Annotated in this window: 61 protein-coding genes, 1 tRNA gene and 9 pseudogenes; 22 read left to right on the forward strand and 49 right to left on the reverse strand. The window is 41.1% G+C overall.

Annotation, left to right across the window (positions count from 1 at the left end; genetic code table 11):
• A partial coding sequence (locus ACFIK4_RS06710) for a phage tail sheath subtilisin-like domain-containing protein (RefSeq protein ID WP_375675544.1) occupies window positions 1-768 on the reverse strand: 768 nt, incomplete at its 3' end.
• A gap of 164 nt (window positions 769-932) precedes the next feature.
• Here ACFIK4_RS06710 and ACFIK4_RS06715 point away from each other — a divergent pair.
• Together ACFIK4_RS06715 and ACFIK4_RS06720 are read left to right on the forward strand one after the other, a co-directional pair.
• Window positions 933-1,247 carry a type II toxin-antitoxin system HigB family toxin gene (locus ACFIK4_RS06715; protein ID WP_317993618.1) on the forward strand — a complete coding sequence of 105 codons (315 nt, stop codon included), beginning with the start codon at window positions 933-935 and terminating at the stop codon, window positions 1,245-1,247.
• Entirely contained in the window at window positions 1,244-1,600 is a 357-nt protein-coding gene (locus ACFIK4_RS06720) for a type II toxin-antitoxin system HigA family antitoxin (RefSeq protein ID WP_375624310.1), read from the forward strand. Before ACFIK4_RS06715 ends, ACFIK4_RS06720 begins: the two co-directional genes overlap by 4 nt.
• Window positions 1,601-1,697: 97 nt before the next feature.
• Here the strand turns inward: ACFIK4_RS06720 and ACFIK4_RS06725 are convergent.
• The 36 genes and pseudogenes from ACFIK4_RS06725 to ACFIK4_RS06900 all read right to left on the reverse strand — a co-directional run.
• Window positions 1,698-1,928: pseudogene (locus ACFIK4_RS06725) on the reverse strand (DNA adenine methylase); the annotation flags it as partial.
• Window positions 1,929-2,039: 111 nt separating this feature from the next.
• Window positions 2,040-3,431, reverse strand: a complete 1,392-nt coding sequence (locus tag ACFIK4_RS06730; protein WP_375675547.1) for a Bgr_08870 family protein — start codon at window positions 3,429-3,431, stop codon at window positions 2,040-2,042.
• 191 nt (window positions 3,432-3,622) lie between these two features.
• Entirely contained in the window at window positions 3,623-6,766 is a 3,144-nt protein-coding gene (locus ACFIK4_RS06735) for a DUF4815 domain-containing protein (protein WP_375675549.1), read from the reverse strand.
• A gap of 1 nt (window position 6,767) precedes the next feature.
• Window positions 6,768-7,874 carry a phage tail protein gene (locus ACFIK4_RS06740; RefSeq protein WP_375675551.1) on the reverse strand — a complete coding sequence of 369 codons (1,107 nt, stop codon included), beginning with the start codon at window positions 7,872-7,874 and terminating at the stop codon, window positions 6,768-6,770.
• On the reverse strand, window positions 7,874-8,755 hold the full coding sequence (locus ACFIK4_RS06745) for a baseplate J/gp47 family protein (RefSeq protein ID WP_375675553.1): 882 nt from the start codon (window positions 8,753-8,755) through the stop codon (window positions 7,874-7,876). The genes ACFIK4_RS06740 and ACFIK4_RS06745 overlap by 1 nt, the downstream gene beginning before the upstream one ends.
• The gene (locus tag ACFIK4_RS06750) at window positions 8,748-9,128 is read right to left on the reverse strand and encodes a GPW/gp25 family protein (protein WP_375613760.1); all 381 of its coding nucleotides are present in this window, start codon (window positions 9,126-9,128) and stop codon (window positions 8,748-8,750) included. The genes ACFIK4_RS06745 and ACFIK4_RS06750 overlap by 8 nt, the downstream gene beginning before the upstream one ends.
• Before the next feature lie 3 nt (window positions 9,129-9,131).
• Window positions 9,132-9,332, reverse strand: a complete 201-nt coding sequence (locus ACFIK4_RS06755; RefSeq protein ID WP_375650608.1) for a hypothetical protein — start codon at window positions 9,330-9,332, stop codon at window positions 9,132-9,134.
• A 12-nt stretch (window positions 9,333-9,344) separates the two neighbouring features.
• Entirely contained in the window at window positions 9,345-9,938 is a 594-nt protein-coding gene (locus ACFIK4_RS06760; RefSeq protein ID WP_375675556.1) for a baseplate assembly protein, read from the reverse strand.
• Window positions 9,935-10,456, reverse strand: a complete 522-nt coding sequence (locus ACFIK4_RS06765) for a hypothetical protein (RefSeq protein ID WP_375662569.1) — start codon at window positions 10,454-10,456, stop codon at window positions 9,935-9,937. Before ACFIK4_RS06765 ends, ACFIK4_RS06760 begins: the two co-directional genes overlap by 4 nt.
• Window positions 10,453-10,949, reverse strand: a pseudogene (locus ACFIK4_RS06770) (phage virion morphogenesis protein). The gene ACFIK4_RS06765 and the pseudogene ACFIK4_RS06770 overlap by 4 nt, the downstream one beginning before the upstream one ends.
• Before the next feature lies 1 nt (window position 10,950).
• Complete coding sequence (locus tag ACFIK4_RS06775) at window positions 10,951-11,373, reverse strand: gp436 family protein (protein ID WP_375612327.1); 423 nt, start codon at window positions 11,371-11,373, stop codon at window positions 10,951-10,953.
• A 15-nt stretch (window positions 11,374-11,388) separates the two neighbouring features.
• Window positions 11,389-12,354: a capsid protein gene (locus tag ACFIK4_RS06780; RefSeq protein ID WP_375633725.1), complete on the reverse strand. Its 966-nt coding sequence runs from the start codon at window positions 12,352-12,354 to the stop codon at window positions 11,389-11,391.
• Window positions 12,355-12,366: 12 nt separating this feature from the next.
• A complete protein-coding gene (locus ACFIK4_RS06785) occupies window positions 12,367-12,708 on the reverse strand; it encodes a hypothetical protein (protein ID WP_375629485.1) in 342 nt (113 codons plus the stop codon).
• A complete protein-coding gene (locus ACFIK4_RS06790) occupies window positions 12,705-13,733 on the reverse strand; it encodes a phage protease (protein WP_375638677.1) in 1,029 nt (342 codons plus the stop codon). The genes ACFIK4_RS06785 and ACFIK4_RS06790 overlap by 4 nt, the downstream gene beginning before the upstream one ends.
• Window positions 13,734-14,146: 413 nt before the next feature.
• Window positions 14,147-15,352, reverse strand: coding sequence for a phage minor head protein (locus tag ACFIK4_RS06795; RefSeq protein ID WP_375675559.1), 1,206 nt, complete (start codon window positions 15,350-15,352; stop codon window positions 14,147-14,149).
• On the reverse strand, window positions 15,345-16,925 hold the full coding sequence (locus tag ACFIK4_RS06800; RefSeq protein ID WP_375675561.1) for a DUF935 domain-containing protein: 1,581 nt from the start codon (window positions 16,923-16,925) through the stop codon (window positions 15,345-15,347). The genes ACFIK4_RS06795 and ACFIK4_RS06800 overlap by 8 nt, the downstream gene beginning before the upstream one ends.
• Before the next feature lie 12 nt (window positions 16,926-16,937).
• Window positions 16,938-18,560, reverse strand: a complete 1,623-nt coding sequence (locus tag ACFIK4_RS06805; protein WP_375675563.1) for a hypothetical protein — start codon at window positions 18,558-18,560, stop codon at window positions 16,938-16,940.
• Entirely contained in the window at window positions 18,553-19,134 is a 582-nt protein-coding gene (locus ACFIK4_RS06810) for a phage protein Gp27 family protein (RefSeq protein WP_375675565.1), read from the reverse strand. Before ACFIK4_RS06810 ends, ACFIK4_RS06805 begins: the two co-directional genes overlap by 8 nt.
• Window positions 19,097-19,453, reverse strand: a complete 357-nt coding sequence (locus ACFIK4_RS06815) for a hypothetical protein (protein ID WP_375612320.1) — start codon at window positions 19,451-19,453, stop codon at window positions 19,097-19,099. Before ACFIK4_RS06815 ends, ACFIK4_RS06810 begins: the two co-directional genes overlap by 38 nt.
• Entirely contained in the window at window positions 19,450-19,764 is a 315-nt protein-coding gene (locus ACFIK4_RS06820) for a DUF2730 family protein (protein ID WP_375607966.1), read from the reverse strand. Before ACFIK4_RS06820 ends, ACFIK4_RS06815 begins: the two co-directional genes overlap by 4 nt.
• The gene (locus ACFIK4_RS06825; protein WP_375629082.1) at window positions 19,761-19,976 is read right to left on the reverse strand and encodes a hypothetical protein; all 216 of its coding nucleotides are present in this window, start codon (window positions 19,974-19,976) and stop codon (window positions 19,761-19,763) included. The genes ACFIK4_RS06820 and ACFIK4_RS06825 overlap by 4 nt, the downstream gene beginning before the upstream one ends.
• Window positions 19,969-20,307: a hypothetical protein gene (locus ACFIK4_RS06830; protein ID WP_375633719.1), complete on the reverse strand. Its 339-nt coding sequence runs from the start codon at window positions 20,305-20,307 to the stop codon at window positions 19,969-19,971. Before ACFIK4_RS06830 ends, ACFIK4_RS06825 begins: the two co-directional genes overlap by 8 nt.
• Window positions 20,300-20,587, reverse strand: a complete 288-nt coding sequence (locus ACFIK4_RS06835) for a hypothetical protein (protein WP_375612317.1) — start codon at window positions 20,585-20,587, stop codon at window positions 20,300-20,302. The genes ACFIK4_RS06830 and ACFIK4_RS06835 overlap by 8 nt, the downstream gene beginning before the upstream one ends.
• Complete coding sequence (locus ACFIK4_RS06840) at window positions 20,584-21,165, reverse strand: glycoside hydrolase family 19 protein (protein ID WP_375613744.1); 582 nt, start codon at window positions 21,163-21,165, stop codon at window positions 20,584-20,586. Before ACFIK4_RS06840 ends, ACFIK4_RS06835 begins: the two co-directional genes overlap by 4 nt.
• A gap of 87 nt (window positions 21,166-21,252) precedes the next feature.
• Window positions 21,253-21,660, reverse strand: a complete 408-nt coding sequence (locus tag ACFIK4_RS06845; protein WP_375629092.1) for a helix-turn-helix domain-containing protein — start codon at window positions 21,658-21,660, stop codon at window positions 21,253-21,255.
• A gap of 6 nt (window positions 21,661-21,666) precedes the next feature.
• A complete protein-coding gene (locus ACFIK4_RS06850) occupies window positions 21,667-22,284 on the reverse strand; it encodes a regulatory protein GemA (RefSeq protein WP_012231822.1) in 618 nt (205 codons plus the stop codon).
• 10 nt (window positions 22,285-22,294) lie between these two features.
• The gene (locus ACFIK4_RS06855) at window positions 22,295-22,918 is read right to left on the reverse strand and encodes a DUF3164 family protein (protein ID WP_375613741.1); all 624 of its coding nucleotides are present in this window, start codon (window positions 22,916-22,918) and stop codon (window positions 22,295-22,297) included.
• Complete coding sequence (locus ACFIK4_RS06860; protein WP_375633741.1) at window positions 22,902-23,180, reverse strand: hypothetical protein; 279 nt, start codon at window positions 23,178-23,180, stop codon at window positions 22,902-22,904. The genes ACFIK4_RS06855 and ACFIK4_RS06860 overlap by 17 nt, the downstream gene beginning before the upstream one ends.
• Window positions 23,180-23,449 carry a hypothetical protein gene (locus ACFIK4_RS06865; protein ID WP_012231825.1) on the reverse strand — a complete coding sequence of 90 codons (270 nt, stop codon included), beginning with the start codon at window positions 23,447-23,449 and terminating at the stop codon, window positions 23,180-23,182. Before ACFIK4_RS06865 ends, ACFIK4_RS06860 begins: the two co-directional genes overlap by 1 nt.
• A pseudogene (locus ACFIK4_RS06870) lies at window positions 23,446-24,476 on the reverse strand (AAA family ATPase). The gene ACFIK4_RS06865 and the pseudogene ACFIK4_RS06870 overlap by 4 nt, the downstream one beginning before the upstream one ends.
• A gap of 336 nt (window positions 24,477-24,812) precedes the next feature.
• Window positions 24,813-26,795, reverse strand: a complete 1,983-nt coding sequence (locus tag ACFIK4_RS06875) for a transposase domain-containing protein (RefSeq protein ID WP_375675570.1) — start codon at window positions 26,793-26,795, stop codon at window positions 24,813-24,815.
• Window positions 26,792-27,250, reverse strand: coding sequence for a hypothetical protein (locus ACFIK4_RS06880; protein ID WP_012232200.1), 459 nt, complete (start codon window positions 27,248-27,250; stop codon window positions 26,792-26,794). Before ACFIK4_RS06880 ends, ACFIK4_RS06875 begins: the two co-directional genes overlap by 4 nt.
• Window positions 27,247-28,194 (reverse strand): ParB/RepB/Spo0J family partition protein, encoded by a 948-nt coding sequence (locus ACFIK4_RS06885; RefSeq protein ID WP_375675572.1) that lies wholly within the window; start codon window positions 28,192-28,194, stop codon window positions 27,247-27,249. Before ACFIK4_RS06885 ends, ACFIK4_RS06880 begins: the two co-directional genes overlap by 4 nt.
• A complete protein-coding gene (locus ACFIK4_RS06890; protein WP_375675574.1) occupies window positions 28,194-28,592 on the reverse strand; it encodes a hypothetical protein in 399 nt (132 codons plus the stop codon). The genes ACFIK4_RS06885 and ACFIK4_RS06890 overlap by 1 nt, the downstream gene beginning before the upstream one ends.
• The gene (locus ACFIK4_RS06895; RefSeq protein WP_273755279.1) at window positions 28,576-28,716 is read right to left on the reverse strand and encodes a hypothetical protein; all 141 of its coding nucleotides are present in this window, start codon (window positions 28,714-28,716) and stop codon (window positions 28,576-28,578) included. The genes ACFIK4_RS06890 and ACFIK4_RS06895 overlap by 17 nt, the downstream gene beginning before the upstream one ends.
• Before the next feature lie 73 nt (window positions 28,717-28,789).
• Window positions 28,790-29,095 (reverse strand): helix-turn-helix transcriptional regulator, encoded by a 306-nt coding sequence (locus ACFIK4_RS06900; protein ID WP_005864619.1) that lies wholly within the window; start codon window positions 29,093-29,095, stop codon window positions 28,790-28,792.
• 147 nt (window positions 29,096-29,242) lie between these two features.
• On the opposite strand from ACFIK4_RS06900, the gene ACFIK4_RS06905 reads away from it, so the two are divergent.
• From ACFIK4_RS06905 to ACFIK4_RS06915, 3 genes are all read left to right on the forward strand, one after another.
• Window positions 29,243-29,770 (forward strand): helix-turn-helix domain-containing protein, encoded by a 528-nt coding sequence (locus ACFIK4_RS06905; protein ID WP_375633712.1) that lies wholly within the window; start codon window positions 29,243-29,245, stop codon window positions 29,768-29,770.
• A gap of 79 nt (window positions 29,771-29,849) precedes the next feature.
• Window positions 29,850-30,380 (forward strand): helix-turn-helix domain-containing protein, encoded by a 531-nt coding sequence (locus ACFIK4_RS06910; protein ID WP_375675577.1) that lies wholly within the window; start codon window positions 29,850-29,852, stop codon window positions 30,378-30,380.
• A gap of 80 nt (window positions 30,381-30,460) precedes the next feature.
• Window positions 30,461-30,979 (forward strand): helix-turn-helix domain-containing protein, encoded by a 519-nt coding sequence (locus ACFIK4_RS06915; RefSeq protein ID WP_375675579.1) that lies wholly within the window; start codon window positions 30,461-30,463, stop codon window positions 30,977-30,979.
• A 117-nt stretch (window positions 30,980-31,096) separates the two neighbouring features.
• Here ACFIK4_RS06915 and ACFIK4_RS06920 read toward each other — a convergent pair whose 3' ends face one another.
• From ACFIK4_RS06920 to ilvA, 4 genes are all read right to left on the reverse strand, one after another.
• The gene (locus ACFIK4_RS06920; protein WP_375627940.1) at window positions 31,097-31,234 is read right to left on the reverse strand and encodes a hypothetical protein; all 138 of its coding nucleotides are present in this window, start codon (window positions 31,232-31,234) and stop codon (window positions 31,097-31,099) included.
• 1,536 nt (window positions 31,235-32,770) lie between these two features.
• Window positions 32,771-34,153, reverse strand: coding sequence for a DEAD/DEAH box helicase (locus ACFIK4_RS06925; RefSeq protein ID WP_375675581.1), 1,383 nt, complete (start codon window positions 34,151-34,153; stop codon window positions 32,771-32,773).
• Between the two features lie 290 nt (window positions 34,154-34,443).
• Complete coding sequence (locus ACFIK4_RS06930) at window positions 34,444-34,974, reverse strand: hypothetical protein (RefSeq protein WP_375675651.1); 531 nt, start codon at window positions 34,972-34,974, stop codon at window positions 34,444-34,446.
• Window positions 34,975-35,009: 35 nt separating this feature from the next.
• On the reverse strand, window positions 35,010-36,287 hold the full coding sequence (ilvA, locus tag ACFIK4_RS06935; RefSeq protein ID WP_375612449.1) for a threonine ammonia-lyase IlvA: 1,278 nt from the start codon (window positions 36,285-36,287) through the stop codon (window positions 35,010-35,012).
• Window positions 36,288-36,433: 146 nt separating this feature from the next.
• On the opposite strand from ilvA, the gene ACFIK4_RS06940 reads away from it, so the two are divergent.
• From ACFIK4_RS06940 to ACFIK4_RS06990, 11 genes and pseudogenes are all read left to right on the forward strand, one after another.
• Window positions 36,434-36,519: transfer RNA gene (locus ACFIK4_RS06940), tRNA-Leu, on the forward strand.
• A gap of 614 nt (window positions 36,520-37,133) precedes the next feature.
• The gene (locus tag ACFIK4_RS06945; RefSeq protein WP_375613726.1) at window positions 37,134-37,361 is read left to right on the forward strand and encodes a hypothetical protein; all 228 of its coding nucleotides are present in this window, start codon (window positions 37,134-37,136) and stop codon (window positions 37,359-37,361) included.
• A 198-nt stretch (window positions 37,362-37,559) separates the two neighbouring features.
• On the forward strand, window positions 37,560-37,805 hold the full coding sequence (locus tag ACFIK4_RS06950; protein WP_375613727.1) for a hypothetical protein: 246 nt from the start codon (window positions 37,560-37,562) through the stop codon (window positions 37,803-37,805).
• Window positions 37,806-37,900: 95 nt separating this feature from the next.
• Window positions 37,901-38,476, forward strand: coding sequence for a hypothetical protein (locus ACFIK4_RS06955; RefSeq protein ID WP_375638318.1), 576 nt, complete (start codon window positions 37,901-37,903; stop codon window positions 38,474-38,476).
• 4 nt (window positions 38,477-38,480) lie between these two features.
• Window positions 38,481-38,669: a hypothetical protein gene (locus tag ACFIK4_RS06960; RefSeq protein WP_375613729.1), complete on the forward strand. Its 189-nt coding sequence runs from the start codon at window positions 38,481-38,483 to the stop codon at window positions 38,667-38,669.
• A gap of 276 nt (window positions 38,670-38,945) precedes the next feature.
• A pseudogene (locus ACFIK4_RS06965) lies at window positions 38,946-39,292 on the forward strand (hypothetical protein).
• 233 nt (window positions 39,293-39,525) lie between these two features.
• Window positions 39,526-39,744 (forward strand): antitoxin, encoded by a 219-nt coding sequence (locus ACFIK4_RS06970; protein ID WP_375613730.1) that lies wholly within the window; start codon window positions 39,526-39,528, stop codon window positions 39,742-39,744.
• Window positions 39,744-40,074, forward strand: a pseudogene (locus tag ACFIK4_RS06975) (type II toxin-antitoxin system PemK/MazF family toxin). Before ACFIK4_RS06970 ends, ACFIK4_RS06975 begins: the two are co-directional and overlap by 1 nt.
• 167 nt (window positions 40,075-40,241) lie before the next feature.
• Window positions 40,242-40,561: pseudogene (locus ACFIK4_RS06980) on the forward strand (hypothetical protein).
• A 3-nt stretch (window positions 40,562-40,564) separates the two neighbouring features.
• Window positions 40,565-41,223 (forward strand): annotated as a pseudogene (locus ACFIK4_RS06985) (hypothetical protein).
• 603 nt (window positions 41,224-41,826) lie between these two features.
• Window positions 41,827-42,284: pseudogene (locus tag ACFIK4_RS06990) on the forward strand (antA/AntB antirepressor family protein).
• Between the two features lie 174 nt (window positions 42,285-42,458).
• Here ACFIK4_RS06990 and ACFIK4_RS06995 read toward each other — a convergent pair.
• From ACFIK4_RS06995 to ACFIK4_RS07015, 5 genes are all read right to left on the reverse strand, one after another.
• Window positions 42,459-42,671, reverse strand: a complete 213-nt coding sequence (locus ACFIK4_RS06995; protein WP_375675585.1) for a type II toxin-antitoxin system YafQ family toxin — start codon at window positions 42,669-42,671, stop codon at window positions 42,459-42,461.
• Window positions 42,658-42,921: a type II toxin-antitoxin system RelB/DinJ family antitoxin gene (locus ACFIK4_RS07000; protein WP_375628888.1), complete on the reverse strand. Its 264-nt coding sequence runs from the start codon at window positions 42,919-42,921 to the stop codon at window positions 42,658-42,660. Before ACFIK4_RS07000 ends, ACFIK4_RS06995 begins: the two co-directional genes overlap by 14 nt.
• A gap of 124 nt (window positions 42,922-43,045) precedes the next feature.
• Window positions 43,046-43,255, reverse strand: a complete 210-nt coding sequence (locus tag ACFIK4_RS07005; RefSeq protein ID WP_375628886.1) for a hypothetical protein — start codon at window positions 43,253-43,255, stop codon at window positions 43,046-43,048.
• 75 nt (window positions 43,256-43,330) lie between these two features.
• Window positions 43,331-43,627, reverse strand: coding sequence for a HigA family addiction module antitoxin (locus ACFIK4_RS07010; RefSeq protein ID WP_375628884.1), 297 nt, complete (start codon window positions 43,625-43,627; stop codon window positions 43,331-43,333).
• A gap of 16 nt (window positions 43,628-43,643) precedes the next feature.
• Window positions 43,644-43,958 carry a type II toxin-antitoxin system RelE/ParE family toxin gene (locus tag ACFIK4_RS07015; RefSeq protein ID WP_375628882.1) on the reverse strand — a complete coding sequence of 105 codons (315 nt, stop codon included), beginning with the start codon at window positions 43,956-43,958 and terminating at the stop codon, window positions 43,644-43,646.
• A gap of 60 nt (window positions 43,959-44,018) precedes the next feature.
• Here ACFIK4_RS07015 and ACFIK4_RS07020 point away from each other — a divergent pair, with 60 nt between their 5' ends.
• The 6 genes and pseudogenes from ACFIK4_RS07020 (at window position 44,019) to ACFIK4_RS07045 (ending at window position 51,448) form a co-directional block, all read left to right on the forward strand.
• On the forward strand, window positions 44,019-44,600 hold the full coding sequence (locus ACFIK4_RS07020) for a hypothetical protein (protein ID WP_375628881.1): 582 nt from the start codon (window positions 44,019-44,021) through the stop codon (window positions 44,598-44,600).
• A pseudogene (locus tag ACFIK4_RS07025) lies at window positions 44,593-45,141 on the forward strand (phage terminase large subunit family protein); the annotation flags it as partial. The gene ACFIK4_RS07020 and the pseudogene ACFIK4_RS07025, both read left to right, overlap by 8 nt.
• Before the next feature lie 516 nt (window positions 45,142-45,657).
• The gene (locus ACFIK4_RS07030) at window positions 45,658-46,266 is read left to right on the forward strand and encodes a fumarylacetoacetate hydrolase family protein (protein WP_375628879.1); all 609 of its coding nucleotides are present in this window, start codon (window positions 45,658-45,660) and stop codon (window positions 46,264-46,266) included.
• On the forward strand, window positions 46,263-46,907 hold the full coding sequence (locus tag ACFIK4_RS07035) for a LysE family translocator (protein ID WP_375675589.1): 645 nt from the start codon (window positions 46,263-46,265) through the stop codon (window positions 46,905-46,907). Before ACFIK4_RS07030 ends, ACFIK4_RS07035 begins: the two co-directional genes overlap by 4 nt.
• 734 nt (window positions 46,908-47,641) lie before the next feature.
• Entirely contained in the window at window positions 47,642-49,042 is a 1,401-nt protein-coding gene (locus ACFIK4_RS07040; protein ID WP_375612030.1) for an amino acid permease, read from the forward strand.
• A 1,014-nt stretch (window positions 49,043-50,056) separates the two neighbouring features.
• The gene (locus ACFIK4_RS07045; protein ID WP_375612029.1) at window positions 50,057-51,448 is read left to right on the forward strand and encodes an amino acid permease; all 1,392 of its coding nucleotides are present in this window, start codon (window positions 50,057-50,059) and stop codon (window positions 51,446-51,448) included.
• Between the two features lie 113 nt (window positions 51,449-51,561).
• Here the strand turns inward: ACFIK4_RS07045 and ilvC are convergent, their stop codons facing one another.
• The 3 genes from ilvC to ACFIK4_RS07060 form a co-directional block, all read right to left on the reverse strand.
• Complete coding sequence (gene ilvC, locus ACFIK4_RS07050) at window positions 51,562-52,581, reverse strand: ketol-acid reductoisomerase (RefSeq protein ID WP_375675592.1); 1,020 nt, start codon at window positions 52,579-52,581, stop codon at window positions 51,562-51,564.
• Between the two features lie 1,067 nt (window positions 52,582-53,648).
• Window positions 53,649-54,383, reverse strand: a complete 735-nt coding sequence (locus tag ACFIK4_RS07055) for a pyridoxine 5'-phosphate synthase (RefSeq protein WP_375613393.1) — start codon at window positions 54,381-54,383, stop codon at window positions 53,649-53,651.
• 86 nt (window positions 54,384-54,469) lie between these two features.
• A complete protein-coding gene (locus tag ACFIK4_RS07060; RefSeq protein ID WP_375612026.1) occupies window positions 54,470-55,591 on the reverse strand; it encodes an ATP-dependent RecD-like DNA helicase in 1,122 nt (373 codons plus the stop codon).
• Window positions 55,592-56,570 lie beyond the last annotated feature (979 nt).

A 56,570-nucleotide genomic window follows, 5' to 3' on the forward strand; every position in this document is an offset into this window, starting at 1 on the left:
AATGGGGCGTGCAATACCAACAATGCCATTGATCACTTTATTGGAAGGAGAATGCCAAAAACCGTGTGTAAAATCAGTTTTAGCAATGACACCAGCAACTGCTGCACTTGCTGGCTGTTCTACAATTTTTCCATCACGATTTACCTTTACAAACGGATCAACGATAATAGCGCGCTTTGAATCAAAATCCTTTGCTGCGCTAAGGGCTGCTTCATCTGTTGTGTTGGGTGCATCAAGCACCACAATGGCGCGTAGGCGTTCAGCAATGCCAATGAGTTCTGCTGCTACGGGGTTGGCAGTTGCACCAGTTCCATTCTCTTCAATATTCACACTGGAAGGGCGTTGATGTGTAAAGCCTGGAGCGATGAGAATGCGTGGTGTTTGTCCTACAATGGACCCCGCTCCAATGAAAGCATGAACACCTTCATAAGCGCCATTTGCGTTTACACCGCCAAGAACATTGGTGAGTGTTGCATTTTTGTTGTCACCCTCGTTCACGCGCACGACAACAACAATGGCACCCACTTGCTTGAAAATGAGATCAAGGGCATTGGGTAAGGTGCCTTGACGCTTGCCTGTTTTATCCAGTTTAGCGGCTTGTGAAAGAGAGCCTGTTACCAAAACGGGTGTATTAAGAGGAAATGCTTGTTCATCTGCATCGGGCGCCGTGCCAACAATCCCGATAACTGCCGATTGTACCGCGCGAAGGGGGCGGGTGCCGTCGTCAACCTCGACAACTTCAACACCGTGTAGAAAACCTGTTGCCATACTTTATGCTCCTTTGAAATATTGGCTAATGAAATGAATGGGAAAAATGAGAGGTAAAAAGCCGCTCTTGAGAAAGGTTTGTTTTCAACAAGCACTTTCTTTTTATAAATATCTTGACTTGGTCCCAAAATGGTACTAAGATTGATAAAAATCAGGATAAACTTATGAAAATTGTTAAAATCTCCACACTTCAAACTTTTTGGGCTCGATATCCTGATGCTGAACAACCGTTAAAAGCATGGGTAGATGAAGCTAAAAATGCGCAGTGGCGTTCTCCTCATGACATTAAAGAGAAGTATAAAAATGCAAGCATATTAAAGAATAATCGTGTTGTTTTTAATATTAGAGGCAATGATTATCGTTTAGTTGTTTCAATCTTTTATCCAGCAGGTTGGCTTTATATAAAATTTATAGGGACACACAAACAGTATGATGCAATTGATGCTAATACTGTAGAACTAAAGGAATTTAAGAAATGAATATCAAACCAATTCGTACAGAGAGAGAGTATCAAGAAGCTTTAGAAATTGTGTCTGCAATGTTTGACAATCAACCTAAAGAGAATACTCCAGAATTTGATCAAATGGAGGTTCTTGTGTTGTTGATTGAAGCGTATGAAGCAGAACACTATCCTGTTTCTCCTCCTCACCCGATTGAAGCTATTAAATTTAGAATGGAACAAATGAACTTAAGTGCTAAAGATCTCGTTCCTGCGATTGGTCATTTAAATCGTGTTTATGAAATCTTGAGTGGTAAAAGAAAATTAACACTGCGCATGATTAAAAACTTGCACCAACAGTTCAATATTCCACTAGAAAGTCTGATAGCTTAGGTTTTATACTAATTTATTTTTTTGAAAGATTTTTAAGGGGTTTCAAAAGGTCTTCAAAGATCATTTAAAGACCCTTTAATATGTATTATTTCTCGTTTTAGAAATCGCAATTTGAGATGATCAGCTCTTGAGCCGGCATTGGATTATTTGAACCACATGTATAAGATGTATTCACTTCTTTTAGTTTAAATTGGCTAAAGGTTTTTCGGATCTCTGGCACATCATTGAGAGACAGAACAAACTTTCCCTTTAATTGTGCAAGCAGTGTGGACATCGTCTGGTAATCCTCTCGCTTAAACAAATCCTTGCCATAGCAATTCTCAACGCCTGTTAAAGCCCTTTTAAAGGGCTTTGAAAGAGCAATAAAAGGACTTAAAAACATATAAGCCTGCTCATACAAAAGCTATCCATTTGACTTGCGCTATTTTTGGTTTTTTATTTAATCTTTCCATAACCTTATAAGAACAGCGCCATCAGCTCCAGCGCCGCTTGGAGAGGAATCTCCATGAGAGCCAGCACCACCACCACCAAAACCACGCCCTGCTTTTCCCGAACTATAGGAACCTTTGCCGACTCCTCCAGAGCCACCACGTGATGTATCACCTCCAGCATCGCCTCCATTACCGCTTGTTTTACTCGTAATTCCATTCGTTCCAGCATAACCATTTCCGCCTTTGGCAATTCCTAGATGTTCATCCGTTGCTAAACCAAAGTTTCCTCCCACGCCTCCAGCACCGCCATCGCCTGAATAGAAGGAAGTATTATCTTTACCAAATCCCGTGTGAGTGCTAGAAGAGTAAGTACCCCCACCACCATGTCCTCCTGTCGCCGTAATAAAATTTTTGCCAACGGTTGTTGTTCCTCCAAACCTACCTTTTACATTCCATCCAGAAACAGAATCTCCTCCTTTACCAATTGTGATATTCTCATGACCCTTTAAACTCGCTTTATAACCATACCATACCGTACAACCGCCACCGCCGCCACCGCCTCCTAAGTAATAAGAATAACCACCCCCACCACTGCCGCCGCCACCCCATGCTTGGATTTCGACTTTTGTGTTATCCGTTACCCAATCGGGCCATTGAATTTTTCCATCCTGTGTATAGAGCAATTCAGCATCAGCAAGAGCCGGCCAATTCGTGATTTTATCGGTCAAATCTTTTTTAAGACTCTTTATCTGTGCCAAGATGGCTGCATCCACTTGTGATTTGGTATAAACAAGATCATCATCAACTTTAAGCGGTCCTTTAAGCGTACTTCCACTTGTGCTTAAACGGGTAACCACTTTCCTTTTTAGAAGACCGAAGAAGTCAGATGATACATTACCCAAGATCTCCAAGTCGTCACCCATGGTGACTTTACTGGTAAATTTATTATAACTTTGCCATTCATTTGGGCTGGCTAAGCGACCATAGCTTGTGAGATCTTCATTGATCTTGGCTCTAAAATCATCAAGCCCCACGATATCTTCGGTTTTATGTTGATGTGCGCCTAACAGTGAGACAGCACTCCCAAAGGTGAAGTTATTGTTGCTTGATTTATAGAGAACATAATTGTTGGCAGCATCGTGTGCACCCTCGATATCGCTTAAATCAGCAAATGAGAAAGTTTTATCCGCTGCCATTTTACCATTGAGAGCGCTTTCTAGATTTGTGATTTCGCTTATGGTATGCGTGTGTTTTGAAGGCGCTTTTTCGTCTACCTTGTCCTCAACATCGGCTATTGCCTGATCAATTTTGGTCAAGTTTTCCCGCAAGATTGGGAATTCAGAACTGATAAAGCGTCCTTCTTTCGGCAATTCCATGTCGAGTTTTTTGGTTTTGGTCATGTCTGTTTTCCCTCATAATATGCCAGCGCCAAAATCACTCACCATGGACCGCGCAGCAGGTCCACCGGTAAGCGTGAGTTTCAAGCGCGCTTGTTTGGCNCCGCAAGATTGGGAATTCAGAACTGATAAAACGCCCCTCTTTAGGCAATTCCATGTCGAGTTTTTTGGTTTTGGTCATCTCTGTTTTCCCATTATAATATGCCAGCGCCAAAATCACTCACCATGGACCGCGCAGCAGGTCCACCGGTAAGCGTGAGTTTCAAGCGCGCTTGTTTGGCTGTTTTGTCACTGCTCACAAATTTTCGTTCTGTCCAAAGCGGTTCAGCGAGTTGTTCTGTTTCGTCAAGTTTCAAAGGGGTGTAAGCACCATCATCCAGTTGCATCTCGAGTGTAAAGGTTGCACCACCTGGTAAAAAGGTTTTGATATAGCTGGTCAATCTTGCTTTTTCACCAAAGGCAAAAGCACGCGTGACATAGGTAGCTTCCTTATGGATCTTTCCCGCAATCAATTGAACAGGCGCAAACAAGACGGGTGAGAGTTTCTCTGTTCCTTTGAGAATAGCGCGAAGCTTTATCTTTTCACTGATATATTCAGTAAGACTGAGCAATTGAAAGGGCAGGAGTTGATAAACCGTGCCATTGTTTCTTTCAATTTCAAAGATGACAGAACAATCGCTTGAAGGCAATTCAATGGCTGCGCGTATTTGTAAATCAGAGCAGTCCACAAGATCAAAAGTGCCAAGATCAATGGTTTTTTCTGTTTGTGTGTAGCGTGCCGCCAGCACTCGAAAGGCTAAGGCTTCATCTTGATGGGCTGTCCAACTTTGTGCGTTAACAGAAGAAAAGCGTGGACCGGTCACGTAAGGGTGACTCGAGACGTATCTCTGGTGTTCTGCATCAAAATCCCCAAGCTTTGCTAGTGAGACAGAATGATCAGCATCATCGGTTTTAATGACAAAAGCCGTTAAGCGGTCATCCATCACAAGGAGTGGTACATCATAGCGTGCTTCTGCCCAACCTAGCTTTGCGCCCTTCATAGAATAAAAGCTTTGCGCTTGAATATCGGCGGTAGGATAGCCGTTTTCTGTGGTCACCAAATCAATCACCAAATCATGGTTCTCATTACCGATTTTGCAAAGATGAAAGTCAATACCGGTGATTTGCCGTGTTTCATCGGGGGTAAAAACTTGCGCTTGTGGGTCAAATTGCGTCCATATCTTCACCGTGGTGGTGCGCCGCATCACTTTCACATCAATCAGACCTTGACCGGTAAAAAGCCCTGTTGCAATTGTTCCACCTTTTCCCCGTGCCACAACATTTTTTGTGCCAGCCGTAATATTTTGTGGAATCGTGAAAGCGCCCTCAAGGGTGCCCTTGCTATCGGCAACAAGGAGACTCTTTGGTAAAACATTCACACCATCAAAGGTGAGACTTTCCAAGATTTCGCTACTGCCAAAACCTTCAATTTTAAAGTGAAGGGTAATTTGTCTTAAAAAGTCGATTTGTTCTTGGTGTGTGTTGATGAAATTATCGCTTACTTCTGTTCTACGTATGGTACTGCCGCGATGTTTTCCCATAATGATTTGATTGGTGATACCCGAGAGCCAATCGGTGCGTTGTTCATGCCAAAAGTCTGTTGCGGGTTCAAGGGTTACTGTACCAGGCAGGGGTGCAAAATTTTGATAAGGATTGATTTTTTCGCAAGCCGTTGTCAACTCTTGCGCAATAATCACTTCATTTGTCCAGTCAAGCGTGACAGGCGCTTTTAAAGGAGCAGTATAGAATGTTGGGTCAATGGCAAGCTGTAAAATGCCGTTGCCTACAGCACCTGTTTGTTGAAAGCCTTCATCTCTGTAACTATCATCAAGAAAAGGGTCTGCAAACATGCCCTTTTTGGCAACGGGTTCTTTAGAGTCAACATTGCTTTTAATACGCTCTAATTGCATGAGACGGTCAAGCGAAAGCACCCGTTGAAAATAGCGCCACATCTCATCATAGGGGGCAACACGGGTGCCATCATTGACCACAACCGGCGTTTCAAGCCAATTGTTGGTAATGGTTGCAAGGGACAACACATCATCAGGGACACTGGGTGCCATGGGTTGGTCTACTGAGATACCTTTGATGTAAACCACATTGCCCCCCGTGTTGAGACCAATACGGTCAATGCGGGGTAATTTGTAAGTATAACTGACGATAATATCACCACCCTCCGCACCCCCTGAGACAGTGATTTCCTGCGCTGTTACTTTATCAGCCGTGATTTTTGCGCGATAGCGATAAGTCACCTTATAGCTGCTCCCTGCTAAAGGTTCGTCTCCCACCGGTGCCCAATCAATGGTGTCTCCGGTTTTTTTAAAATCCGTTCCTTCTTTAAATTCCTTAGTTCCTTGAACAATTTTGATAAAAGAGGTGATGCTTTTATCCGGCACCCCATCACGCCCAGCAGCAACGGCACCGCGGGTGACGTTAACGGTCTTTTCTTTTGTCAACAAAAGAGATTGAATATCGGCAATAGGAAAATAATAGGGTTTAAAGGTGAAACTGTTTTTCCCTTTTGGGGGCGCAAAAATATGCGTTTCGCTTGGAACAACGCTTGTCGAAAAGTCCTCGAGTTCTTCATGGCGCAAGGCGGCAAGGCGCTTGCGTTTAAAGCCATTGATATTGGCTTCTCCTTCTTGAATACTAAAGACTTGGCAACCGTTATTGGCTCCCAATGCGCTCACACGGCAGCCACTCACGATATAATGTCCATGGGCGCGGTCGTACGTCGCAATGGCTTGCATGGCGGGTTCAAGCAGTGAGGGCGATTTTTGATCAATCAGAACACCATCTTGTAAAATATAAACCGGAAAGAAAGTGCCATTCTGCGCATCCTCTTTTAGTGCCCAAACAAGCTTTGCTGTTTCGCGTGCCGCTCCAGGCTCTCCTTCTGCTAAGGTGCCAGGGACTTGCCCCAAGAGCTCTGGATCATCTTCGTGTGTTATCCATTTTTTTCGCAGCTTCACACCAATTTCCAAGCGCCCAATCATGGCAACATTGTTGAGTACAGCTGGTGCAACGGAAAAAATATCACCGGCAATATAAATCTTGCCATCCGTTAAAGTGACGGTCCTTGTGTCTTTGTTGACAAAAGCATCAGCCCGTTCAATGCGGTCTCCTTCTTTTGCAACAAGGCGCCCCAAACGGTCATGCCGCCCCCTTATAATGGTTTGAACCTCATTGAGTTCACCACTTTGAATAAAGGGACGCGTGCCATAAAACACCACGCTTTGTTGTTCCTCTTTGCCGCGAGATCTGTCAATTGCAAAGGGTAAACCACTTTCATGCTTCATATTAAAACCTCAATAAAATCTTGAATTGTTCGCGAACATCGGCACGCAAAGGAATATTGATAGGTGTTTTGAGTATCTCTACACCACCACGTAGTTCACCAAATCCTAACCAAAGTTTGCCAGGAGGGGTTTGTTGTGCAAGAGAGCCATGAACGAGAAGGGAAACAGAGGCGGCTTGTTTGTCCTCAACATCTTCAAAATCTGTGCGGGCTGCAAGAAACAACAGAGTCCCGGTTGTAGAAGGGTTAAATTTGTTTCCACAATGGCTGTACACACCATCCAAAGCCTGTTCGACAGGTGCTACAGCATAGCATCTGCGAGTGCCAATCACGTCATCTTTGGTGTCTCTTAACACGAGATAAAGCGTGCGGTTGCTAAACCACTCTGCCATGAGTATATCGCGTTCATGTTTTTTGACCGAACACCACGGAAAATTTGCCATATCCCATGGATAATCAATTTGATCCCAGCTTAACTCTTCATCCCCATCATCTATCCAATTGCCAATAAGCCTGCCTTCTTCTCTTGTGAGCGTGTGATTGATCTCTGTTGTGCGCCCAAAGGAAAACAAAGTGCCCCCAGCTGTTAAGTGAACACCGCTTTCATACTCCAATATGCTGTCATCAAGGCGTGACATATTGCCTTCCAAGGCTTGCACATCATAACCATAGGTCCCACGGCGAAAATCAGAGCGCAAACTTTTGGAAAGATCTGTGATTGCTTCAATGGCTTCAAGGCTTTTGCGTTCAGGCAACTGATCAAAATCAAGTTGAAAGGAATTCCACCATGCCCGCCCCGTCCAAGCGGGTATAAAGCGTGCCGAAATCCCTAGCCATTCAAGCCCTATCTCTATTGCCGCAAGGGAGCCGCGAATATTTTGCCATGCAAGACCCTGATCAATTAAATCATAAAGGTTAGAGAAATAAGGGGTTAATTCTTGTAAGCCATATTCGTCTATTAAAAAGGGCAACCAAGAAGGCGGACGCGTGATAAATTTCGCGCGTGGTATTTCTTCGAGTGCCGTTTTAACGTGAGGGTCAAAAGCCATTGCTTCTGCAAAACAATGTTCAAACAAGCTCGAATTTGGGGGCAAAAGTGAGGAAAGCATCAATAAGCACGCCCCCGTTCAGACAAGACAATATCCCCCAAAGCTACAGCTTCATCAGGTGCGACCAAAATATCTTCACAAGGTTGCGTTATGTTTACATGGTGAACGCCTTCAACCATCAAGCGGCTTAGTATCCAACTTAAAGACAAATCACGCCCAAGCCTTTGCGCACGCGCCCATTCTGCTCTTAAATTCTGCTCCGCTCTTTCCAAAACAAAGGAGCCTTCATCCGGTAACAACCAAAAATCAGCAGAAACATTGATCATCCGCTGTACCGCGCTTTTCACAAAGATGTGGTCATTGGTCATTTTAACATGGGGGGCATCAAGGGCTGCTTGCACCTTTGCAATTAAAGCCTCATCAGCCACCCCTGAAGGAGCGTCACTAAAAAGCGCAACATGAATAAGCGGACTTTTACCCTCACGATAAACAAAAGCATCTTTGACATGGATATCGCTTGAGAGGGCAAAATATTGATAACGTGGCGCTGTGCCACCTGTGGAATGTCCTTGTCTATTCAAGCGAATGCGGCGGCGCAAACGCTCATCATCTTCATCCAAAAGGCGCGTGACCCCATGAAAATCCCCCAAATGATCTAAACTTGTTCCACGCGCAAATGTGAGTAAATTATCCCGCGCCACTTCATTAATTCGCTGGCGCAATAGCAACTCTTCATAAGCGGACGCTTGCAATTGAATGACCACGGGATCATAAGCCGTCTTTTCCACATTATAAGGAATATGATGCGCTGCAAAAAGCTCAGTCAAACGCGTGATCTTTTGCTCTAAAATTGCTTCAACAGAAAGCTCTTCAATAATTTGTGGCAGAGGGAGTTGTGGAGGGGGAATCTGTGAAAAGGATAAAGGTTCAAACTCAGTCATCACCAACCTCTAAATTGATGCTCATTGGCTCTTGGTGTGACCAATCCCCCAAATGCCCATTGGGATAAAAAACACCCGTTAAAACAAAATGGAACGTGCCTTCACGCGTTGCTTTTGTCAGATCAATCCTCTGCAACGAAAACCCAGGCTCTCCACACTCTGGATCATCGAGTGCTTCAACAATTGCTTGATAAAGCTGCATCATCGTCGCAGGATCAGCATTGGCATCTTGGAATGCTCCAACATCACATCCATAATGACGACGCAAAACCCGTGTCCCAATTCTTGTCGTCAGACATTTACGAAGTGACTGTTGACAATGCGCAAAGCCATATAAAAGAGAGCCATCCTTTTCGCTCATCCCGCACCGCATGGCTTATGCCCCTTTGCTTGTCTTTGTGGTAGAGACCGTTGGGGCCGCAGAAACAACAGGGGCTGGTTTTTCAGCGATCTGACCAAGCAGCAACGGATATTTAGCCGCTTCCTCACTTAAACAAATTTCCTCACCCTTGCCTGGTGAACGCTTGCCTGCAACAAAATCGGCATTGGTTAAAATAACATAAGTGTTCTCACGCATGATAAAACTCCTTTAAAGAGGGGAAGAGGTTGTGGAGGGACCCATTTTGACCCCACCGTGTTTGTGGCTTGCGCCAACAGATTTTTGATTATGCTGTAAATCTTCTGCTTGAATATGCACACTGCCCGTTAATTCAACACGGGTTGCTTGATGAGAAAGCACCAAACCTTTTTCACTCAAATGGATTTGGTTTTCCCCATGGGAGAGAATGAGCTCATTCTTCGTGATACGCAAAGCGCCACCCGCATAACACAGAGCAAGTTCTTGGAAAGAGCGTGCGGGATTAGGCGCATCCTCACTATAGCTATCGCGCACCACCAGAGAAGCAGAACCAATTTCGCCATGGGGGTTTAACAACCGCACCGGGTCACCAACATGGAGGGGCATATTGCTGGAAACAGCCCCCGCCGCTTCTTGCGCTTGTAGCCAAGGCGATAAAACCGCTTGTCCATTAGAACCCTGTTCGCAAAGTTTCACCCGCACCCTATGGCCATCAACTTGCACAACCCGCCCGATCATGTGCTGGTTGGCAAGACAGCGTTCAAGGGCATCAAGACGCTTCATGATTTGTCGAAAGGTATCACTTAAGAGATGTGCATCATTCATGCCCCCACCTCATTGTCCCATGAAATCAAACCACTTTTGAGTTGTCCCTCATCACAAAAAATATCCTGTCCCAACTGATGCAAATCTTGGTGCCATTCCACCACGCTTATCGATACACCACGCTGCTTAATCGCCGCAGAGATAATCGGTTCAATTTGCACCTCACGCGGGGCACTCAAATGCGTTAGTCCCCACAATTGCCCGCTATGACAAAGCACCGCAATGGCTTCTGCTAAAAGCCAACTGGAAACATCACGCTCTTTACCTGTGGTAATAATAAAAGCCCCTAAATGAAGATCAGCACTCATCTGTCCACTTGCTACAGGATTCAAACGGCTTTCTAACACCGCAACCCGTATTGCTGGAGCCACCAGCATCTGTGTTTCAAGCTCTTCTAAGTTAAAACGTCCAAATTGACAGCCGCAATCACGCACATCCGGTAAAGCGCCTTTAAGGCTTCTTATCACCGCTTCACGAAACTGATTAATGCGCCCAGCATTTTTAATCGTTTGACTCATGCAAAGACCCTTTCCAGCCAGTCTTCTGTCGCTTTGACAATTTCCACTTTATTGTGCTCTGAAAGCCCCAAATAAGGGCGTGCGGGCATGGTCACTTGATGCACACAAACAAAGCGGTGTGCATTGCCGCTTTTAAGAAAAAAGCGCAGTGTCTTGCCATTTTTCGGGTGAATAACCCCACCTAATTGATGAATCCGCGCATAAACCAACCCAGAGCCCACAATCACCTGTTCTGGTGAAGCTTTCTCATATCAATGGAGCGTGAAAGCGCCCCACTGGCATAAAGAATGGAGGTGCGGGCATGATTGTTTTTCCACTTCTCTCCTTGAGCAGACATTTTTTCACTTTGAATCCGCCGCCTTGTGCTTTCTTGAATGAGACGCCCAACCCCTTGTGCCAAAGTCCCCATCGAGCGATCAGCTCCCTTTTGCAAAAAGGATAAAGCCGCTTCAAGCCCTGTCTCTTTAATCTCAATATGGGTTGCAACAGACATATTATCTTCCCATCAAACGCGGCTTGGCATGGAAGAAAGCCCCATCACGCACGGGACCATCTTCGCTCATAATTTTAGGTTCATCTATGCCTAAACCCGCTTTGCCTTCGGCAATACGTTTCAGCAAATCAACCGCCTGTTTGTAACGATCTTCAATAGTCGTGGTCAGTGCCGTATGGCGTATGGCTAAATTATAAACAGCAATATTGACACAGATCATACCCAGAGCCGCTGGCTGTCCAGCAATGGGGATTGAGTAGCGATGAGACAAATGCACATCAATCTCACCACTTGCCTGTTCGAGCGCGCGGGCAATGGCTTGCTCTGAAAAAACTGGATCAGAGTTCTCATCCATCCCACACAAATCATCCAAGAAGTCATCACCCCAGAGCTCTTCAATCAATGTTTTGCTTGCATAAGCCATGTTTAAAAGTTTCCCTTAGACAACTTCTTGCAACAAAACACCGGCATCTTTTGCGGCAACCAATTCACACACCCGTTCCCCCACACGCACCCGTTTACCACCCGACAAGCCGATATCTGGATCTTGGATCACTCCAGACAAACGCTCGCCCAACTGGGCGCTAAAGCCCCAACTGATCACCGATCCATCTGCCTGTTGTTTGGTAGGGTCAATATAAAGCAGTGCAATCTTATTGCCCCACACGCGTGCCAATTGTGCCGAACGCCCTTTACGTGCCAAATTCACTTGCGATTCACCAATGAGTAAACGATCGGGGTGTATTTCCATCAGATCAGCAAATTGCGCCTTGGTGACAAAACCATCAGCAGTGCCACCCCCTTTAACGGCTTTAATGATTTTGGGATGACGTTTGAGTTTTGACCAAACAACTTTGCCCATCACAATGGTGTTGGGCGTATAGACGAGACTTTTATCCATCGCCTCATCTAAAACAGCATAAGGATCAGATTTCTCATAATCGCTAAATTTATTTTCACCCTTAAGCGTAATCACCCGCTCTGGTGCGTAATTTTCACTTCTTTGCACAAGAGCTGCCACACGCACTTCACGCCCCAATTCTAGCAAATTGGCAAGTCCCTCTACAGCTGTCTTTTCGGGGTTATAACGAGAGCGCTTTTCTGCCCGTGCGCGTGCCGCTGCTTCAATATCTGAATTGGGGATGAGATCATCAAGTCCGTAATCTTTGACACTGGCTTCCCGTTCAAAGGCAGAAAATTCCACCACATTCGGGCGCCCTTTCCGCCCTATCTCAAGCTCAGGCACGGTAAAATTTTCCGCTAAGGGAAATTCACTATATTTAAACACCTCACTTAAAACACAAACGCGTGGCAAAACTCTATCGCCAATAAGAGAACCTGCTGGATTGCGATAACCAATAGCAATAGCGGTGAGTGTTGGATCAATGGGAAAAGGTCTGTTCATCATATGCCTCGATTAATTAATTTTAAAAGAAATAACATCACCAGCAGAACCATCACTCATGGCAATACCAATGGTGCGATCTGCTGCTTCTGCCCTTATGGCGTGCCCCTTTGGGTCAGAGGTCAAAAAATCACCAAAGGAAACATTGCCTCCACAAACCACTTCGCCCCAACCACATTGGCCAACATCAATCATCTCACCAGCCTTTGCACTCAATGACCCAGCAGTCCCTAATAATTTATCACCCTTACCAGAAGCCGTTGCCACCATTCCGTCACCGCGCGCTGCAACAATGCAATAAGGTGAAATCACATCTATGGCGCGAAAAGATTTAATTAAAATCATCGTACTCATGATTGGCGCTCCTTTTGTTCGCAAATATAATCAACTGCTTGGCTAATGGTGATGTCGAAACCTTTTTGCTTCTGCTCTTCCTTATAATGGCGTGCCGCAACAGCAACCTCTTCTGGCGCAAGCTTTGGTTCTTGCGCTAAGGCACACACTTCTAAAGGGCTTGTTGAGGCAAGCGCCGGCAACTTCTCGACCAAACTTTTAAAATGCTCCATCCCCCCTTCAAGGCTACAGAGCGCACGATATTCCTCGCGAGCAGCCGGCAAAATCTTGCCCTCTTCAATGGTCTTGTCTAAAAGACTCTCAATGGCACTGTTTTTTTGCTCTTCTTGCAAAAGCGCTAAATCTTCTCGCGCTTTTGTTAATTGGGCATTTAATTCCACGCGTTCCTTTTCGCGCGCTTTAAGCGTTGCTAAAACCTCATCCGCTTTAGCATCTTCTGCCAGCGATAGTGCACTGGCAATGGCTGTAAAATCCATCATTTTCTCCGTCAAAGTTATAGGGGAAGGCTGTTCACGGCTTAAAGCCGTCATGACAAGGGCTGGACGGTTCACCAAACCAGCACCTGCTAAATTTAAAATTTCACCTTTCTTGGAATGGCGAAACTCAGGTGAAAGATAGCGATATTCTTGGGAAACAATCTTTTTAGCGGCCATATCGGTCCATTTAACACGCCCCCAAATCGCACCATCCCGCTCTGCTAATTCTTCAATCCAGCCACTGGCAGGTGCTTCTAAACCATTTCTCGCACGGTGATGTTGCCCATGCTCATAATCAATCACAAGCGGTCCTTTATTGGCTGCAAAGGCTTTTAAAATAGTTTGCGGGTTATAATGCCATTGTCGTCCATCACGTGCCTTTACATGGGGCGCTTTGGGCAAAAGCTCTACCCATTCAGGCGCTTGGCTAACGGTGGCGTCTTCACATGAAATGTCTTGGCATAAAACGTCTGGACAGAGATCTATTAACGCAGCATGAAATGTTTCTGCATCCCCATCTTTTTGATCTTCGTGAAATTCCTGTTCCATACATTGCCTATTGCTTTACAATTGTCATTGGCAATACAATGCATGAAACTTACTCCCACCATAAGTCTGACACTGTCAGTCAAAAGAGCATTTCTCAAAAAAGCACTCTTTTCCCTATTCTTCTCCTTGTGAGAGAAACCCCCGTGCCAAACCATCCCATAAAATCGTTTTCAAAGGCACTTCAAAGGCGATAGAGCGCCGTTGTGAAGTGAGAGGTACAATTTATCGCCTTATAAAAAAAAGCCTCTCTCAAGCCGTTTTTTAAAGATTGCTTTTGAACGTTGAAACTGTTAGATTACCTGCGAGGCGTGAGCCAGTTATGCCAGGGCGGCTTTGCCGGATCTGCGAGGAGTTGACCGCCCTCCACGCCTTCTCTTTTCACAAAAGCCAGCAGATCTTTTTCGGTGTTCTCTTTACAACAACCGTTCATCCTTCTTTTCAGCGGCGTTTAACAAACGTTGAATTTCGCGAAAGCTCTTTTTATGCATCGAGATAAGCCACCACTCTTGTTTGCTTGCTACCCATTTGACTGCAAAGCGCCACCATGCCCCACCATTTTCACCCAAAAACACAACACTCTGTGCATCTTTTCGTCTAATAACACCATGGGGGCGAATGAGTGTTTGAATGGCGCCCCGAAAATCATCCAAGCGAAGATCACGCGCTTGATGCTCTAACAAAATATGTTTCACACTGTCTGCGGATAAGCGAATAAGAGAATTTTCCGCTGCAAAAACATCACGCACCTTTTGGATCATTGGGGCAATGGGAATAAATCCACGCGGCATATGTCCTTCAAACATGGCTTCCAAAAGTGGTGAACCCACAATATCTTCAATGGCAATGCGTTTGTCATTGTCCCCCATCACAGAGACTTTATCACTCAAAAAATTGCTTAAGTTTTGCGCGCGATGTTTCCCAGGGTTCAAATGCCAACCAGGATCAATCCCCTTTGGTATCTTCTCAATTTTCCCCGTTCGCTTATTGTGCCAAACCTGCTTTTCAACATGAAGTGGCTCTGCCCCCTCTTCATAGCCTAAATCTTCTGCTTCATAACGGCTTACCTGTCGCACACTACATTTACACCGCCAGCCATTGGGTGGATAAAGCCAATCCCAAACCGGATCATCAACGGGTGCGGTAAACCCCACCCAACTTTCATGTTCTAAACGCTTATGTTCTGAACTCGACAAAGCATAGGTGAGATAGGGCAAAAATTCTTTATTATTTTGTGTGCGCTCCCACTCGCCTGCTGCATGCGCACTCATGGTATTGGCCCAATAGACCGTTTCTAAACGCCGTGGGCTGCCCAATTGCACCACGCTCTTTTCACCAGTTTTGGGGTCAATGCTGGTCTTTTTACCCCACCAACCCTTTTCCTGTAAAATCGGCATCAAATTTTTTTGAAAATCTTGAAAAGGAACTTGATGCTTTATGGCTTCTCCAACCGCTCGCTTAAAATCCTCCAAAATATCATAGCCTAGCGATTTTGCCACCGTAAAGGAAAAAGCATGTTCTTCTGGTGCTATATCACGCCAATCAAAGCTTGGAACAAGTGCCTTGGCTTCAAAATAACGGATAACCTCTTTAGGGGCGGTTTTAAAAAGTTCCTCATCCATGATACCCAAGCCCACGTGCAATCATTTGTACTTTTGCCAAGCGCGCTGCTAATGCGTGATGATCCATCTCACCTAGCAATTCATCTAAGCCTTTAAGGATATCCTCATAACTTTTTGCTTCTCTCACAAGCTTTTTAAAAGGCTCTAAAAGGGGTTCTAAGTCCTCTTCCCAGTCGCTTAAAGCTTCTTGTGAAAGCCGGTCCAATTCGTCGTGATGTTTCCCACCCTTCTCTTTTGCACCCTTGCTCTCTCTTGTCACAGAAACATCAAAAACACCTCCACAATCAGCACAAACATGAGCCTTTTCTCCCCTCTCATCATCAAGCGCATTATCAGGAGCCTTTAAAACATCTTCTTCTTTTGTTGGTTGCGAAAAGCCAATCTTATTGCGCACTTCTTGCGCCCCAACACGCAAACCCAAGGGCACAAGTTTTTCCAGTGCATCACTAATCGCTTTAATATCTTCATTTTCCGAAATCGGCCAATAGACAAGGGGGGCGCGCTCTTGGCGTCCAAAATTAATCTCAACAAAAGGCACAATCAAATCACGATTAGCCGTTAAAGCTAATTGGCGTGCATCAGCTCTGGCAATATCATGGCGCACATTTTCATGAATGCGTGCTTGCGAAAAGGACGAACCATCATCCGTCGTCATGGTTTGTCCCAACACACCTTTAGAAATTTGTCGATCTAAATATTCCGCCTTGACACCAAAAACCGCATTGCCACTGCCTCCTGCCGCTTCAATAAATTCAATCTCCATTTCTTTGGGAATAATTGCTGCCGCATCACTGGATAAATCACGCACTGCTTGAATGAGAACCCGTCGCTCCTCATGAGAAGAGCTTGCCCCATATTTACCCACACGCAAAGGCATGCCATAAACTTCTAAAAATGCCATCCAATCTTTCAGTGTATAAGACTTGAAGAGAAATGCCCAAGCTGCAAGCCGCGCAAGCCCAGAACGAATAGGCAAACCGCTTTTTAACTTGGGTCTGTGAATAGAAAATTTATAAGCAGGCAATTCACTTCCATTAAAAGACCCCTCTTCTTTTAAACGCAAATGAAAACCATCCCGCCGATCCAATTGAAAAAACCGCTGGTCACGCCATTTCCAAGCAACCGGCCACCATTCCTTGGCACTCTTGTCCCACAAGGTTTCTACAACCGCATAACCTTTCCCCAAAGCATCCAATAAATCCGTCACATAATCATCAACAAAGGTAGGCGCACTAATCACTTCCCGCACCGCATCTGCTATCTTTTTGTCCTGTGCACTATTGCTTGCGGCAATCACTCCAGGCTCCACCCCTGTGAGAGCATTTTTACGCATGCCAAGCACAGCACGATAATGCAAATCACGCTCTTCCATATCATCGGCAAGTTGGAAAAACTGCTCTGGATGACCCTCTGCTGCCTGTTGTAAAATATCAGCAAGTTGCGCAGGGGTCAGACCACTGACAATGGTTTGTGACCACACATCACGAACACCGCCAACGGTAGGGCTTGCAACTTCTCGCTCCAACCCTTTGATATTAAGCGCCCTGCCCCACTGATCTAAAAGTTTTACCATCTCATCATCCCATCAATAAATCTTTGATCGCATTGTTGAAAAAAAAGGCGTTGAAAAGAGCGAGCTTTCATCAAAACGATAAGCCTCTCTCACAGGAGTATAATCATAAATTTCAGGAGTTTGGCGGCTGGCAAAATAAGCCAAAGCGCAAGCAATCGCGCTATCACCATGACGCATAAAACCATCACTGCCTTTAAAACGATGATTGTCTGGAATTTTCACAATGCCATTGACATAAGCAAGCGCTTGATGATCGGCAACAATGTCACTATCGCGCGGCAAAACAATCGTCCCATCCCCAAAAGCTTCTAAATAAGCCGGCATTTCCTTGCCATACCAACTTTGTGACAAGGGCACTTCCTTCACAAGAGCTCCATAACGTTGCGCCGCTTTTTCGGCTAAATAAGCCCCATTGCCCCGCGCATCTAACGCGCCGCCCATCAAACGCGGCAAACCATTCACCCCATAAAATAAAATCTCTCTTTGTTGATCAAACGGCGTATTGCGCAATTCCACCATAAACCGTACACGGCGCACCAAATCTTGTCCCACCTCCATCACCACAATCGATGTCGCATCGCCCGATCTGGCAAAATCAACACCAAAAACATGTTGGCGCCGCCGGTCAAGCCCAATATGAAGAGGTTTTATATGTTTCTCACACCAAGCAAAAGCAGCAACACTTCGTTGATGTTCCGATTGATTTTTAAAATCATCCACACAAGCAAAACGCAACACCGCAATATCAGGCGCACAACAATTTTCAATCTGTAAGCGTGTTAAAGCAGCCCCTTCTTGATCGGCTGGTATGGCATCTAATTCTTGGCGCATCGCAGCCAAACGCACCCCATAAGACGCGCGAATTTGATCTTCCCATTGTTGCTCAGAAATTCGACTCCACACCTCCCCCTTCATGGCACAAACCCGTTTAAACAAGCCATTTTTAACAGCAACACCAAAGGGGTAACAATGCACCGAAAAAGGAACCTTACCTGCTCGCGCTTCACGGATCAATTCATTGAAAGGATTGAGCACACCATTATGGGTGGAGATCACACGGATTTTTCCTCCCCAAATGAGCAAAGCATTGACAGCATCCAAAACAGAGCGCACATCTTGATGAAACGCCGCCTCGTCAATCACCACAATACCCTGTAGTCCGCGAATATTTTCAGGGCGGCTAGAAAGCGCCTCAATCCGAAACCCCGAAGCAAAACGCACCCGATAAGCAGAGATATATTTCGTTGAACCATCCGCCCTTTGATCAGAGAATAAAAATTCCTCAACATCCCCACTATGGCTCGTAATTGCCGAAGCAAAATGGCTCACATAGCCAATAAATTCCCGCCCCTTGTCTTTGGTGTCACCAATATAAAAAACATTATCGCCCCTCGCTTCACGTGCCGCCGCTGCAATCAGTGTATCATCCAAAGCTTCTGCAAAAGTAATGCCGGTCCGCCGCCCCTTTTCCACCAATTTTAATGGGGACTTATCTTCAATCCATGCCCGTTGATGCGCCATCAAAACGCCTTCCGCTAAGGGATCACTCTCTTTGGGAAAAGTACTTCTCTGCCAAATATCAAAACCACTTTGATGATCAAAGACATGACTTTTTGAAAAGGGCTGTTCAGCCATGTTTTACCCCCAACACCTGCGCACGAATAGCTCGCGCTGTTTCTTCTGAGAGCCCCGCCGCCGCTGCTGCTGCGTCAACCGCTTTGCTTGCTTTGCTGGTAAAATCTTTTTCCAACTTTTGCCGTCTGGTGGTCGACAAATGTTCAGCCGCCAACACGCCTTTAAGCGCATTGGCCAATTCTTGTGCTGCCTTTGGCGAAAGGTTTTTCCCACTGCTCAACGTGGAAAAAATCAACTCCTTAATCGCTGCCGCCGTCAAAAGAGTGATATTATCAGAAGCTTTGGCATCAAAACGCTTGGAAAGACTTGCGGCAATTTCTCTTGTCTGTTCTAGGCGCCTTGACATCACGGCTAGCCGCAAAGAATAACGATTAAAACTGGAAAAAGAGGGAATAGAAAAGCTGAGACGCGTTTCCTTTCGTAAAGCCTTCAAAGCCGCTTTAAACTCACCATAAATAGCCATTTGCGTCTTCTCACGCCCATTTAAAGCCTCAGCCGCCTCTGCAATAATTTGATCACAAGCTTGCGGCAATAAATCAATCGCCGTTAAACGTCCACGCCCGACCTTGCGCATCCTTCACCTCGTCTTTTATTGATGAACGTTTAGGCCGCTTAATCCCCTCAATGGAAAAGCTCCGGTCTAAATGACGTGCTCCCCGTTCTGTTAATGCCGCAAGAAAAACCGAACCCACACATTTTAAAGTAACAGCACCTTGATCTTCCATCCATGCCAGTTCATTATGCACAAAATCGCGATCGCGTCTGATGCCATAACTGTATAAAAGCCGCTCAATCATCGCACTCGATAAAGTTTCACTGCGCTCACAAGCAAGCCCTTTTAAAATAATCAACCGCGCTTCTTCACGGATGATTTTATCCATATCTGCTTTCATTTCTTGGCATTCTCCAACAAAAACTCTTGCAAGCGCTCACCAATGGCTGCCACCGGTTGTAATTGTGCAGAAAGCGTGTTGAGACGACCATTCAATTTCTCCATATTCACTTCCAATCTTTGCAGCGCATCACGATCAGGCAAAAAGTCCATCTCTGTTTCTAACTTTTGCACACGCTCTTTAAGCGCCGTGATATCTTTCAGCATTTCCCGCGCACCGGAAGAAAAATAGGCTCTCAAAACCCCACAAATCGCAATAACCGATAACAATAAAGACAACCAGCCATTGGCAACACTGATATCCAAATTCACTTAAAAGTCCCCTCTCTTGTGCCTAAAATCGCCCGCTCCGCAGCTTTTCTACGCTGTTCACAAATCAATAAAGCAGCACGATCACGGCTCCAATAATGCACCACTTCGCGCGCATTCAAAGCACGCTCTGGCAATAAAGCTGGGCGGGCACACGCCATGCGAACAACAGGCGGCAATTCAACCGATAAAAAATGATAAGAAAGGCTACCCACCGGCTTGTGTGTTGAGCAAGCGCACACGCTCAAGCCCAATGCCACCGCCAGTAACCGGCAACTTCCCATTGACTTCCTCCATTTTTGTAAGCTTTTGTTCCAAAGCCGAAATCACCCCTTGCGCTTGATGCTCAGCTTCCAACGCTGCTTGTCTTTGTCGCTCTTGTACAAGCAGTGCACGTGCTGAAGCCTTGGCAATCTCCAACTGCCAATACAAATCACGCGCCTTTTCCGCCTTTAAAATTTGCGCTTTCATAAAGCCAAAAGCCGCCAACATCACACTGACCAAAAAAAGCAGACCAAAAGACAGTTTTGAAAGTGGGCTAAACATTGCTTTTATCTCCCCACCTCGTTATCTCCACCCCATCATAGGAGCTGCTATGCCGCTTATGGGAATGTTTCCTATTAGAAAAATCCAACGAGCCAAAGCCACGATGCACCCCCAGATTGCCAACAATAATCGCCACCATCGAAGGAATAGAAATGCTCGCCATATCAACAATATGCGGAGCCCCCCACAAACCACCAGAAACAAGCAAAAAAATAACCCCCCAAGCAAACCAAAAAGACCACCATAAATAGAGCCTAGAACCACGATAAGAGGGCTTCATGCCTTTACCTCGCCTCCAAGTCCCAAAAGCTTTTTGGCGCGGTTCAAATAAATCAAACGTTGCACAAGTCCATTTCTTCCCCCATTGATCGCCTTGGTAATCCCTAGATAATCATCTTGATCAGCCAGCCTATTCAAGCCTTTCATTTGCCAAAACCAAACAGCAGACCAAAGCGCTGCTGGAAACTTTTCCAGCTCTTGCGGAAATGCCTCACAATCAACCGCTTGTTCATCGACTAGGCGCCAAAACTTCGTAAAACGACGATAATTATTGCGCCCCGTCAACTGGATCAAACCACGCCCCTTAAAGTGCACCCCATCCCCAGGGTTGACATTGCCTAAATCACGCCGCCCCTCATAAGCGCGCCCTGAGGCATATTCACAAACAGTAAAAAAGCCATCACTCTCATGGGCACATTGGCTTAAAAAATGGGCAATACGCAACGGTGTTGTGAGTGCCCCATAAGATAAAGCTTTAGGCAACACGCGTGCCATTTCAACAATAATAAAATCTTGGCGCGCATGATGCGCCAATTTAGGCGCAAGGCGATGAAGAAAAGAAGCATCTATTGAAACCATAACAAACCACTCAATGAATAAAAATTCATTCGCAGTTTATCGGATTTCAAACCCCCAATATAAGCCTGACACTGTCAGTCAAAACTCTCAATACTCATAAAACTCTGAAAATAACGAACCTTGTGGTTCTTGCAAAGAAATTTTCTTCTTCAAGCGATAAGCTGTACGCACATGCATACCAGAAACAGCAGCTGCAGCATCCACCGACCAGCCTTTTTGCAACGCTTGCACCATTTTTTGCCGCCGTTCAGCATCTCTGCCAAGGGGGATAAGAAGGCGCACACCCGAACCATTAAAACAAAAATGGTTGATCAATTGCTGCGCCTCTTCAAACCCAACAATTTCAATCAACCAATCCGCACTCTCAAGACGCCCGGGTATATAAACTTCTCGTCCACCAAAAGCCCGCATCATATTCCATGCTGCTTCACTGCCCGCAACATCAGCTATTTCACGCAATAAGGCAGGAAAATCGCTATAGATTTCCTCTTGCATACATGCTTACCCCTCGCTTTTAACACCTTTACGGATTTTCCGCCCCCAAACATTCATCACTTCTCTAAAGTCGCCCCCACTCATCTCACCCAAAGCTTTACCACTTAACGCCATAACACTTTGATGAAAAGCCCCAAGCTCAAACATAGCATCGGGATTCAAACACTTCCATTGGGCACACAAAATGGAAATGCTTGGTTTCTTCCTCCATGAATCTTCGCGGTTTTTTCCTCTCCAGTCAACCCCACCCTCCCGCTGCAACCAACCTTTCAACGCCTCAATGGCTCTGCATGCATCATCGCTATCGCGTAAAAAACGAATATGATCAATCCCTGTCTGTCTTTTCACAAAGGCAAGCAACGCCTTATCTGAACGATCACGAATAATGCCAAGATTCCACCCAGCAATCCAGAGCGCCTGGAGCTTCTTAGCATATTTCCCCTCTAAACGCTTCCCATTCGGCTTAAAACCAAACGCTTTCATTTCAGCGATAACCAAGTGCTTTTCTGAAAAATTCAAATCTTTCGCCGATTGCTTGCCTGTCAAGCGATAGAGCAGTGCGCGATAGGTCTCATCATCAAGACCTAACGCGCGTTTTCCCATATGAAGGACAGCTAAAGACATCTCTCCCCCCTCATGTCTTCGCCAGATCAATGGTCACAGCACGCCAAGCGCTTTCTAATGTATCGCGTTCATAAAAACGCACATATTCCTTAGATGTCGTCACACGGATCGCTTCACGAATGGCACGCATCGCCTCTTTCCAGCGTGGATCATCAATATCCAAACGCAACAGCATAAAGATCTCGCCCCGATTCACCTTGCCTTCTTTATCCGTATTAAAAGCACGCGTAATAATCGCACGGATTTCAGGGCGTGCATCCGCAGACCATTCATTCAAACACTCATCAAGAAGGCTTTTGGCAATTTGCAATTGCGGTCCAAAATCAACACTTTCCTGAACTTGCACCTTAATACGTTGCAAACCATCAAAGCTTGTGTAAGTACAATTGCCCTTTTTGCCACGCCGCTCCACACCATATTCTTGCGCAAGCAAGCTATCAAAATCACTCAAATCCGCAATCGTATGGTTGTTAAAACGTGCAATCCTTGCCGATAATTCTTTCGCAAAACCCATAATTTTGCGCACCGTTTCATCCTCTAACAAATCCGCAGGGCGGATCAAACTTACCGGCACCAAAGCCCCTTTTGCATCCTTCATATAACGCGTACCTTCAAGTTCAATTTGTGGATTCATCACCAACTTCCTCCTGTGTTTTTTGAAAACGACGAAATGGCACAACATCCCCTGAAGAAGGCGCACATCCCGCTTTCAATTGCCAACGACACCGCATAAGCTCATGACTTAAAACGTGGTTATAGCCTGCCAAACGACGCAAATACTCATTCAATTCTCGAACATCTTGTCCATGCATAAAAATGCCATTCACCTCATACTGTAAAAAGGCAGAGCGCAAAGCAATCAAGCACTCTCTTACCATATAAGGGTTACGTTCCATCATTTGCTTCCTCCAAAATCCATATAAATCACACGATTGCTCTTATCTTCATCTCGATCAGAGCTGTCACACTCAGCCAAAACTTCTGCAACTTGGCCTTCCAAAACCGCATCCGCTTCCCCCAAACGATGAACACTCAACTCCAATTCAAGCAATAACGCCAAATCAACACACAATTTAAGCTTTTCTCCAATATCAAAACCGCATTGATAATCATCATAAAGACCAACAAGCGTATCGGATAATTCTTTGTCGCATAAAGAGATCATGCCAATTCCTCCACGTCACGGTTTTTCCATGCCGCTTTGACATGTTTCAGGGTCACCTCACACCCATCTCCAAGCGCTGCCATGCGTGCCAACATCATGGTTTTGTCAATTTGCCGCAAAGCTCCAGCCTTTAAGCCAATCCCTGTCAAAAACTTTATCGCACCAACATCTTCAATCCCCCAATCATGAATGCGCGCAGCAATATCCTCACTATAGGGCTTGCGCCGTTTCAGATGCATCGCCAATCGGCTTTTAATTTGCGCATAAGAGGGACCATTTTGACGATGAACCAACCGTCCAGAGATTTCATCATTCCCAACCAAAGCGAGCCCCGTACCATTAATATCAACAAAATGGCGCAACTGATTAATCGCCTCATCCGTTAAATTTTGCGCTTCATCAACAATCAGCAATGTTCCGCCACCAACACGCTCTAATTTCTTACCAATCGCACGCGTTAAGCGGGTGGGATTATATTCCACCACTTCCAATTCTGCTGCCATATCATTCAAAATACCGTGAACACTGCGCGTATGCGGGCTGGCTGTCACCAGATAAACATGCGGGCGGGTAGAGCGATAATGGCGGCAGGTTTCGGTCTTACCACTGCCCGCATCAAGCGTAATCATCACCATATCCCCGTACTTTGTGCCAGTGTTAAAGTATCAATGATCTCACTGGCAATTCGATTCCTCTGAAAGGCTGGTTTTTCAGGAATGCGCTCCAAAAACCCCGCCGTTTCCTTTAAAGTCTCAACCCATTGTTGAACCTTCGCATTTTGCTTCCCCAACTGTCCCGCATAACTGCCCGCATACCATTGCGAAAACGTCCCATCCGGCATCCCTATGCGCCGTGCCACCTCTGCTTTCGACCAATCATTCATTTGCCCCAAAGCTCTCACCGCATCCACAAGCTCATTCCATAAAGCAATGTCATCACTGTTGCGGTTTTGTGCTGTTCCATTGGGCTGGATTTTAGGTCGCGCCCAAGGATTTTTATCGACCGTTGCATTTATCGCGTTTTTCATGTATATTCCCCTCTCGTATTGATTTTAGACTGTTGATAAGGGGAAGGGCTCCCACCCGCCCCTTATCTTTTGTCTTTAGAATGAACATTTAAAAGCCGTACGCGATACTAAAACGGCTAACCTTGCAAATCCCCTCTCTTTCTCACACATCAGGGAACTTGCTAACTCCACGCATCTTACCCGATCAGGCAAAGACACCTAGAAACTTCATGTATTGATTAGACTATGAAATGGATAAGATTCCTCCCCCCTTTCTTTGTTAACGCTTCAAGCTGATACGCGATACAAAACCAGCTTCCTTTTGAGAATTCTTACAAATCCCCCCTCTTTCCTTTCCTATCGTTTAGGAAACTTGATCACCTCACGCCCCTCATCAGAGGCGGAAAGCTTTCTCAAAGCTTTATGCAAGTGTTGACTGAATTCTTCCTCCCCCAAAACCTCATCATCGTCTGCTTTCAAAGCTAAATTCCCCACATTGTTTGGCATCAAGCGGCTCACCTTTGGCTTTATCGGAAGCTTAGATTTGAACGCTTCATCCTTTTTCTCAAGGCGCCCATAAACATCGGCCAAGTGATCAGGTGCAAGCTTTGCTGCCAACTGTTTTTCTGCTTTAACAGCCTTCACATATTCTTTACGCAAACGCCCATTCAAGCGCGCCGCCTGCTGGTCATAAAAACCTACATCACAAAGGCATGGTGCCAGACAAAGCAACCGATTGTTCAAATCATAAACCCGTAAATCTTGATGCAAATTATCCGGATCAAAGCGTACAATCACTTTTTTCCCCGCATGCTCATTCAACGCCCTTACCCAATAACGATTGCCATAAAAATGAATCTCCCCCGTACCCTTTTGCGCACGCAACGCCTCAGAGGTTAAAAGCCATAAAGCCCGTTGTGCCGCCGTTGCTTGCCGAATAATCGTTCCCTCGGCTTGCAAGCTCTCAGTAAAAGTCTCATCAAAACTGCGCCCCGCACAATTAACCGCCTTACGCCCTGCTTGCGCATTGTGTGCACAAATTTGCGCACCAACATGGGCTTTAAACGCTTCAAATCCTATCGCGCGTTTTCCATAATCTTCAGGCTTGGCATCCGGTTTATTGCCCGTATAAGCCCCCGCACAAAAGGGATGTTTAGAAATCGCTTCTGCCAGATCACGCCATGCCCGCTCAATCGGTTTAGATTGTCCGCTATAAGGGGTGGTCCATTGCAATTGCACACCCAAACTCGTCAAAAGCCCTTGCGGATCATCCGGCTTAATCTTAAAACGAAAACGGTTTTGCACACCTCCAGAAATCCACTTGCTGGTAAAGGCACGCCCATTATCCAAGGTCATACGCTCCGGTATGCCATAAGCTTCCACCATGTCCCCAATCACCAAACGCACGATTTCCCAAGTCTCAGCATCCGACAAGCGCCACGATAAAATCTTGCCCGAATAAAGATCTTGAATGGCAATCAGATAAAGCCGCACAGGCTTCTCTGTCCAAGGAACGCTCACAAAAACATCCAGCTTATGCCCGTCCATATTCACTGCTTGCAGTGCATGCAGGCTCGAGCGATCACGCCGTTGGGCTGGATAAAGCTTTTTTGCCTTTTCTTCTCCCTCACGCGCTAAAACCACAACCGCTTTGGAAATTTGCGCCTTAAAACGACGCCGCAAAGCCCGCTCTGAAGGAATGGGCAGCCAACCCCGCTCCTGCGCAACAGAAACCATGCGCCGATAACACGCCGAAAAAGCAGGTTTAGAGGGGCGCAAATAATCCGAACAAAAAACCTCCCACGCCCCCTCATGACACGGCGCAAATTGCGAAACATTCTCCTCACCATAACAAGGCGCTAAAGCTGCCAACCAATCAGGGCGCTCATACCCCTCCACCATCTGCCGCCAATTAAAAAGCGACATCCGGCTCACACCAAATTGCACCGCACTCAAACTTGCCGCATCATGCACACCCATACCGGCATGGAGCAAATCTTCCCAAAAGCAAAGTGCCTTCAAACGCTCTTCACAGCGCCTTTTATGCGCCTTTGAAAGCCCCTCATAACGCACCCAAATACTTGTCTTTTGATCGCTTTTCTCTGTCTTTTCTTCTACACAAATTCCACCTGCCCGCACCAACAACGCCGCCCGCGCCCCCTCCGGCAATAAAGAGATGTGATACTCCCAAACCGGCTTGGTTTTGCCTAATGTTTGGCGAAACAATTGTGTATTCAAACGCCATTTCTTAAGCGCAAGATTGTTGAGACCGATCTTTGTTTTCGGCAACCCTGGCAAAGCTGCCTCAGCCAATTCGGCAATACTAAACCATTCCTTCATGGCTGCCCCCTTTTAATGCGAACCGGCGTTGCGCGCATGGCTTTCAATTGCGCTGCAATCTCCCGCTGTTCCTGCTGAAGCCGCGCAATTTCTGCTAAACGTGCCTCATCCCCTTGCAACAGCAACAATCCATCTTCACTCACCACCTCATCCCAGAGCCAAAATGCCTCTGTCGCCCGCACAAATGCCTTAAACCGCGGCAGGGAAATATCCACCTGCTTACTTTCCGCAACATAAGCATCCAAACTCGCCTTACTTAAACACCCAATCCCTAAATAATGCGCCATACGCTCCGCAATCACACTGCGCTCATGCCGGCATTCACGCAAAGCCCGCGCCATCGCTCGCTTAATGCGCGAGCGAAACCGCCCTAAATCAATCTGCGCAACGGGTTCACGACAGGGAAAAACCGGCTTTTGGAAAAAATCAAGCTGCCCGCAACCATGCCTCTTCATGCCTGCTCCTCCCCTGATTGCTTGTTCAAATAATCACAAAACCGCGCCTTTGTCTGCGCATCTGCTCTCTGCCAAACACCCAATAACTGAGCAAAAACCCGCTCTTGTTCATTAATTTGCGGAGGTGTATTAATCCCATTGACCAAATCAACAGCCCGCCGTAAATCCCCCTCAACCTGTTGCAAAGCAATTGCCACCCGCCGTTGCGCAACCGGCTCCATCTTGGCCAACTTCAACAACTGCGCTTGATTATCCGCCAATGCCGTCCCCCGCAAAACAGACCGCAACTCCGGCTGTAAATGCTGGGAAATACGATTGAGGAGTTTCACAGACTCCTTCGATAAACCAATACGATCTGCTACATGTTTGGCAAAGTGCAAACTTTGCATTTTGCCATTTAAGTCACCATCATTTGGCAAAGGGTCAACTTGACCCTTTGCCACTTTGTCCCCTTCACACCCGATTTTATTGTCATTTGAAGAGGCATTATCACTGATTTGAGCAATAGGGTAAACTTTACCCAATTGCTCTTTTTTGGCTTTATGTTGATTACTACCGTCCCCACCAACCTTAATCTCCCCATACTTTTTTTCCCACAATTCGCGATAAGTCTGGACAAAAAGCGCACGGTCAATAACAGACAACTCATTGCGAAAAAGGTTTTCAGCCACTTCTAAAAGCGCGGCATTGTCCTTATCAGCCTGCACCACAACCGCATCAATGTCACTATAGCCCAAAAGCTCAGCAGCACGAAGCCGATGCGCACCAGCTATAAGTGTGTAATTACCTTCCTTAGCATTGGGGGTATGGCGCACCGTAATCGGATTCATCAATCCCTCCCGCGCCATTGATTGCGCAAGTGCCTTGGCATGCTCATCATCCACAGGGCGTATACGCTCCGGCACCACAATCACATCAAGAGCAAGCTTTTGAAACTGTGCCATCACGCCACCGCCTTTCTGATCTCTTTAAAGAATAAATCCATCGCACGCCCCGCCCATCTTCGATAAGCTTTCGCAAAAACGGGTTCTTCCAAACGCCGGTTAATCACTTGCATAGATAGAGAAATAGAAGTCCGCTGACGTGCCTGTATCGCAACAATACGCCGCCGTGGCACCTCAAACTGATAATGCAAAATATGAATAACAATCTGTCGTGCTAACGCCGCATCAAATAAGCCATGCGGGGGGTCAATAATATACCGGATCGGCAGATGCTTAAATCCACTACTCACGGCTTTTAAAGAACAGGAAAGCATCACCTGTAAACGTTCAACTTCTGAATAAGGATTAACGATATCGTTTCTGACATCTGGGGTCCATAAATTACAAGCAGCAACCATAACCACCCCCTATAAAAACAATATGACCACCATCTAATCGCCAGAACCAACCCATGCAAACGGCTGTTCTATGATGCAACTCTATGCAATTTATCTTGCCTATTTCGTACTGATCTTTAGACATTGATAAACCTTTTTATCTTATGGTATTTAAATTCATGGCAAATGCGCAAAAGCACAAAGCCGTGTAACGAAGTTCAAGCAGCATTCCCGCGCAAAGCAGAATGCGCACGCGAATCTGTATTGGCATGTTTTGCTGCTTTAAAAATGCGACGGCGACTTTTGGGGTAGCGGTCGCTAAAAACCTGCTCGACGGGCAAACCGATAAAATCGGCAATAGCGCGTTCGGCTTTCTCGTTAGACCGTGTCCAGATATGTTGAACACTGGATGACGAGAGTTGATAAGCTTTCGCGAGCTCCGCCAAGGTCATATTACGGCGGCGTAGCTCGGCTAAAATACTATGGCGATCCCATACTTGAATGCATGTTTGGGTGGTTGTCATAACTTTCGCTCCTGCTTCAAACGGATGCTCAAACCATCCGTTTTTTGTGGGGTTAATTGTAAAATATCTGCCCTCAATATCGGGCGGTAATATGAGGTATATCTACAAATGGGATATTAGTCAACCCCATTTGTAAACATTTATAATATGAGACGACAAAAAAATGAGCCCAAAACTGCATTAGCAAAACGACTCACAGAAGTTAGAAAGCTTGTGGGCTTATCTCGTGATATATTTTCACTTAAAATTGGTATCAGTATTCAAGGGCTTGGAAATTACGAACGCGGTGATAGAACTCCAGATGCAACGGTTTTATCAGCATATAAAGAAAAATTTGGAGTAAACCTGAATTGGCTTTTGACCGGTGAAGATGCAATGTTTATAGACATGATGATGGCTCGGTCTTTCAATATCTCTCCGCCTACCATTCCTGCTGGACTCATGAAAAAGCTTGGTCGTATAGCTTATACAACCTATCGCGATGCTAAAATAAAACTCCCCCCTGAAGATATAGCGGAACTCGCGGCGGAACTTTATAAAAAACTGCAAGAGCTTGTTCAAGACATCAACGACACGGAAGAAGTCGAAGCGACTTTCCCTCTTCTTAAAATTCATTTAAAGCGTCAAATAGAAGCTGAAAGAGTACATCTAGAAGCTACACAAGATACGGCTTAATGCCTCTCTAAGATGAATGGGGAATCTCTTTTTAAAATCCTGTAATTTAAGCTAACCTAAATATAAATAAGGAGCATTTTTGGCACGCCCCGAACTAGAACCTAAAACAGAACTAGCAAAACGATTGCGTGAAATACGACACACCCTTGGTTTCACAGAGCGTAAGCAATTTGCTAGACATTTTGAAATTCCCGAAACGACTATGCGCAATTATGAAACGGGTTTACAAGAACCCCCTGTATCTATAATGCGAATATATAAAGATCGCTGTGGAATATCCTTAGATTGGCTCGTTACGGGTGAAGGTGAAATGTTTAGTAACATGGCAAAAGCGAAAGCAGCTGGTTTTAAAGCACCTACCATCCCTGCTGGTCTCATGAAAAAGCTTGGTCGCATAGCTTATACAACCTATCGCGATGCAAATATAAAGATCCCTCCTGAAGATATAGCGGAACGCGCGGCGGAACTTTATAAAAAACTGCAAGAGCTTGTTCAAGACATCAACGACACGGAAGAAGTCGAAGCAACTTTCCCTCTTCTTAAAATTCATTTAAAGCGTCAAATAGAGGCTGAAAGAGTACATCTAGAAACTACACAAAATACGGCTTAATGCCTCTCTAAGATGAATGGGGAATCTCTTTTTAAAATCCTGTAATTTAAAACGAGACTCAATATAAATAAGGAGCATTTTTGGCACGCCCCGAACTAGAACCTAAAACACCATTGGCAAAACGCCTACGTGAAATAAGACGAATCTACGGAAATGAAGAACGTAGTATCTTTGCGCAACGGCTTAATTTACAACGTGGCACCCTTGCCAATTATGAAATTGGAGCACACGAACCAACATGCTCAACAATTAACGCCTATTATACGGCCTATAACATTAATCCTCATTGGCTCGTTACGGGTGAAGGCGAAATGTTTACAGACATGGCAAAAGCGAAAACAGCTGGTTTTAAACCACAAACTATCCCTGCTGGTCTCATGAAAAAGCTTGGTCGCATAGCTTATACAACCTATCGCGATGCAAATATAAAGATCCCCCCTGAAGATATAGCGGAATTAGCGGCGGAACTTTATAGAAAACTGCAAGAGCTTGTTCAAAACATCAACGACACGGAAGAAGTCGAGCTTATTTTACCTCTTTTAAAACTGCATTTAAAGCGTCAAATAGAAGCTGAAAATGCACATCCAGAAACTACATAAGATACAGCTTAATGCCTCTTTAATATGAAAAATGAAAGTGGAAATCTTTTTACATTAAAAAATTTATATAAATTATTGATAAACAATACTTTTTACTCAATTTTTAGAGATTTCCACTTATATATGGAAATCTTTTTTGCTTTTTTGGTTATTTTTGGCTGATTTTGGAGTCAATTGAACTTTTGGATTGATTTTTTTCACAGGGTCTTCAAAGGCGGTTTTCTGGGCTTTCACAGACTTTTCAAAATTTTTCACAGGGTTTTCACAGACCTTTCAAAGCCTTCTTTCATTTTTACCATGAAAACGCACTTTTTTCTGATTTTCGCTCTTTTTTACAATTTTAGGTGTCAAAATCTATTTTGACAAAACGCGCATTTAATGCTAAATTTTATACATAAAAACAACAAATTACCACGTATTCCTACCTAATCCCACCTTTTCCCACTTAGTATAAAACCTAGTGTCAAACTACACTAAAGTTTTTAGACATGAGGGATTCGTTAATAAAAGTAATGGAATAGGATTTTTGCAATAAAGTAGAAACGCAATATCCTACGGGATGTGTTTTTTGCAATGAACGCAAAAAGCGATTGATTCATTTTAAATACTTTTTTCAAACTACCGCGCCTTTATAAGAGGACACTGCAATTATTTGCACATTATAAATTACGATTTCTTTCATCAGAGATGAATTATTAAGCTCCATCAGCAATGAATCGGTCTCATATATTTTTTCCCAAAGAAAGAATGATTTGTACTCAATAAAGGAATTAAACTTAAAAACCTGCTCATGAAGCAATCATTTTGAAAAATGAAAGAAACAACAATCAAGGTCATATATTATCTCCATACACCCCACATAACCTCCTCCCCATCCTAAAAGCAAAAAAACATAAAACAAGTCTGTAAACACTCCGACGTCTTATCTAACAGGTTATTTCTCCTGCTAACCACTTCAACGCTTTACAAACAACCTTGCCTTGTTCACCACACTGTCATAAAACATTTAATACATAAAATCTTATAGGCTTTATATCCCCCAAATAATAGTTTTACAGTAAAAACCAAGATAACGAGCTAAATTGTTAAGAATCCTGGGAAAGCCTTCAGAAATCATGACATTCTCGCTATTGTATTATGCAGTCACATGCTTTTTTAAAGAGATATCTCTTAAATCCGCCAAGACTCTTTCACAATGACACCCGTAAATGGTATAAAATGAAATCGATTGATCAGCCCCATCTTTATTTATAATAAAAGCCATACCATCGTACTATTTTCCAACTCTCAATCTCAGCAATCCCCCATTGCCTTGGAAAGAGTTTATAAAAATTATTTTATTTATTTTTCAAATGATTATCTATATGACAACTTCACACATCACGTGCAAGCGAATACTTTTGATTGATCCGCATAAATAACTTCAAAATGAAAAAAATACGATATAATGAATTATTCAATATATAAAACAATGAGTTATTATTAGACATCAATTTTAAAATTAAAAGTTATCATTAAAGATAAAACACATCCTTTATAAAAATAGTTTTATATAAATAAAATCTACTTTTATTCCCATTTAAAAAAAATAGGAATAAAGCAAATAAATAATTGCCTCTACAATAAAGATTTTTAATAAATCCAAAAAGTTAGAAGTTTTCATTTCTAAAAAATGAAAACCTCTAAAGGATCTTCTTACTTTGACAAGAGTATTTTATAGCTCTTTTCAATTGAGAATAAATCAACAAAAGTAAAAAATCTCCAGTACATGATCTTTTTTCAAGACTTTATCTAAGCAGCCCTCTTAACTGATTTTCGAAAACGAAGAGGCTTTGCACGCTTTACTACTGCTTTTGCTTTTTTATGCCTCTCATTTTGAGGTGAAGAATTCTTTCGTTGCAACTGTGCAGCATCATCTTTTCGACTTACAAACTGTTTTTGACGTTTAGATTTTTTAAAACGGCGTTCCTTATCATTTGCTTTTTCTCTACTTTCTCGCACAATTGGCTTTTCTGGAAACGCTGCAAATTGTTCTGGAACAGACTCAGCCACCAATTTCATACGAATCAAGCGCTCTATAGCACGCAAGCGGGACCTTTCTGTCTTCTCATCAAAAAGCGTAAGTGCTTCACCTGATGCACCATTGCGTCCTGTACGACCAATACGATGCACATAACTTTCAGCTTCATCTGGTAAGTCGTAATTAATAACGTGGCTTATCCCTGGTATATCAATACCGCGTGCAGCAATATCTGTTGCCACTAGGATCTGCACAGATCTTTCACGAAAAGCTTTTAAAGCAGACTGGCGAGCACCTTGTGATTTATTCCCATGAATTGTTGCGACTAAATATCCTACCTTTTCTAAACTACGTGTGACAGCATCTGCCCCATGTTTAGTTCGAGTAAAAACAATAACCGAATCAAAAGCTGGATTTGTCAAAAGTTTACTTAAAACATTCTTTTTTTCATTCGTAGGAACACAATATAATTTTTGGCAAATCTCTACAGCCGTAGTACCTTGAGGAACAACTTCAATTTTAACCGGATCATTGAGCAAACATTTTGCAAGCACAGCAATTTCCCTCGGCATTGTTGCAGAAAAGAGTGCTGTCTGACGCTCTTGATGCAAAAGCTTTGCAATTTGCTTAACATCATGAATAAAACCCATATCCAACATACGATCTGCTTCATCCAAAATCAAAAAACGAGATTGGGAAAGATCAACACACTTTTCACGAACAAGATCTCTCAAACGCCCTGGAGTCGCTATCAAAACATCCACACCTGCTTCCATACGTTTAATTTGTTTTAAACGTGATACGCCCCCAAAAATAAGACATGTTGAAAGATGTGCTCCTTTCGCCACAGTACGAATCGTTTCATCAATCTGCACAGCAAGTTCACGCGTTGGAGCTAAAATCAAAGCGCGTGCAGTTTTAGGGCAGCGTTTATCACCTAAAGCCAAAATCTGACTTAAAATAGGCAAACTAAATGCCAAGGTTTTTCCAGAACCTGTCTGAGCAACACCTAAAATATCGTGTCCTTTCAACATCACTGGAATAGCTTGTTCTTGTATAGGTTTAGGTTTACTCATCCCAGCAATGAGTAAATTTTTAATCAAAAGAGTAGGCAAACCTAACTTTGTAAAAACATTTTCTTCTTTTATAGGCAAAATAAAATCTTTCCTTAGCTGAAGAACTCAAAAGAAGTAACCATCTGAACTCTCCACTCAAGAATCCGCGCAAGAGAAATCCCTGACATTTTAAATGAAGCAACGCCTAAAAAGCGGCTTGCGCAACTCATGAACACCTTGAAATCAAGATAAAGGCGTATAAACCTCACTTTACAAAAAGCCAACAAACCAGCCTAAATGCCTTCATCTCTATTATCTTTGGATTATGATAAAAAAGCAAGAACTTTACGAAATACATTTATCATGAATAAAAACAATATTTAGATCGTTTACTTTTTGATGATTGTGTCCATCGGTAAATGTACCTTGATAAAATCAGGATAAATCTCGAGAAAAACTGGATTTTGTAAAGTTTTTTGACCGCCATAAATTAAATACCATTGGTTTTTATCAAAAATCGCCAAAGTTTTATATTGAATGATGCGATCTTTCATCTCAAGAACTGTTGGAATTAAAGCATACAAAGTACCGTTATCAGTTTGTAAATACTCTATATTTTCTTTATCTAAACAATAAGCACCAGAAGGCAACCCCTCAAATTTCTTATGCAACTGTTGAAGAAAATCACTACGTAAAGCACTCTCTGTTGTATTCAATCGATGTGCCATCTCTTTATAAAGCCGCTCAGGCATATAACGAGAAATAGGCATAAAATCCCCATTTTTTATAGCATTATTGACATCAACAACGACTCTTGAAAGTTCATCTTTTTGTACTATTGTTGGCTGAGATGCTAAACTCTGTTGATTAACAATCAAAAAGAAAAATAGACTCAGCACCAAATAAAAAATAGGTTTCATCATTATACTTCTTGTTTTAGTAAAATTTCAGTTTCTCAAATAACAAAATCAAATAACGTTTGATCATCAGTAATATCACGATAACGCCAACCTAACGCTTGAAATTTTTCCTCTAAAAGACAAAAATTACCGTATTTTTTTGTTTCAATCGCAACCAATACAGAACCAAAGTTTCTCGCTGACTTTTTAAGATATTCAAAACGTACGATATCATCATCTGGTGATAATGTGGAAAGAAAATGACGCAATGCACCAGGATGTTGCGGAAAACTAAAAATAAAATATTTTCTCAACCCTTGGAAACGTAAAGAACGCTCTTTAATTTCTGGCAAACGCTCAAAATCAAAATTACCTCCTGAAATAACGAGAAGAATTTTTTTCCCCTTTAACTCTTGAGGAGGAATACTGTTAAGCGCATCAATCGATAAAGCACCAGCCGGTTCCAGAACCACACCTTCAACATTAAGCATTTCAACCATCGTAGAACAAACGCGGTTTTCAGGAACCGTAATGACAGAATCAGGGGGAAATTGCTTTAGAATTGTATAGTTTAGAGCACCAATTTCAGCCACAGCAGCACCATCTACAAAAGTGTCAATGCTTTCAAGCTTGACGCGTTTTCCACTCTCCAAACAAGCAAGCAAACTTGCAGCTCTTTGCGGCTCAACAAAACGAAGCTTTGTTTTCCAACCATATTCATGTAAAAACTTGCTCACTCCACTTGCCAAACCACCCCCCCCTACCGGCACAATCATCAAATCTGGCTCACTTTCTCCATTGAGTTTTTTCCATTGTAAAGCAGCTTCACAAAGCACTGTTGCCTGCCCTGTAATAATGCGAATATCATCGAAAGGTGGAGCCATTACACCACCGCTCTCTACGACAAAGGATTGCGCAGCTTCATAACATTGATCAAATGTTTCACCAACCAAACGAATATCAATGAATTCTTTACCAAAAATACGTGTTTTTTCAATTTTTTGTTGTGGCGTTGTCATAGGCATGAAAATCACGCCTTTACGTTTAAAATAACGACAAACAAAAGAAACCCCTTGCGCGTGATTCCCCGCTGAAGCACAAACAAATGCAGAATCTGGTGATATACAGCTAAGCATTTCTGAAACAAAATTGAAAGCACCACGAATCTTATAAGACCGCACCGGTGTTAAATCTTCACGCTTTAAATAAATTTCTGCATCATACTTTTGACTAAGAAAATCATTTCTTTGAAGTGGTGTTTCAGCAAACACGTGATGCAATCCCACCATAGCTTTTGTGACGTCTTGAATAAATTGACTCATAACACTAATCATTTCATACTTTATTTACATTATAAAAGCTTTTTCTATCGATAAAGGAAACTATTGTCAGTCAAAATTTCACTAAAAAATGAAAAATGTTTCTTTTGTCATTAATTCTTGATTCAATAAAAGATATAGCTTATGAGAGAACTCACATCGCGGACGTGATGAAAACGGTAAACATAGCAGACTTAAAATCTGCCGGTCGAAGACCTTGCGGGTTCAAGTCCCGCCGTCCGCACCAGATTATCTTAATCTCTCTTATTTTCCAATGATTTATTAAAAATCAAAAAAAATTAAAGCACCTTCTAAACCACCTTTCGTAACTTTATTATAACGCTATAAGACGGCACCGCGGTGGTACTAAAATACGAATCATTGCTGCTTTTTGAGGTACCTTTTTAGCACTTTGACCTCCTCCTCGTCTTTATAGGATGGAGAGGCAATCAATATTGCTAATTTGGGATTGGCTTATACTCTTCATGACTCTTGTAAAACGACGCAAAAGCTCAGAAAAGAGATAGATGCAAAAGACAAAATAATAGATAAAGAAGCTGAAATAATACGTGCACAAAAAGATGTGATTCAAAAACAAGAAGAGTTAATTCGAAAATCAACTGCTTCTAAGATTATTTTTCCTCGAATGGCAGTAAAAAATTGGCCCAAAAGTAGTTTCAAGTACTTTCTCACGACCATTTTTTCAAAACAGGCAATCACAACACGCTCTGTCATAGCGCACATATAAATACGCAACAGCCTTCATGGGGGAAGATGATCATCAATACACAAACCGTTCTCTGCCTTGATCTAGATCTAAGACAGGCTGGGCGATTTCTCGTGTAGACAGCAGTATAACAAGTGGCACTTGTCAATTTTGAATTTTTTCGTTTTCAAGGCGATAGTAGGCGCTATTTGCGTTTTCAGCAATGGCTTACAAAAATGAAGATCACAACAGATAAAGTCAATGCCTCACAAGAAAAGATGATTAAGACGGTGTGTGCAAAAGAATACAATCCAAAAGATGACAACGAAGCAAATGCTTTAGCAATTTTATATTTAGTTAAAGAAGGGAATGCGCATGTCTAATGCAATGCCATGGATAAGATTCCTTTTGAATGACTGGAACAGTGAGATAGATGGAATGACATGAGAACAAAGGGGCATTTATATAACGCTTTTCATTCGCATATATGACAAAAAAGCACCAATTAAAACAGATTTTGAAATGCTTGCCCGCGCTTGCAATTGCTCGCAAAAAAGTTTGCAACTATTGTCGAATATCTCATGAAGAATGGTAAATTTCTTGAGAAAGATAATGGTTTGTCGAATACGCGCATTGAAGAAGAGCTAAAAGATTTTACTGATAAAAAAGCGCCCATATCGCAAATTCATAGTGAGGCTGGAAAAAAGGTGTACAATAAAAAACGCTATAAAAAACATTTTAATGATTTTGCTGAAGCAAACGCTAAGCAAAATCAAGCTATAAAGAACCAGAATAAGAATATATATAAACTAAAACTATCATTTTAGCAAAAAAAACTGCTTCTGAAAATTTAGAAACAAACGAACAGGTTGACGAACTAACATAGGTTGCTGCTGTTGAGACCACATCAGAGCAAATCGAAATGGGTGTAGAAAACCAACCTTCCATTCACGAGCAAGAGAACATTACGAAAAAAGCTAAACGGGTTAGAAATGACAGTGGCTGTCGTACCCCTGATGATTTCGAACCTGTTTATGATTTCGCAATCGAAGAGGGATTGCCTCCAGAGCGTATCAAAGCCGAAATGGCAAAATTTCGAGATTTTTGGAAAGCTAGAACAGGCAAAGATGCACGCAAAACGGATTGGAAAGCAATGTGGCGCAACTGGGTGCAAAAAGCTATCGAGGATTTAGAGAACGGAAAAAACTATGGAAATCACTCTCAAAGGCAAAAAAGTGTAGATGAACGCATCTCAGACAGTATCCTTGATATCGGGCCTCGAGGTCACTTTGAAACACATTCACGAGATGATAACTCTGGAGTTTCCTTTAGTTTTGAAAAGTGGCAAGCATTGACACAACAGCAGGAAGCGATTGCCTTAGAAGCGTGTGATCAACTTCACGAATTGTTTTCAATAAAAGTGAGTAAAGAGGACATAACCAAGGCAATTCGGATGCTTTCGGTGTGGTTTAAAAATTTCGCAACAGACAGATCATGAAGGTATGGCGCTTACCTATGGAATGGTTTTGGAAAGTGTTTCTGCGTGGTCACTCATAAAAACGGTTAAACGGATTTTATGCGATGAGTTAGAAGGTTTATCGGATACGTTTTTTCCAAGCACTCGTGAGTTAGTAAGATTATGTCGTGATTTGAAAAATAGTCTTTTGACGAAAGCCAATCTTGTACACTAGGCTGTTTTGAACACCCGTGAAAAAAGGCTGAAAGAAAAGGCAATGAGAGAGAATTCAAGACCACTCACGTTGGTTGAAAAGCAAGTGAAAAACACTGCAAATTAGCAAACTAATGAAAATTGCTGATCGTTTTGTGATTGGATGTGCATTTAAATCGACAAAATGGCACCGTACAGAGTGATTTAAAGATTTTATGATAAAAAACCTATCTTATAAAACGCTCTGTACGGTCAAATTTGAGGCAAATAGACAAATTTGTAAAATTAGGATTAAAGCATGTTCATTTTAAAACATCTATTCTTAAAAAACCGTAAACAACCCATGCGAAAGAGGTTTGTTGCAACGGCAGTGGGTATGTCCCATGGGGGATGGGACAGAGGAGTATTTTTACAACCTCTACAAATACGAAGACGGTACAAAAGAGTGTAAAAAGTTTGATGGTGATCAGTATTACAAAACACCTAAAAATGCGGATTTTAGTACCAAAGCGCAAGTAAAAGCATGGGTTTACGGTGGTGATATTCCGAAAAGCATTCTCAATTACGAACCTCTTATAGACGAAGATCAACAGAGAGATCAAAAAATTATCGAAAACCGCAAGAAATAAATATGTTTACAGATAAGCAGCTAAGAGCCTTGTTTGGTATTATAACTTTTATATTTTTATGTTTTTCAGAAATTAAAAAAATATTGACTTTATTCAGAGTATATTGCGTATTGCTCTAAATGCGCTTCTTAAACATTTGCACAAAAGCATTAAAAGCTATTGAATCATGGACTTTATGTTATATTTTTATATAATATTAGAGAGGGCATTTTATGCACAACAAAATTACGTAAAGTTGGAGGATCCGTTATGCTCTCTATACCGCCTGCATTGTTTGATGTTCTTCATCTTACTGAAAATATGCAAGTGGGTTTGGCTATTGATAATGGACAATTGGTTGTAAAACCACAAATATCGCAAAATTACACTCTTGAAGAATTGTTAGCCGAATGTAATCCTTCGGACGATTTTGCGGATAAAGATGTAGAGTGGTTTGATGCTAAGCTTATTGGCAGAGAGCTCTTGTAATGAAGCGAGGTAAAATTTGGTTTGTATCGCTTGACCCAACCTCTGTCTATGAGAAAAAGGAACGCGTCCTGTACTGATTGTGTCACCGGAGGCGTTTAATCGTTTAACAAAAACACCCATTGTTTTGCCCATTACGAGTGGAGAAATTTTGCTAGAATAGCAGGCTTTGCTGTTTCATTGGTGGGAACAGGGCTGCATACAACAGGTGTGATACGCTGTGACCAACCGCGTGCTTTAGATATAGTAGCGCGTAATGGAAAAAGAATGGAAACTATTCCATATATAATTATGGATGAAGTCTTAGCAAGGTTATCAACATTTCTTACTTGAATTTTTTCTACACTTTTAAATGTTTAAAAACACCAACTTTAGGTAAAAAGTAAAAAAGCATAAGATCATGATTTTTTTCTGCTGACAATCAGCTAATCAATTTTTCACAGAATAAAAATCAATATTTGACTAATGATGTCATTAATTATGACTCAAAAGGAGCCATAATGAAAGCTGTCATCACTACGTCAATGTGTGTTGTTGGAGACAATAAAAGCGCTGTTCGCTTTGAACCATTACCCCCAATAATCCATTTGTTGAAGTTTCTAATCAGGTCTACGCACGTCTCAAGCGCGCCAATGCTGCAAAACCTTTTGTTGACGTCAAAACAACAGCAAAACCTAAAAAGACAGTTGAACAAATTAAGCAGATAGAACAAGAAGTAGCACAAACATCATCTGAACCAATGACTGAAGAAACCTTACTCGAAAAACCAAAAGCATCTAAAGCTTCCAAGCCATCAACACCTACTCTTAAAAAGGCTTAGACGTTGAAGTTAATCATCCACCAAAAATGGTATCTTCAACAGGTGAAGGATACCTTCACCAGTCTTCAAGCACCACACCTTAATTGGGCTTTGCGTAATGCTCTAAACACCGCAGCAAAACAGTCGAACGCTTTACTGAAAAGCAAATTGCCGATGTTACATCTGCCCAATCAAAGCATGTTAAGCAAGGTATTTATATTAAAGAAAAGGCGACAGCAAGGTTTCTTGAGACAGATATCATTCGTTCTGGAACACCGATACTTCTTAAATTTTTTAAAGCAAAAGAACAAAACGCGGCGTGACTTACACAACTGTTTGGAAAAAAACAAATCTTGCCCATGTTTTTATCAAGGAAAAGCAAAAGAACAAAACGCGGCGTGACTTACACAACTGTTTGGAAAAAAACAAATCTTGCCCATGTTTTTATCAAGGATGGGAGTTTTCCAAAGCGTGTTGATTTAAAAAAGATGAAGGGTAATGTTTTTCAAAGAGCGGATGGAGATCAATTCCCCATTGCAAAACAAGAGGAACCCTCAATTGCTAGGGTGATGTCAAAGCCAGAGATTACAAGTGCTATTGCACAATATGCCAATGAAAGATTAACCAAAAATATACAGAGACAACTTTCTCGTCAAGAATACGCTGCTAATAAGAAAGGCTAGATCATGTTCTCAAGCTTTATCTATATCTTACATATCCTTATGAGTTTATGCATTACACACTTTGATTGCAATTTTAAAAACAGATTATCACTTATGCTTTGTTTTTCCATAAAAAAGTCAATAAAATCAATATAAAAGGTACTTCCCAGCGGGTTGGCTTCGTTGCGGAACAGGCTAGTGCGAACTATCGCTAGCGACAGAATTTTCAATTTGACTGTACATTGTACACTTAACTCATTGATAGATAACAATTTCAATATGTACACTGTACAGTATGTGAAACGTTTTCTTAGCAAAAAGTAATTTTTGTTGCTGAACAATTCTATAGTAATAGGTATTTTCGAATCAGGTGCCTCAAAAACACCTTAAAACAACTAGCGGATTAGTTGCCGAAATAACTAATCTTCCGCAATTTAAAAGCTTTAACTCATTCTATGCTACATGCATATAATAGCTTTGTCAGGTGTGGCTATACTATATAACACCCTTCGGGGAAAGGCGTAACGACGGACTAGATGCCGTTTTTCTTAGTGCCCAGCACTCTTTTAGAGTGTCATTAAGGAACGTCTAATCGATAGGAGTTCATTATGAACATTCTTAAAAATATCAGAACAAGTCATTGATCCGAAAACCGTTCAAACTGTTAATGCGCGTGAATTGCATACGTTTTTGGAAGTTAAATCGGAATTTAGAAATTGGATAAAAAATCGCATTGAGGAGTACAGCTTCCTAGAAAATAAGGCCTTTATAAGTTTCGCTAAAATTTTAGCGAAACCTAAAGGTGGTCGTCCAAGTACAGAATATCACATCATATTAGACATGGCGAAAGAGCTCTCAATGGTTGAACGCAATGAGAAAGGACGCCAAGCACGCCATTATTTTATTGAATGTGAAAAGAAACTAAAAAGCCAATCTACTAATTATGATAGTGATAAACGCTTTGATGATTTTACTATCTTCGCCAACATGTTTTGACAAATTATTCTAAAATCATAGGTATCATCTTTGGTCGTCTTTTAAAAATAGATGAAATCAAAAAAGAGCTTGATCATTACAAATAAGTTACAAAAGAAGCTAAGCGCGTTTTAACAAGATCTGTCGTGAAACTGCTTAGATTTAAAGGAATATGACATACCTCCCCGTTCTCAAAAATGGGGAGGTGGTTTAAAGATCAAGTTTTGAATGGGAGCCCAAACGCATTAAAATCAATCGATCTTGACCAATCAAGCGATAAATCAACACTCTAAGTCAGGTCGAATATGGTAATCTCGATAATTGCTCCAATTCCCAGTCAATGCATGGTCATGATATCGAGGTTCTAAAGGCGGGTCATTTGCTAATGCTGCAATGATTTGGCGCAAATCAGTATCTAAAAGATGCCGATACCGTCCTTTCATTTCACGATTGAAATCACGTTTGAAGATGGTGGTACGTTCAATCGTCCGCATAGAGATCATCAAATAATTCATCTACAGAATGAAACTTTTTTAAGTTGCCCTCATCCAATTCAGCAAAAGCCGCTATGGTTTCCGCATTGGGTTGAAACAAAAAGGATGGAATAGCTTTATCTTGCGCAATGCGTGTCATCAATACTCTCACGACATCACTTACTGATAAACCAGAGGCTTGAATAACTTGACTAGCAACATTTTGAATTTCTTCTGGTACACGCGCTTGAACCATACGACTGGCAGCCATGATGACTTCTCCTTTCTCAATTGTATTTCAATGTAATACAATTGAAGTATAATTTCAACTGTAAAGCATCATTTTTTAAAGTGGAGAGGTGGTTGATTTAGCAACCGCTTGCTTTTTTAGACTTTCACCCACGTTTACGGCGTTCTTTTGTTACATATTTAAAGAAAGAGGGTGGTAAAACATCTTTAGCTGGCTTTAGACGTGCACGTTCTTCATCTGTCAATGATGGAGAATCCACAGCTTCCAAATCTTCTTTTGTATAGCCACATCTTATTTTAAAGTTTTTTTTGAAAACCAATAATTCTTGTGTGACTTGAAGCGTTTCCGTTTGCATACCGGAATATACACCCGATTATACCGGATCGTCAATTATCTGTTATGCCGTCAAACCTCAAGAGTGGAAAGATCATTAAACCCTACATTCAAATTTATTGATTTTGGCAAATTCGTCTGCTTTTTCAGTTTGTAATATACTAACGTCATAAGCAGCTTGCATGTTAAGCCAAAATTCAGCAGTAGTATCAAAAAAATAGGCTAATCTTAATGCTGTATCTGGAGTCACTGGACTATTTTCCGCAATAATACGTTCTATCCTCGTGCGTGGAACATTTAATGCTTTTGCAAGGGCATAAGCAGAGAGAGCATATTCTTTTAAATATTCCTCCCGTAAAATTTCTCCGGGATGTATAGCAATATAATTTTTCATCTCGACCTCCTACAGATCAATGATAATCTACGATTTCAACTTCATAGGCGCCATTAGAACGCCATTCAAAACAAATACGAAACTGGTCATTAATACGAATAGAATATTGACCTTTACGCTCTTCTTTCAATGCTTCTAAACGATTTCCTGGAGGACTGCGCAAATCTTTGAGGTCAACTGCTTTATCGAGCATAAACAATTTTCTTTGGGCTATACGTACTAGAGTTGTTGGAAAACCTTTAAGCGGATTACCTTCTAAAAGATCTTTACAACGCTTATCCGCAAAAGATTCAATCACCAAATCACCTTCATTCGCTCTTTTATATATCATAGCATGATACTAATCTAAAAAAAGGATGAATGTTGAAAAATATTTAGCAATAGGTGCAAAATGACCAAGAAGCATCGTGAGGGTCTATCGGTTCGTGCGTTTGCGAAGAAGATGGGTGTTTCACATAATGCGGTGGTTTCTCGGATAAAGACAGGTAAATTTGATGCGGCTCTTTTTGAAGATGGTTCTGTCAATGAAGCCCTTGCCACAAGCATCTGGAATGAGAATCCAACAAAGCGCCCTGCTCCATTTTTAGCGCCTGATGGTCAACCGCGGACAAAGATCAAACAAGCCTCTACAGATGGAGCCAATGAATACAAGATAAAACTGGAGCGAATGCAAGTTGCCCTTGAAAGCGAAAAGATTGCACTTGAACGCTTACGCGAAACCACTGTTGATCGAGAAGAAATGAAAAAGGCAGCTCGTGAGTTTGGAAGAGCGCACCGTGATGCTATGTTGAATTTTCCTCATCGTTTTGGTGCAAGCATTGCTGCACAAGTTGGATGTGATGCGGCCAGCCTTATTGGTGCTATTGATTACACTATGAGAACCGCTTTGCTTGAGGCGGTTAATATTCCAGTGCCTTTTCATGATCCTCATTCTCCAGAGTTAGAGAACTTGCAAGAAACGAATAATGGATGACAATGCAGTCGAAGAATTTTTCGCCCATGCCAATAATGCAAGACAACCGGACCCACCGTATACGGTTTCGCAATGGGCGGATAAGAATAGATACCTTAGCACCGTAGCAAGTGCTGAACCTGGATTGTGGAGAACAAAGCGGACCCCCTATTTGCGCGAAATCATGGATAATCTTTCCTCCTACGTGCCAATTGAAACAACTATTGTCATGAAAGGGGCGCAAGTTGGCATGTCAGAGGCAGGATTAAATTTCTGCGGTTATGCTATTCATTATAGTCCAGGACCTGCCCTTTATGTGATGCCAACGGTTGAGACAGCCAAAAAGCTTTCAAAGACGCGGCTTGATCCTATGATTATGGCAAGTGCAGTTTTAAGTGAACGCATAGCCCCAGCACGAGCACGTGACAGCGGGAATACCATGTTTTCGAAAGAGTTTGATGGTGGGGCATTGATGCTTACAGGAGCAAACAGTGCAGCTGGTTTGCGTTCCATGCCTATTCGTTATCTGATTTTAGATGAGGTGGATGCCTATCCTCTCAGTTTTCTTTGAAAGCGATTTTTTGCCTATAGAAATGTCGTTAAAATGTGGCTTTTTGCTTTTCACTTTCAAATCCCCCGCCGGTTGCGAGCACCCTCGCATTAGTATTCCGAGAGCCTGAAAGTATTGAATACGAACCAGATTTTTACTTTTAGTGCTCATAGCACCTAGACATAGAAAAATATCCCATAATTCCGAGACACCCACAGAGTGGGCTCATTTATGATCGAACTTTAGGGCTTTCAGACCCTACTAATCGCTGCGTAGACGAGCAAAATCACTCTTTAAGTAATAAAGTAATTTCAGGAGATTAGCAATCAAAATGAAAATAATCTCAAAAACTATAAGATTGAGCACTCTTCAAAAGAGGATAATGCGAAGGGCTGTCATCGTGGTTAGTCATTAACCCACATAATGCTTCTTTTCCAGAAAACGCAAAACGCGATATAAGAAAAAATGTTGTTTGCAAAGTTTTCTCTTGCCTATACAAAGAGAAAATGAAAAATTTGGAGGGCTCCCATGATAAATGACATCTACTGTGTTGGATACAATTATGTTGAACATGTTCATGAACTAGGTAATGTTGTTGAAGATGAACCTGTTATCTTTAGCAAGCCCAAAAGTTCACTCGTTTTAGGCAATGAAATTTATCTCCCTGATTTTTCCAAAGAAATACATTTTGAAACCGAAATTGTGCTCAAAATCTCAAAGGACGCTTTCATGATCATGGAGGAAGAAGCAGAAGAATGCTATGATGCCGTAGCAATAGGTCTTGATCTCACAGCGCGGGATTTGCAAACAAAACTGAAAGAAAAAAAGCTTCCTTGGCTTTTATCGAAAGGATTTAAAGGCGCTGCATACGTCTCTGACTTCATAAACAAGGAAAAAATAAACAACCCAATAACCTTTGCAATGAAGTTGAATGGCGAAACAAGACAAGTTGGCAATACGAAAAATATGATCTTTAGCTTTGAGAAGATAATATCGTTTTTAAGTCACTACATTCAGCTAAGACGTGGTGATCTCATATACACAGGCACTCCACAGGGTGTAGGAAAACTTTCTCAGTTTGACAGAATAGAATTGTATCTCGAAAATCAATTAATTTCAGAGCTAAAAGTAAAATGAATCATCAAATACTGACCTTTTTCATTGTTTCATTTTTTTTAGTCATCTCACCGGGGCCGAATATGGCCCTTATCATCGATAATGCAACGAGATTGGGAAGAAAGAACGCATTTGTAAACGTTTTAGGATTGTGTACAGCAACATATGTGCATGGGGCATTTTCCATACTAGGTGTATCAGCGCTCATTCTCAACAACAAAACGCTGTTTTTTTTAGTAAAACTCATGGGTGGCAGCTATTTATTATACATGGGCTTTAAATCAATTAAATCTGGAATACACAGCTTAAATTCAAAAGAAAGAAGTTCAACGAATGAAAAGCATGCTACGAGTGAAACAAAGCTTTTAACCAGCTATATGGACGGTTTTTTGACACAAATACTAAACCCCAAAGTATCTATATTTTACATAGCAGCTTTTCCAAAATTCTTAGCTTCTGGAGGTAGCATTAAAAAAGGTTTTGAACTTGTAACCATACATTCTTTCAACATCTTTGCATGGTTTACTTTAATGACCATTTTTATATCATTTGCCAGTACCGCCTTAAAAAAGCAGCGGGTAAAAGGCTCGATTAACATTGCGACAGGAACAGTTTTATCTTTGATAACAAATTGTAAAGTTAATAGAGCAATCTTTTCCTGATTCTGTCTCTCACTGTGAATAGCTCAATCTCTAACAGAGCTTATACAATCCCCAGTTCTTTTTTTCTTTGTATAACTGAATTACGTTGCATTTCTTTATCATATTCTCAAGGACGTTTGTGTAAACTTTGTGAGTTTCTCGCAATATTTTATAAAATGTTACCAATATCTAAACAAAATCCTTATTCATCACTTTTAAAAAAATAAGCTATGATATTCCTCTTTTTGTTTATGAAACAAAAGTAACTTTTTGATTTATGATAGCACCATACAAACAAAAAAATGATTTTAAAAATCATTTTAATTTTCCATTAAAAATTGTTTCTTAAACTAAGATGAGAACTCTCGAGTACTATTTGAGCAAAAAGTAAAACTCTCACCATTATGAATAATAATAAATAATGTACTGATTACAAATAATAAGTTTCAAAAAATTATAAAAACTCCTGACAACTTTCTGAAATAATTTTAAAAGCCCCACGTCTTTTAATGAACAATTTATTTGTTATTAATAACAATAAAAAGCTCCCTATTCAAATATCTGTTACATTATTTAAGAGGACAACATTCTCTTTTTTCAAAAGCATATTCCTAAAACATATTCTTTTCTTTATCCACACAAAATCATAAAAAACGTTTTTTTCCTTTACACCTCATTTATATCATGCTTCGATACGAAATAATGCTTTTTTAGCGTAATTTAATCTCAAAATAATTAAAGGGAACCCCCAAAAAATGAGCTACAAACAAAATTTAAAAGATAATTCTCAGAATAAGTTACAGCGTGGACTACACAACCGACATGTACAACTTATAGCCATTGGTGGTGCTATTGGAACAGGTCTCTTCATGGGGGCAGGAAAAACAATTAGTGTAGCAGGTCCTTCCATCATACTCGTTTATGCTATTATCGGTTTTGCTCTATACTTTGTCATGCGTGCTATGGGAGAATTGTTGCTTTCTAATTCACAATACCGATCTCTTATTGATTTTTCAACCGATATGCTAGGACCGGGAATCGCTTTCTTTGTTGGCTGGAGCTATTGGTTGAGCTGGGTTGTAACTGGAGCTGCTGACATTATTGCCATCATCACTTATATGAACTTTTGGTGGCCAACACTCAATCCATGGTTTACCGTTTTTACCTGCATTAGTGTCTTTTTAATCTTTAACCTCTTTGCCGTGAAACTATTCGGTGAACTTGAATTCTGGTTTGGTCTTATCAAAGTCGTCGCAATTTTAGCATTAATTGTTGTGGGATTTTATATGATCGTTACGGGCTTTACCTCTCCCAATGGTACGGTTGCTTCTCTCAATCACGTATGGAACGATGGCAATATCTTTCCGCGAGGAATGACAGGTTTTTTTGCTGGATTTCAAATTGCCATTTTTTCTTTTGTTGGTATAGAAATTGCTGGAACAACCGCTGCTGAAGTAAAAGAACCTAAAAAAGTTCTCCCCAAAGCAATTAATGCAATACCGGTCCGTATTGTACTCTTTTACATTTTTTCTCTCGCTGTAATTATGTCTGTCACACCTTGGGATCAAATTGTTCCAGATAAAAGCCCCTTTGTCTCGATGTTTTGGCTTGCAGGCATTCCGATAGCTGCCGGCTTGGTAAACTTTGTCGTTATTACCTCAGCTGCCTCTTCAGCAAATAGTGGTATTTTTTCTACCAGCCGTATGATATATGGACTTGCAACACAAAAAGGTGCCCCTCCAATTTTAGGTAAACTTTCCAGATACCATGTTCCAGCCAATGCTCTATTCTTTTCCTGTTTATGTATTTTAATAGGGTATACAATTGCCTCACTCTCTCCAAGCCTCATAAGTGCTTTTACAATTGTGACAAGCATTTCAGCTATTGCATTTTTATTCGTATGGTCTGTAATTTTGATTAGCTATATTGTGTATCGTCGCAATCGCCCTCATCTACACGCTGAATCCATTTATAAAATGCCAGGAGGTGTTATCATGTGTGGGATAATTTTAGTTTTCTTTGTTTTCATGCTCTATTTGTTGACATTAGAAGCTGATACTCTACTAGCCTTAAAATATAGTATATTCTGGTTTGTTTTCTTAGGTATAATGTATTTTATGTTTGTAAAGAAAAAAATAACTCAAGGTAACAAATAAAGTCTATACATAAAAACATCTCAAAAAAGGGTAATTTTAGTTACCCTTTTTCTACTTAACCTCCTCCCCAAACATCAAAAAACGACGATTCCTACCGGCACCGGTTTGTAAACAATCCGGCTTATTAAGGGGGAATGCTGCTGATCATTTATATGGTTCACCTACATAAGGCTCTATGGGCTAGCCCTGCCCTGAACACTCACCACCCATTCTAAAAATACTTAATGCGTAAAATGTTATATGCTTTATATCACTACTCTACACAACAGTATTTTACTGCACAATAGGATAAGAAACGAGCTATTCTGTAAAAAATTCTCTATAAACTTCACTGACATTGTTTACTAATAAAACATGAGATTTATCTAAAACTTCCCCCCCCAAAAAAATTTATATTCAATTTTTTATCAAAATTAAAAATATAGCTCTAAACAGAATATATCTTAATAGCTATCTGCAATAAAAAAAGATTCTATGAAAATATTTTTCTATTTGTAATAAATTTTAAATATTAATAATCAAATGTAAAATTTAAATATATTTTTTAATGTTTTAAACAATAGTTTAACTATTTAAACTTATTTTATTTATATACAAAGTTTTATATTTAATAAATTTACAATTTTATTTATATTTTTATATAGCTAAAAATATAAATAAATAAATAATTTTAAATATAAAGATATTTATATAAAAAATTAATATAAATAAATATACATAAATATATATTATTATTTATATACAAATAACAATATATATAATATAAATTATATTATATATTATATATATTACTTATGTATAAAAAATAAAAAATCAAAAAAATATAATACAATTTATATTTTGTTTATTATATATAAAATAATTATTCCATAAATTAATAATGTTTTTGCTTTATTCACATATAGTAATAGAAAAAAATTCCTTTACTCCTTAACCATAGCGTGTTCCGATAGAAGGAATTACCTTTTTTAGGGTAATTTTTATTTAAAAATAACTAAGGAGAACTCCCCAAAAATGAACAAACAAAATTTAGAAAAAAAACCTAAGAAGAAATTGCAACGTGGACTACATAACCGACACATACAACTTATAGCCCTTGGTGGAGCGATTGGAACAGGTCTCTTCATGGGATCAGGAAAAACAATCAGTGTAGCAGGCCCCTCAATTCTACTCGTTTATGCAATTATTGGTTGTGCTCTATACTTTGTCATGCGTGCTATGGGAGAGTTATTGCTTTCTAATACACAATACCGATCTTTTATTGACTTCTCAACCGATCTTCTAGGGCCATGTGCCGGATTCTTTATCGGCTGGACATATTGGTTGTGTTGGATTGTCACTGGAACTGCTGAAATTATTGCTATTGTCACTTATACACATTTTTGGTGGCCTGAACTCAATCCGTGGATTCCTGTTATAATTGGTCTTATGTCCTTTTTAATTCTTAACCTCGTCGCCGTAAAACTATTTGGCGAACTTGAGTTTTGGTTTGGTTTTATCAAAATCGTAGCAATTCTAGTCCTAATCGTTGTAGGATTTTATATGATCTTTACCGGTTTTGTCTCTCCAAACGGTACGGTTGCTTCTCTTAGCCATATATGGAACGGTGGGAATATTTTTCCGCGAGGAATTACAGGCTTTTTTGCTGGATTTCAAATTGTTATTTTTGCTTTTGTTGGCATTGAACTCGCTGGAACAGCTGCTGCTGAAGTAAAAGAGCCTCAAAAAGCTTTACCACAGGCTGTTAATTCAATACCAATCCGCATTGTATTCTTTTATATATTCTCTCTTCTTGTGATTATGTCTGTGACGCCGTGGGATCAAATCAGTCCAGAAAAAAGCCCATTTGTAACAATGTATGCACTTATTGGTATCCCAACTGCTGCAGGTTTGATGAACTTTGTTGTCCTCACAGCTGCCGCATCTTCAGCAAATAGTGGAATTTTTTCTACCAGCCGTATGATATATGGGCTAGCAACACAAAAAGGTGCTCCTAAATTTTTAGGAAAACTTTCTCGTAACCACGTTCCAGCCAACGCATTATTCTTTTCATGTATATGCATCTTATTTGGTTATGCCGTTGTATCGTTATCTCAAACACTCATAGCTGCTTTTACAATTGTTACGACAATTGCCGCAACTTTGTTTATATTTGTATGGTCTATCATTTTGATCAGCTATATCGTCTATCGCCGCAATCGTCCTCTCCAGCATACTGTCTCTCCTTATAAAATGCCAGGAGGTGTTGTTATGTGTTGGGCGCTTCTTGTTTTCTTTGCATTCATTATCTATTTATTGTCATTAGAAGCTGACACTGCCATAGCTTTAAAATACACTCCAGCGTGGTTCATATTTTTAGGAATTGTATACTTTCTTTTTGGGAAAAAGAATTATGCAAAAAATTAAAAAATAAAGCTTATGTTTCAAAAACATATAAAAAAGGGTAACTAAAGTTACCCTTTTTTGATATTTATCTATAAAATTATAAAAGCTATTGACAAAATATCTCTGAAGAAGCTTCAATTACGCTCTTTATCAACCAAAGCATTCGATTTTATCCAAGGCATCATAGAACGAAGTTTTTTACCAACTTCTTCAATAGGATGATTATCATTTAAACGCCGCATACTTTTAAAATGAGCAGCACCAGCTTTATATTCTTGAATCCAATTCGATGTAAATTTACCCGTTTGAATATCTTTCAATATACGTTTCATTTCTGCTCTGGTTTCATCCGTAATCACACGTGGACCAGACATATATTCACCCCATTCAGCTGTATTAGAAATCGAATAATTCATATTTGCAATGCCCCCTTCATACATGAGATCAACAATCAGTTTAACCTCATGTAAACACTCAAAATAAGCCATTTCTGGTGCATAACCTGCTTGTGTTAATGTTTCATAACCAGCTCGAATCAATTCAACAAGACCTCCACAGAGAACCGCTTGTTCACCAAAAAGATCAGTTTCGCACTCTTCTTTAAAAGTTGTTTCAATCACCCCAGCACGTCCACCACCAAGACCACATGCATAAGATAATGCTAAATTATGAGCATGCCCTGAAGCATCTTGCGCCACCGCTATTAAGCAAGGAACACCACAACCCCGTTGGTATTCATGACGAACTGTATGCCCTGGACCTTTAGGAGCAATCATCACAATATCAACGTTTTTTTTAGGTTCAATCAAGCCAAAATGAATGCTCAAACCATGCGCAAAAGCAATCGCTGCCCCATCGTGTAAATGATCATGAATATGTTCCTTATAAATATCAGCTTGCAATTCATCTGGTGTTGCCATCATGATGAGATCTGCCCATTTTGCTGCTTCAGCAACACTCACCACTTCAAAACCATCAGCCATGGCTTTTTTTACTGTTTCCGACCCTGAACGCAAAGCTATTTGCACATTTTTAACACCAGAATCTTTCAAGTTTAAAGCGTGCGCACGCCCTTGAGAACCATAACCAACAATGGCTACTTTTTTCCCTTTAATGAGATTAACATCCGCATCACGATCATAATAAACACGCATAAAAAATTCCTTCTTTCTCTATTTAAACTGGATTTCAGATTACTTTTATTCAATAAGAAACATTATCTACAGTGCATCACACACTTATAAAGACAAAAAACACCGCTTATAAGAACACAGCAATTGAATAATTTTAAAGTTTACATATTGCATAGAAAAAACTGTAGTCCCCAAACATTCCTAAAACATATACGGATCCCCAAATAAACTTCAACTGCTATTCTACAAAAACAATAATTACACAAAATAAGATTTCTAAAGAAAATTTAGCTAATATTCTACTCTTTTATCGTGCAACAAAACGCTATATTCTAAAAATTAAGATACAACACACAATTTTTAACATGAACCAAATCAATACGGATAGCAAGAAAAATTACAAAATAACAAGTATTGTTTTAATACAACCTTCAAAAGCATATACAACAATATCTTTAGAATAATAGAGAGGATGTTTTTACTTTTTACGTTCTTTTAATATCCACGCCTCTCACACGAAGAAGCCCCCATACGGCTATTATGTTATCCATTTATGGCGCCTTATAAAAAAATTTTAATATGCTCAAGCCCTTTTCAAGAATTCCCTATAATAGTGTAAGATTTATTGCACATCACTCTCTTTACTTCATAAAGCTACAAGTCGATATCATCATTCTATTTAACAGCTCCTATTGCATTAAGCTTATTCATAAGGAGATTTTACGTTATACTATTTACAGATAACCCAAAAATGAGCTCCAATATCAAGAAAATTTATGTATTAATCCATTAAAATCCTACGCACTCCTTTATAAGGGAAATACTTTCAAAACCCTACTTCTTCTCCATTCAAAGAAATTATAATAAGAAGATTTTAAAACTTCCTCATAATGGATAGTACAAATAAAAAACATCGCATGCACTCAAAAACAAAAGATAGAAAGCAACCAATAAATAGAGGAACAATAGAATATTTATAATGCACGATAATAGTGCTATTTATATCAACATATATAAAATTGTTTTTTAAGATAAATTGGCAAACCTCTATAAAAATTTCTTTTCCAATTTTTATAGAGAGAAAAAGATTACGATAACAACCGGATAAAACGCTGAACAGTCTCATGTATTCCATACTCTAATGCATCAGCAATGAGCCCATGGCCAATAGAAACTTCATCAAGCCAAGGAATATTTTTGACAAGAGCAGGAAGATTCATAAGTGTCAGATCATGCCCTGCGTTTATACCTAACTGCAATTCTTTTGCTCTTCTTGCTGCTAAAACAAGTTTATTGAGCTCTTGATCTTGTTTTGTTTTATCCTGAAATGCACCACCGTAAGGTCCCGTGTAAAATTCCACACGATCAGCGCCCATTGCTTTAGCAATATCAAGACCATCGACAGTAGGATTAGCAAAAAGGGATACACGAATCTTTCTGTTTTTTAAATTCTGAATAATAGGTGCTAAAAATTCTGCATCATGAGCAAAATTCCAACCATGATCAGACGTTGACTGATCTGGATCATCAGGAACAAGGGTAATCTGATCCGCATAGTTTTTAGCGATATCCAAAAATTGATCACTGGGATAACCTTCAATATTAAACTCAGCAGTAGGAAAAGTGTTCTTTATTAAACAGTATATATCTGGTAAATCCGCAAAACGAATATGCCTTTCATCAGGGCGCGGATGAACCGTCAAACCTGCTGCTCCAGCAGCAAGCGCTATATGCCCAATATTCGTTATACTTGGCCACGGAAGATTACGTCGATTACGCAAAACAGCAACAGCATTAAGATTAACCGAAAGTTTTACCGCCATGCCCATTTCCATTTTTTTATAGTGTGTAACAAGATAGAAAAAAGGCATTTTCCATCTGAAACTTAGATGATATACACATCTTTTTTCTATCGAACAATCGTTAAACGTTCTGCTGCGCGGGTAATTCCCGTATAAAGCCAGCGCGCATACATATCACGAAATGCAAAACTTTCATCAAACAAAACGACATTATTCCATTGAGAACCTTGCGCCTTATGAACCGTTAATGCATACCCATAATCAAAATCATCATATCGCTTTTTTAATTGCCATGAAATTTCTTGATCAGGGTTTTCAAACGCTGCTTTTAAAAGTTTAATCTTTGCTACCCCACGCTCACTTTCTTCTGGTTTCACAAGAAGATTAATACTTGGTTTAACGGTCTCCTTCTGTGAAGTCATCACCTTCCATAAAGAGCCATTCAACAAACCTTTAATCGGATCATTTCGCAAACACACCAGCTTATCTCCCGCTTGTGGATAATCTGCTGTAAATCCCTTTAACACACGCAAACGCTGATTATAAAGGTGGCGTGTACGATTAACCCCTACCAAGACCTGATCAGCATCCAAAACCAATTGTTGATTGACCTCTTTACGTGTCACAACGCGCGCTTCTCCATAGTCACCATAAGCAATATCGCGTCCTTCACGTACATCCATAGCAAGACGTATAATCGGATTATCTCGCGCTTGCCGATGAATTTCTGAAAGAAGAAAATCTGGTTCTCCATTAGAAAAAAAGCCTCCACCTGATATAGGAGGCAATTGACCTGGATCACCAAGAACAAGAATTGGCGTTCGAAAACTCATTAAATCACGGGCCAATTTTTCATCTACCATCGAGCACTCATCAACAATAATGAGTTTAGCTTGTGCAGCAGCACTTCTTCGATTTAACGTAAATGTTGGAGCAATAGATTTTTTTCCTGTTATTTCATCGGAAACTTCCTCTTCACCACGTGGACAATAAATTAGCGAATGAATCGTACAAGCATTGCTTGCACCTTTAGAACGCAAAACCTGCGCCGCCTTCCCTGTAAAAGCAGCAAATTGAACAGAACCATCAACTGTCTCTGCAAAATAGCGCGCAAGCGTCGTCTTACCCGTCCCCGCATAGCCAAAAAGGCGAAAAAGAGGAGAACGCCCTTCCTTCAACCACGCGGCAACAGCCTTCAATGCATTATCCTGTTCCCGTGAAAACTGCATAGCTTACCAACATAAGATTTGCATAAAAAGAGCAGTATTTTGAAAAAAACCAACTATCAAGAAAAATTTTTTTATTAAGAATTGCTGACACACACCCATCTAACAACTTTCGTAGCACAATTATCAATTATTTACCCATTGTTTTTTCAAGATATTGTAACAATCTAAATTTTATCTATACATCGATCTTCTTGGTAACACCTTATGCGTATCAAATAAAATATCATTTTTTACAACAGTAACACCAACAATGGAAGATGCATATCTTAAATTTAAAATAACACCTCTATACGCTTTTTCTAACCAAAATTTAGAATGAGAAAAAGAGCATTGCAATTGCAAAACCCTCACTAGAAAAAATGTCCTTAACAGGATAAGAATAATGTAATTTTATGAATACTATTTTACACAATCAATCAGCTTTCTTGCACATAAAAATAAAGTACATCCACTATTATGAAATTATAATTAAATATATCAAAAACCTTTTGGCAAAAATAGAAATAGCTCTCAACAAAACGACTTAATCCTATGATGATACACCTATAAAGTTCCTATCTCCCTCTTATCATGATTTTAATAAATTTACTCTTCATGCTACAAATAAGTGATATCTCAACGAATAAAGAGAGACATCACACTTATATGAAGCACGCTTTATCTCGCACAAATATGTAGCTTTTTCTGTTTCAACAATAAAATATGGTTCGTAAGTATGGCCTTCTTGGTAGTCTATTATAGAAAACTGGGACATGGCTTCAGTCCAGCGTAGCACTTCAGGTTCATCCTCTAGAATATGAGAAAAGCGCAATTCTCCATCTATTGAGTTAAACTTTTTCTTTTTGTCGCAATGTTTTAAAGTTTATACAAACTAACTGATTAATGCTATTCTTATTGCTAGAAATAACAATGAAATCAAGGGGGATAATTTGTTAATAGGCTTGGTGTTATATCAAAATATCAGCGATGAGATTGCTTT

It is taken from the genome of Bartonella sp. AP9QHHD, from assembly GCF_042195625.1.
GTDB lineage: Bacteria > Pseudomonadota > Alphaproteobacteria > Rhizobiales > Rhizobiaceae > Bartonella.

Coding starts and splice junctions, on each gene's coding strand:
- ACFIK4_RS06715 (WP_317993618.1), top strand. CDS start 933: ATGAAAATTGTTAAAATCTCCACACTTCAAACTTTTTGGGCTCGATAT.
- ACFIK4_RS06720 (WP_375624310.1), top strand. CDS start 1,244: ATGAATATCAAACCAATTCGTACAGAGAGAGAGTATCAAGAAGCTTTA.
- ACFIK4_RS06730 (WP_375675547.1), bottom strand. CDS start 3,431: ATGACCAAAACCAAAAAACTCGACATGGAATTGCCGAAAGAAGGACGC.
- ACFIK4_RS06735 (WP_375675549.1), bottom strand. CDS start 6,766: ATGAAGCATGAAAGTGGTTTACCCTTTGCAATTGACAGATCTCGCGGC.
- ACFIK4_RS06740 (WP_375675551.1), bottom strand. CDS start 7,874: ATGCTTTCCTCACTTTTGCCCCCAAATTCGAGCTTGTTTGAACATTGT.
- ACFIK4_RS06745 (WP_375675553.1), bottom strand. CDS start 8,755: ATGACTGAGTTTGAACCTTTATCCTTTTCACAGATTCCCCCTCCACAA.
- ACFIK4_RS06750 (WP_375613760.1), bottom strand. CDS start 9,128: ATGCGGTGCGGGATGAGCGAAAAGGATGGCTCTCTTTTATATGGCTTT.
- ACFIK4_RS06755 (WP_375650608.1), bottom strand. CDS start 9,332: ATGCGTGAGAACACTTATGTTATTTTAACCAATGCCGATTTTGTTGCA.
- ACFIK4_RS06760 (WP_375675556.1), bottom strand. CDS start 9,938: ATGAATGATGCACATCTCTTAAGTGATACCTTTCGACAAATCATGAAG.
- ACFIK4_RS06765 (WP_375662569.1), bottom strand. CDS start 10,456: ATGAGTCAAACGATTAAAAATGCTGGGCGCATTAATCAGTTTCGTGAA.
- ACFIK4_RS06775 (WP_375612327.1), bottom strand. CDS start 11,373: ATGGCTTATGCAAGCAAAACATTGATTGAAGAGCTCTGGGGTGATGAC.
- ACFIK4_RS06780 (WP_375633725.1), bottom strand. CDS start 12,354: ATGAACAGACCTTTTCCCATTGATCCAACACTCACCGCTATTGCTATT.
- ACFIK4_RS06785 (WP_375629485.1), bottom strand. CDS start 12,708: ATGAGTACGATGATTTTAATTAAATCTTTTCGCGCCATAGATGTGATT.
- ACFIK4_RS06790 (WP_375638677.1), bottom strand. CDS start 13,733: ATGGAACAGGAATTTCACGAAGATCAAAAAGATGGGGATGCAGAAACA.
- ACFIK4_RS06795 (WP_375675559.1), bottom strand. CDS start 15,352: ATGGATGAGGAACTTTTTAAAACCGCCCCTAAAGAGGTTATCCGTTAT.
- ACFIK4_RS06800 (WP_375675561.1), bottom strand. CDS start 16,925: ATGGTAAAACTTTTAGATCAGTGGGGCAGGGCGCTTAATATCAAAGGG.
- ACFIK4_RS06805 (WP_375675563.1), bottom strand. CDS start 18,560: ATGGCTGAACAGCCCTTTTCAAAAAGTCATGTCTTTGATCATCAAAGT.
- ACFIK4_RS06810 (WP_375675565.1), bottom strand. CDS start 19,134: ATGCGCAAGGTCGGGCGTGGACGTTTAACGGCGATTGATTTATTGCCG.
- ACFIK4_RS06815 (WP_375612320.1), bottom strand. CDS start 19,453: ATGAAAGCAGATATGGATAAAATCATCCGTGAAGAAGCGCGGTTGATT.
- ACFIK4_RS06830 (WP_375633719.1), bottom strand. CDS start 20,307: ATGTTTAGCCCACTTTCAAAACTGTCTTTTGGTCTGCTTTTTTTGGTC.
- ACFIK4_RS06835 (WP_375612317.1), bottom strand. CDS start 20,587: ATGAAGCCCTCTTATCGTGGTTCTAGGCTCTATTTATGGTGGTCTTTT.
- ACFIK4_RS06840 (WP_375613744.1), bottom strand. CDS start 21,165: ATGGTTTCAATAGATGCTTCTTTTCTTCATCGCCTTGCGCCTAAATTG.
- ACFIK4_RS06845 (WP_375629092.1), bottom strand. CDS start 21,660: ATGCAAGAGGAAATCTATAGCGATTTTCCTGCCTTATTGCGTGAAATA.
- ACFIK4_RS06850 (WP_012231822.1), bottom strand. CDS start 22,284: ATGTCTTTAGCTGTCCTTCATATGGGAAAACGCGCGTTAGGTCTTGAT.
- ACFIK4_RS06855 (WP_375613741.1), bottom strand. CDS start 22,918: ATGAATCCACAAATTGAACTTGAAGGTACGCGTTATATGAAGGATGCA.
- ACFIK4_RS06860 (WP_375633741.1), bottom strand. CDS start 23,180: ATGGAACGTAACCCTTATATGGTAAGAGAGTGCTTGATTGCTTTGCGC.
- ACFIK4_RS06865 (WP_012231825.1), bottom strand. CDS start 23,449: ATGATCTCTTTATGCGACAAAGAATTATCCGATACGCTTGTTGGTCTT.
- ACFIK4_RS06875 (WP_375675570.1), bottom strand. CDS start 26,795: ATGAAGGAATGGTTTAGTATTGCCGAATTGGCTGAGGCAGCTTTGCCA.
- ACFIK4_RS06880 (WP_012232200.1), bottom strand. CDS start 27,250: ATGAAGAGGCATGGTTGCGGGCAGCTTGATTTTTTCCAAAAGCCGGTT.
- ACFIK4_RS06885 (WP_375675572.1), bottom strand. CDS start 28,194: ATGGCACAGTTTCAAAAGCTTGCTCTTGATGTGATTGTGGTGCCGGAG.
- ACFIK4_RS06890 (WP_375675574.1), bottom strand. CDS start 28,592: ATGGTTGCTGCTTGTAATTTATGGACCCCAGATGTCAGAAACGATATC.
- ACFIK4_RS06895 (WP_273755279.1), bottom strand. CDS start 28,716: ATGTCTAAAGATCAGTACGAAATAGGCAAGATAAATTGCATAGAGTTG.
- ACFIK4_RS06900 (WP_005864619.1), bottom strand. CDS start 29,095: ATGACAACCACCCAAACATGCATTCAAGTATGGGATCGCCATAGTATT.
- ACFIK4_RS06905 (WP_375633712.1), top strand. CDS start 29,243: ATGAGACGACAAAAAAATGAGCCCAAAACTGCATTAGCAAAACGACTC.
- ACFIK4_RS06930 (WP_375675651.1), bottom strand. CDS start 34,974: ATGAAACCTATTTTTTATTTGGTGCTGAGTCTATTTTTCTTTTTGATT.
- ilvA (WP_375612449.1), bottom strand. CDS start 36,287: ATGATTAGTGTTATGAGTCAATTTATTCAAGACGTCACAAAAGCTATG.
- ACFIK4_RS06950 (WP_375613727.1), top strand. CDS start 37,560: ATGAAGAATGGTAAATTTCTTGAGAAAGATAATGGTTTGTCGAATACG.
- ACFIK4_RS06955 (WP_375638318.1), top strand. CDS start 37,901: ATGGGTGTAGAAAACCAACCTTCCATTCACGAGCAAGAGAACATTACG.
- ACFIK4_RS06960 (WP_375613729.1), top strand. CDS start 38,481: ATGGCGCTTACCTATGGAATGGTTTTGGAAAGTGTTTCTGCGTGGTCA.
- ACFIK4_RS06970 (WP_375613730.1), top strand. CDS start 39,526: ATGCTCTCTATACCGCCTGCATTGTTTGATGTTCTTCATCTTACTGAA.
- ACFIK4_RS06995 (WP_375675585.1), bottom strand. CDS start 42,671: ATGCGGACGATTGAACGTACCACCATCTTCAAACGTGATTTCAATCGT.
- ACFIK4_RS07000 (WP_375628888.1), bottom strand. CDS start 42,921: ATGGCTGCCAGTCGTATGGTTCAAGCGCGTGTACCAGAAGAAATTCAA.
- ACFIK4_RS07005 (WP_375628886.1), bottom strand. CDS start 43,255: ATGCAAACGGAAACGCTTCAAGTCACACAAGAATTATTGGTTTTCAAA.
- ACFIK4_RS07010 (WP_375628884.1), bottom strand. CDS start 43,627: ATGAAAAATTATATTGCTATACATCCCGGAGAAATTTTACGGGAGGAA.
- ACFIK4_RS07015 (WP_375628882.1), bottom strand. CDS start 43,958: ATGATATATAAAAGAGCGAATGAAGGTGATTTGGTGATTGAATCTTTT.
- ACFIK4_RS07020 (WP_375628881.1), top strand. CDS start 44,019: ATGACCAAGAAGCATCGTGAGGGTCTATCGGTTCGTGCGTTTGCGAAG.
- ACFIK4_RS07030 (WP_375628879.1), top strand. CDS start 45,658: ATGATAAATGACATCTACTGTGTTGGATACAATTATGTTGAACATGTT.
- ACFIK4_RS07035 (WP_375675589.1), top strand. CDS start 46,263: ATGAATCATCAAATACTGACCTTTTTCATTGTTTCATTTTTTTTAGTC.
- ACFIK4_RS07040 (WP_375612030.1), top strand. CDS start 47,642: ATGAGCTACAAACAAAATTTAAAAGATAATTCTCAGAATAAGTTACAG.
- ACFIK4_RS07045 (WP_375612029.1), top strand. CDS start 50,057: ATGAACAAACAAAATTTAGAAAAAAAACCTAAGAAGAAATTGCAACGT.
- ilvC (WP_375675592.1), bottom strand. CDS start 52,581: ATGCGTGTTTATTATGATCGTGATGCGGATGTTAATCTCATTAAAGGG.
- ACFIK4_RS07055 (WP_375613393.1), bottom strand. CDS start 54,383: ATGGCGGTAAAACTTTCGGTTAATCTTAATGCTGTTGCTGTTTTGCGT.
- ACFIK4_RS07060 (WP_375612026.1), bottom strand. CDS start 55,591: ATGCAGTTTTCACGGGAACAGGATAATGCATTGAAGGCTGTTGCCGCG.